This is a genomic window from Actinomadura sp. 21ATH, assembly GCF_041951345.1.
GTDB lineage: Bacteria > Actinomycetota > Actinomycetes > Streptosporangiales > Streptosporangiaceae > Spirillospora.
On record NZ_JBGNUR010000016.1, the window covers coordinates 55,432 to 111,752 of the forward strand.

Genomic DNA, 56,321 nt, shown 5'->3' on the forward strand with positions numbered 1-56,321 from the left:
AGGACCTTGCCGGTCCGCCGGTCGCGCACGCGCAGCGCCACCACCCAGGCGTCTCCGGCGGCGGTCTCCAGTTCGGCCGCGTACCTGGGGCGCTTGCCGGACATCCGGACGGCCTGGATCTCCAGCGGGCCGCCGTCCAGCGCTTCGGGGGCCTTCTCGGGCAGCTCCGTCCAGGAGATCCCGGCGTAGGGGGCCAGCACCGCGTCCAGGCGCAGGCCGTCCGCCAGTGCCGCGCGCACCGCGCCGGTGGCCGCGATCCGCAGCCCCGACGCCTCCCGCAACCGCAAGATTCCCAGGGTGTGGTCGAGTTCGGCGTCGGTCAGGATCACCCCGGCGACCGGGGTGTCCCGGCGTCCCGGCCCCGGGTGCAGCTGCGGGCATGCCTCGATCTGCTCGCCGATGTCGGGCGTCGCGTTGACCACGTACCAGCGCCCCGGCCCGGCCTCGACCGCGATCGAGGCGTGCCGCCGCCGCAGCCGCCGGTCGGCACGGGCGGCGGCGCACCCCGGGCACGCGCAGTTCCACTGGGGCACACCGCCGCCCGCCGCGGTGCCGAGGACCAGCACCCGCATCGCGGACCGATCAGCTCTCGGCGGTGAAGTACGCCGTGACCTCCAGCGAGGTCTCCACGATCTCGAAATCGGGCGAGACCCAGCGGGCCGCGCGGTCGTCGTTCCGGTCGGTGTCGGTGGTGTGCTCCGTCATCACGCTGCACCTTCCTGTCGGTTCGCCCGGAAGGCCCTGAAAGCGCTTTCCGAGCGTGTACGGTGCCGATCGTACGTCGTTTCTGAAAGCGCTTCCAGTCCCTACCTGGGTCGTCAGCGAGGCAGCCGGTGCCAGGGTCCGGTGATGGCGAAGGTCACGCCGGGCGTGTACCGGTTGGCGAACAGCGTCCGGCCGTCCGGAGAGAACGCCACCCCCGCCATCTCCGAGTCGTTGAGCGCGTTGCGGGCCAGCGCGAACGGCCGCCCCTCCCGGGTGACGCCGACGAGGAAGATCTCCCCGTCGCCGTCCTCGGCCAGCACCACGCCGCCCCCGTACGGGGACACGGTGATGTTGTCCGGGGAGTCGTAGCGCCCGCCCGGCTTGAACACCAGCTCCAGTTCGAGCGTCCGGAGCCGCGGGTCGTAGCGCCACACCTGCCCGGCGTGCTCGGCGGGCGAGCCGTTCGCGGCGCGGGCGAAGCTCGTCACGAAGTACGCCGAGTTCCGCCCCCACCAGGCGCTCTCCAGCTTCTCGCCGCGGGTGACGGGATCGACCTGCATGCGCGTGGACTCGCTCGCGGCCTCGGGGTCGGGGACGTCCACCCACCGCACGTTCCGGAACCTCGTCCCCGCCTCCTGGACGAGCGACAGGTCCGGCAGGCCGGGCACGTGCATCGCCTGCAGGAGCCCGCCCGCCCGGTAGGCCCCGTACCGCTTGGCGGTGACGTCCGGCAGGAAGCGGTAGAGCAGCCCGAACGGCTCCTTCGCGTCCTCGGTGAGGTAGCAGATCCGGCTCGCCGGGTCGATGGCGACGGCCTCGTGCCAGAACCGGCCGAGGCCCTTCAGCGGCACCGGATCGGCGTTGCGGCGCGGATCGGCCGGGTCGATCTCGAAGACCCACCCGTGGCTCCTCGTCTCGCCGGCGAAGCCCTCGGTCTCCTCGCAGGTCAGCCAGGTGCCCCACGGGGTCGTCCCGCCGGCGCAGTTGGCGAAGGTGCCGCCCAGGCTGATGTGGTGGCCGAGCAGTTCCCCGTCCCTGGAGACCTCCAGCGTCGTGGTGCCGCCGTGCGCGGCCGGGTCGTAGGTCAGCTCCGGCGGCGCGGCGACCCGGCCGTCCGGGCCGCGCTGCTCGTGGTTGCGCACCAGCCGCCAGGTGCCGTGCCGGCGCCCCCGGAAGACGGCCATGCCGTCGTGCGCGCCCGGGACGACGGTGTCCCCGATCGGGGACCCCTGCGGCGAGATCGTCCGGTACGAGAAGCCCGCCGGCAGGTCGAGCAGGCCGTCCGGGTCGGGCACCAGCGGGCCGTAGCCGTGCGCGTCGCCGGCGCCGGCCGCCGCCGCGGCGGCCGCGGGACGGAACAGCGCGTCCACGCTGCCGCTGAAGGCGATCGCCAGCCCGGAGCCGGCGAGGAAGCGTCGTCGTGGTACGGACATCGGATCCTCCTCAAGGGGTCAGTCGCGGGGGTCCCAGCCGCCGGGATCGACGGTGAGCTCGTCGGGGAACGCCCCGGCCACGGCGTCCCAGGGCACGTACTTGAAGTTCGTGTTGGCGCGCGGCTCGCCGTCCGGGCCGATGACCTCGGGAGTGTTCCGGCCGTCATGGACGACCAGCAGCCCCTCGTCGAACCGGCCGCCGAGGTCGACGTTCAGCACGTCCGCGCCGTCCGACTCCTGCACGCCGTCGGTCCGGCCGCCGGCGACCGTGAACGCGCCGACGAACGCGTTGCCGGGCTCGCGGTCGTACACGGTGAACGTGTCGTCGCCCTGGCCGGAGGCGAGCAGGTAGCCTTCGCGGTCCTCGGCGTAGTAGATGGTGAGCCCCTCGGCGTCGGCGCTCAGGTGGCGCCCGCCGTACCCGGGGTCGTCGTCGCGGTGGACGACGCACTCGTCGGCGGCGGCGTCGTACGTCCACGGGACGCCGTACTCGCGCACCCGGTCGACGATCCGGGCGGTGCCGAAGCCGCCGCGCACCGGGACGCGCCAGATGCCCACGTCCTCCTGCGCCGCGTACAGGACGCCGCGCTCGCGGTCGACGACCATCCCCTCGACCTGCGGCAGCTCGCCGGGCTCGCCGCACGGCCGCCACGCGGTGCCGTCCGGCAGCGTGAAGGTGTGCGGCAGGTCGATGCCGTCCACCACCCGGTAGCCGACGCGGCCGCCTGCGCTGACCAGCTCGGCCATGGCCACGGAGGTGTGGTCGTTTCGGCTCACCATGGCGTACATCCGGTTTGTGGAACGGTCCAACCAGGTCGCCAGGCCGTACGCCGTCGCCTCCTCGTTGACCTCCGACTGGTCGGCGGAGAACAGGAACGGCACGCCGGCCGCGGTGACGTCCCGCAGCGGCGGCGCGCCCCGCAGGGCCGCGTGCGGGTCGATCGTGTAGATCCGCAGCCGGTCGTGGCCGCGGTCGCTGACCACCGCGAGGTCCGCGCCGCCGGGTCCGGCGCCGTAGAGGAGATCGACGTTGTTGAAGCGGCCCGGCGCGTCGCCGGGGCCGGGCGCGGGCGGCGCGGCGACGGCCTGGCGCTCGCGGCCGGACAGGTCGTACACCGACAGGCCGGCGTCCTTCTTGGTGGCGATCACGAGGCCCGCGCCGGCCTCCCGGGGATGGGCCCAGATCGCGGGATCGTCGCCGTCGGCGTTCCCGCCCGCGTCGTCGTCGAACAGCGCGGGCGTCTCCAGCGCCGCCGGCACGGGGACCGGCGCGGTCCTCGTGCCGGCGGCGGCCGGAGCCGCGGCGAGCACGGTGAGGCAGGCGAGCGTTCCGGCCAGCGAACGTGCTTGGAGCGTTCCAAATAAGCCCGGGCAGAGCTTCCTCTTCATGGCCACCTCCAGGGTGGGACCGGTGCGACGAGTCACCCCCGAGACCGCCGGGCGGCGGTGGATGGAACGGTCTACTGAACGCTCGGCCGCGTCAACACCCATCCATCCCCGCCGCACGTCAGCCATGCTGTCCGGTTCCGGACACCGCTCCCTCCTCAGGCCGCCGCGGCGCCCAGCGTCGGGTAGTCGGAGTAGCCGGTGGCGCCGCCCGTGTACATGAGATGCCGGTCCCGCACGGGGTTGAGCGGCGCGCCGAGGCGCAGGCGGTCGACCAGGTCGGGGTTGGCGAGGAACGGGCGCCCGAGCGCGATGACGTCCGCGCCCGCGTCCACCAGGCGGCCGGACTCGCGCAGGACGTGGCCGGTGGTCACCTCCGGCAGCTTCGGGTTGGCGATGAGGGTCGCGGGCCACATCTCGCGGATGGTGCGGAAGAGCGGCCGGTCCGGTTCGGCGTAGACGATGTGGAGGTAGGCGGGGGAGATCTCGGCGAGGGCGCGGACGAGCGCCGGGTAGACGTCGCCGGGGTCGTCCTCGTGGATCGCGTTCGCGGTGACCCCGGGCGAGATCCGGACGCCGACGCGTTCGGCGCCGATGGCGGCGGCGACGGCGCGGGTCACCTCGACCGTGAAGCGGATGCGGTTCTCGGCCGAGCCGCCGTAGTCGTCGGTACGGCGGTTGGTGCCGCTCGCCAGGAACTGGTGCAGGAGGTAGCCGTTGGCCGAGTGCACCTCCACGCCCTCGAACCCCGCCCGTACGGCGTTGCGCGCGGCGGCGGCGAAGTCGGCGACCGTGGCGCGGATGTCGTCCGGGGTCATCTCGCGCGGCACGACGGCCGCCTGCGGGCCCGCGCCGGTGTGGACGGTGTCGGGAAGCGGGACGGGCGAGGGCGCGACGGGACGCAGCCCGCTGTTGTCGGGGTGCCCGACCCGGCCGCCGTGCTGGATCTGGAGGAACATCCGGCCGCCGGCCTCCCGTACCGCGGTGGTGACCCGCCGCCAGCCCGCCACGTGCTCCGGGGCGTAGATCGCGGGGATGTTGGGGTAGGTGAGCCCGGCGGGGTTCGGGGTGGCCGCCTCGGCGATGATCAGCCCGGCGGCGGCGCGCTGGGCGTAGTAGCCCGCCATGAGGTCGCCGGGGACGCCGTCCGCGTCGGCGCGGTTGCGGGTCATCGGCGCCATCGCCAGCCGGTTCGGCAGCGCGAGGCCGCCGATCGCGGCGGGGCTGAGCAGGGCGGGGTGGAGGGTCGCGGTGGTCATGGCGAGATTCCTTTCCGTATCGGGCGGGCCGGCCGGTCAGCGGCCGTTGCGGGCGGGGAAACCGTGCGTCCTGGCGGCCAGCACGATCGCGAGGACGGGGGCGAGGAGCGCCAGCGCGCTCCAGGCGAACGAGGCGGTCCCGAAGGCGCCGAGGAGGACGCCGCCGGCGACGCCGCCGCCGGCCATCGCCGCGTTCCAGAGGGTGACGAGCAGGGCCTGCGCCGCGTCCCCCGCGTCGCCGGCCGCGTCGGCGGCGGCGGTCTGCAGGAGCGTGGGCGCGCCGCCCCAGCCGAGGCCCCAGAGCACCACGGCGAGGTGGACGAGGGCGGCGCTGCCGGATCCCAGCGCGAGCACGGCGGCGGCGACGGCGACCAGCAGCACGCCGGCGACGGTCAGCGCCCGCAGGTGCCGGTGGATCCGCGCGCCGACGATCCAGATGCTCACCAGGGACGCGGCGCCGAACTCCAGCAGGACCAGGCCGGTGGAGCCGCCCATGCCCAGGCCGTCCAGGAACGTGGCGATGTAGGTGTAGAGGATCGTGTGCGCCAGGACGAACACCAGGGTCACGGCCAGGACGGGCGCCACGCCGGGGACGCCGAGCGCGCGCTGCCGGGCCGCCCCCGCCCGCTCCTCCTTCGGGCGGCCGGGGAAGTCCGGGACGGCCACCGTGATCCAGCCGATGAGGACGGCGGTCAGGACGGTCATGAGCAGGAACGCCGCCCGCCAGCCGAGCGCGGTGCCGAGGAACGTGCCGGCGGGGACGCCCAGGGACAGCGCGACGGGGATGCCGGCCATGGCGACGGCGATCGCCCGGCCCTGGAGGCGGGCGGGCGCCATCCGGCGGGCGTACCCGGCCAGCAGCGCCCAGGCGAGACCGGCCGCGACCCCGGCGGCGAACCGCGCGGTCATCGTGAGCAGGTAGTCGCTGGAGAGCGCCGTCATGGTGTTGGCTCCGGCGAACGCGGCGACCGTCGCCAGCAGGAGGCGCTTGCGGCGCCATCCCGCGGTCGCGGCGGTCAGCGGCACGGCGGTGAGGGCCGTACCGATCGCGTAGATCGTCACGAGCTGCCCGGCGGCGGACTCGCCGACGTCCAGGTCGCCGCTCATCGCCGGCAGCAGGCCCGCCGGCAGCGTCTCGGTCAGGCTGGTGATGAAGACGGCCGTCGCCAACGCCAGCAGCGCGGACATGGGCAGCCGGTCCTCCCGGGGCGTGGTCCGGCCCCTGGCGGCGGCCGGCGTCTGGACGTGCACGGTGGTGCTCCTCTGTCGATGCGGCCGACGAGGTGCCGCCGGCAGGACACACGGTGCCGGGGAGCGCTTCGGGGACGCTGATGGCCCGCTGATGGGCGGGCGGCGGCGCCGTGTGTACGGTTTCCGGCATGCGGTTCGGTGTGCTCGGCCCCCTGGCGGTGTGGGACGACGAGGGGGCGCCGGTCCGGATCCCCGAGGCGAAGGTCAGGGCGCTGCTGGCCGACCTGCTGGTGCACGAGGGCCGCCCGGTGCCGGCCGACCGGCTCATCGACGACCTGTGGGGCGACCGGCCGCCGGGCCGGCCCGCCAACGCCCTCCAGGCGAAGGTGTCCATGCTCCGCCGCTTCCTGGGGCGGTCCCGGGTCGTCCACCAGGCTCCCGGGTACCGGCTCGACCTCGGCGGGACGGGCGACGAGGTGGACGCCGACCGGTTCCGCGCGCTGGCGGCGCGGGCCCGCACGCAGGACGACCCGCGCGCCCGCGCCGCGCTGCTCGGCGAGGCCCTGGCGCTGTGGCGCGGGCCGGCGTTCGCCGACTTCGCGGACGAGGAGTTCGTGCGGCCGGCCGCGGACCGCCTGGCCGACCAGCGCCTGGCCGTCCTGGAGGAGCAGGCCGAGGCCCGGCTGGACGCGGGGGACCACGCCCTGCTCGCCGGGGAGCTCGCGGACCTGGTGGCGCGGCATCCGCTCCGGGAGCGCCTGCGCGGCGTCCAGATGCGGGCCCTCTACCTGGCGGGCCGGCAGGGCGACGCGCTCGCCTCGTACGCGGAGCTGCGCGCGCTCCTGGCGGACGAGCTGGGCCTCGATCCGGGCCCGGAGCTCGCCGCCCTGCACGAGGCGATCCTGCGCCAGGATCCGGCGCTCGGCCCGGCCCTCGCCCCGGCGCCCGAGCGGGCGGCCGAGCCGGCGCCGCCCCCCTCGAACCTGCCCGTCCCGCTCACCGCGCTGATCGGCCGCGACCGGTGCCGGGAGGACGTCACCGGGCTCCTCGGCGCGGCGCGGCTGGTGACGCTCACGGGCTCGGCCGGGGTGGGCAAGACGCGGCTGGCGGTGGAGGCCGCGTCCGGGCCCGCCGGGGACGCGTTCCCGGACGGCGTCTGGTTCGTCGAGTTCGCCGGCCGGCGCGGCGGAACGGCGGAGCTGGCGCAGGAGGTCTCGGCGGTGCTTGGCCTCCGCGACGAGATGGCGGCCGGGCCCGCGGACGGCGGCGCGCCGGACCCGGCCGGCCGGCTCGCCGCGGCGCTCCGCGACCGGCGGCTCCTGCTCGTGCTCGACAACTGCGAGCACGTCGTGGAGGCGGCCGCCGCGCTGGCGGGGGCGCTGCTGCGCTCGGCCGCGGGGCTGACGATCCTGGCGACCGGGCGGGAGCCGCTGGACATCCCGGGCGAGTCGGTCTACCAGGTGGAGCCGCTCCAGGAGGACGACGCCGTGCGGCTGTTCGCGGCCCGGGCCGCCGAGTCGGCCCCCGGGTTCAGGCTCGACGACGGCCGGGACGCCGTCGCCGAGATCTGCCGGCGGCTCGACGGCATCCCGCTCGCCCTCGAACTCGCCGCCGGCCGCGTCCGGGCCCTCGGCGTGCGGGAGCTGGCGGCGCGGCTGAACGACCGGTTCCGGCTGCTCGGCACGGGACGGCGCGGCGCCCCGGCCCGCCAGCAGACCCTGCGCGCCATGATCGACTGGAGCTGGGAGCTGCTCGCCCCGGCCGAGCGGATCGTCCTGCGGCGGCTCGCCGTGCACCCGGACGGCTGCGGGCTGGACGCGGCGGAGGCCGTCTGCGCGGGGGACGGGCTGCGCGCCGAGGACGTCCTCGAACTGCTCACCCGGCTCGTCGACCGGTCGCTGGTCACGATGGTGGAGGGGCGGCGGGGCCGCGCTACCGGCTGCTGGAGTCCGTCGCCGCGTACGCGCTGGAACGGCTGGCGGAGGCCGGCGATCTCGACGGCACGCGCGGCCGGCACCTGCGCCACCACCTCCTGCTGGCCGAGCGCGCCGCGCCGCGGCTGCGCGACGGCGGGCAGCGGGAGTGGCTCGACCGCCTCGACGCCGAGGCCGCGAACCTGCGCGCGGCGGTGGACGAGGCCGTCCGCCGCCGGGCCGCGGCGGAGGCGGTGCGGCTGGCCGGCGCCCTGAGCTGGTGGTGGCTGCTGCGCGGGCGCCTGTACGAGGCCCGCGGCGCCCTCGCGGCGGTGGCCGCGGCCGTCCCGGACTCCGCCGAGGCCCGCGTCCTGCACGCGGCGTTCGCGCTGCTGACCGGGGAACGGCCCGCCGGCGCGGACATCGCCGCCGTCCGGGACGGCCGGGCCGCCTGGCTGTACGCCTACGGGCTGTTCCACATCGGCGAGCCCGGCGCGTCCGAGAAGGCCAACGCCAGAGCGCGGGAGCTGTTCACCGAGGACGGCGACCCCTGGGGCACCGCCGCCGCGCTCGGCCTCCAGGCGATGCTCGCGCTCGTCCGCGGCGACCTGGCCGCGATCGCCGCGGACGGCCCGCGGTCGGCGGCCCTCTTCCGGGAGATCGGCGACCGCTGGGGCGAGCTCCAGACCGTGGCGCCGCTCGCCGTCCTCGCGGAGATCAAGGGCGACTACGCGGCGGCCGAGCGCGGCCAGCACGAGGGCCTGCGCATCGCCCGCGAGCTGGGCCTGCAGAACGAGGTCGCCGCGCGCCTCTCCGGCCTCGGCCGGCTGGCGCTGCTCGCGCACGACTGGGAACGCGCCCGCGACCTGCACGAGCGGGCGCGGCGGATGGCCGCCGAGCAGGGCTACCGGTACGTCGAGACGCACGCGCTCATGGGGCTCGCGCTCGGCGCCCGCCGCTCGGGCGACCTCGACGCCGCGGCGGCCCACCTGGCGCGCATCCGCGACGAGTACGAGTCGTCCATGATCGGGGAGCATCTGCTGCTGGCCGAGTTCGGGTTCACCGCCGAGCTGCGCGGGGACGGCCCTGAGGCCGCCGCGTACCACCGCCGCGCCCTGGAGATCGCCCGTACCCTGGCCGACCCCCGCGCGGTGGCCCTCTCGCTGGAGGGGCTCGCGGGCGCGCTCGTCCTCACCGGCGACGCGGCCGGCGCCGCCCGGCTGCTGGGAGCGGCCGACGCCGCCCGCCGCGGCGCGGGCGCCCCGCTCCCCGAGGCCGAGCGGGGCGACGTCGACCGGATCACGGCCGCGGCGACGGCGGTACTGGGCGAGGAGGCGTTCGCCGCCGCGTTCCGCGGCGGCGCCGACACCCCGGCCACCGCCTATTGACGCGTTGTCCAGTCCGGGTGAGGGTGGCGGTGACCGGGAGGTGTGCGGTGCGCTTTTCGATCTTCTACGAGCATCAGCTCCCCAGGCCGTGGGACGAGGGCGGCGAGCGGCGGCTCTACCGGGACGCGCTGGAGCAGATCGAGATCGCCGACCGGGCGGGGTTCGACACCGTCTGGGCCGTCGAGCACCACTTCCTGGAGGAGTACAGCCACTCGGCGGCGCCCGAGGTGTTCCTGGCGGCGGCCTCGCAGCGGACGGAGCGGATCCGGCTCGGGCACGGGATCGTCCAGCTGCCGCCCCGGGTCAACCACCCGGCCCGGATCGCCGAACGGATCGCGACGCTGGACCTGGTGTCCGGCGGGCGCGTCGAGTTCGGGACGGGGGAGTCCAGTTCGTCCGCCGAACTGGGCGGCTTCGGCGTCCGGCGCACCGAGAAGCGGGAGCAGTGGCGGGACGCCATCGACGCGATCACGAGGATGTTCGTGGAGGAGCCGTTCGCCGGCTGGAACTCCGCGCACCTGCGGATGCCGCCGCGCAATGTCATTCCCAAGACCGTGCAGAAACCGCATCCGCCGCTGTGGGTGGCCTGCTCGCGGCGCGAGACCATCGAGTTCGCGGCGCGGAACGGCATCGGGGCGCTGGCGTTCTCGTTCATCGAGCCCGAGGACGCCGGAAGATGGGTGCAAAGCTACTACGAGCTGCTCGCCTCGGAGGAATGCGTCCCGGCGGGCTTCTCGGTCAATCCGAACGTCGCCGTCGTCCTTCCGATGATGCTGCACGAGGACGAGCAGACGGCGATCGACCGCGGTATCGACGGTGCGCACTTCTTCGGATTCGCGCTGGCGCACTACTACGGGACGACACCGCACGATCCGGGCCGTACCGACGTGTGGCGGCGGTTCCAGGAAAGGCGGGCCGCCCGCGGCTTCTCCCGCGACCAGATCATCGCCAACGCCGAGGCGCTGAACGTCAACATCGGCTCCCTCCGCGGCGCCGTCGGCACGCCCGCGCAGGTCACCGAGCTGATCGAACGCTACGAGTCGGTCGGCGTCGACCAGATCTCGTTCGTCCTCCAGGCCGGGCCCAACCGGCACGAGCACATCTGCGAATCGCTGGAGCTGTTCGGCCGTGAAGTGCTCCCGCGCTTCACCGAAGGCCGCGAGGAAAGGGAGGCGGAGAAGGCCGAGCGCCTGGCCCCCGCGATCGAGGCGGCCCTCGCCCGCAGGGCGGCGCCGCGCACGCTGCCGAGCGGTTACCGCATCGACGAGGACGCCGAGGTCGCGCGGGCCGAGAAAGGCGCGCGGCACCGCCGCCGGCCGCTGGACGAGGCCCGCGCCGCCGGCCAGCGCCGCGTACGGCAGGGCCTTTACCGCCTGGTCGGCGACCGCCCGGACGCGCAACTCGAACGCCGTTTCGGTGTCGGCGCGCAACGGCTCTTCTTCGCCGGAATGGCCCGCGCCTACGACCCGGACGCGGCCGCCGGATTCGAGGGCGAGCTGGAGTTCCAGCTGTCCCGCCCGGGAATGGTCCACTACTGGACCATCGAGGTCCGGAACGCCCGCGCCCGCGCCCGCACGGGCCGGGCCCGCAAGCCCGCCCTGACGGTCAGCACCGGCAGCGCCGACTTCCTCCGCACCCTGTCGGGCCGCACGAATCCGGCCGTGCTCCTGATGGACGGCCGCCTGAAACTCGGCGGCGACGTGGAACTGGCCCCGAAGCTGAGCGAGATGTTCGGCGGCCCCTCCCCGTACTAGCCGAGCCCGCGTTCAGGTGGGGATGTAGGTGGTCTGGCTGAAGGGGTTCTTGCCGAAGGCGAGGATCTTGGCGGCCCGGACGGCGAAGACGTGCGCCACTCCGGTGCCGTGCTCGAAACGGTGGCCGAGGCCGTCGTCGGTCACCTCGTACCGCCACTGGCCGTCCCATTTTGCCGCCCACGGGGCGACGAGCCGTTCCAGGGCGGCGCGGCCGGTGACGCGCTCGGCCGTGCCCTCGACCGTCACGTCCAGCCCCCGGTCCCACTGCTCGGTGCCGGTGGTCAGGACGACGTTGGGGTTGCGGGTGAGGTTCACCGCCTTCTGCTCCTGCGGGCCGGTGCTGAAATGCAGCGTCTCATCGACCCAGACGGCCACCAGGGGCGTGACGTGGGGCCGCCCGTCGGCGCGGACGGTGGTGATCCAGAACATCTGGGCGGACTCCAGCACCGCGCGGGTCGCCGCCCACGGCGTCGCCTCGGCGCCGGGGCCGCTGAACCGGCCGTCGAACCGTACTTCCGGGTCCCTCATGATCGCTCCCTTCGACTCGCGTCCCTGAGCGTGGTCAGAACGCTACCGGCCGGATACGACAGTCCGGAAAAGCGCTGGCGAGACGATCGGCGCGGGCCGAACGGTCGCGGGACGTTCTCCCTCCAGAGCGCCTCCTGGCGCGCCGGCTGGAACGGCGCGGGCGGCCCTTGACCGTTTACGCGTTCGCGAGAGTGGGCGTGCGGCCGCTCCGGGCCGCCTGCCGCACTGACCTCAGCTTGCCTGCTCAAGTGGTGTGGACCTACAGCGTTGCGATCGCGTGCGAAGCCAGATTCGAGCGCCAGTGAGAAACTGATCGCGCAGCGAGCCCCTGGGCGAGCCGGAGCGATGCGGCGATCGCCGCCGGCCCGCCGAAGGAAGGCCGTCAAGGTCTGACGCCAAGGGCAGGCAATAATGAAGGAGTGTCAACGGAGACTCTGAACCAGGTGGGTGGAGCGGCGGAGCTGCGCGCCTTCCTGCACGGGCTGCCCGGGGTGGACCAGGTCGGCGCCGAGGAACGGGCGGCGCGGCTGGCGACCCGGTCGATCAAGACCACGGCCAAGGCCCGGGCCATCGATCTGGCGATCTCCATGGTGGATCTGACCACCCTGGAGGGCGCCGACACGCCCGGGAAGGTGCGGGCGCTGTGCGCGAAGGGCGCCCAGCCGGATCCCGGCGACCCGGACGTGCCCAAGGTGGCGGCGATCTGCGTGTACCCGGACCTGGTCGGCGTCGCGGTGGAGGCGCTGAAGGGGACCGGGATCGGGGTGGCGAGCGTGGCCACGTCGTTCCCGTCCGGGCGGGCGCCGCTGGAGGCCAGGCTGGCCGACACCCGGGCCGCGGTGGCGGCCGGGGCGAGCGAGATCGACATGGTGATCGACCGCGGCGCGTTCCTGGCCGGCGACTACCTCAAGGTGTACGAGGAGATCGTCGCGGTCAAGGAGACCTGCGGCGACGCCCATCTGAAGGTCATCTTCGAGACCGGCGAGCTGGTCACCTACGACAACGTGCGGCGCGCGTCGTGGCTGGCGATGCGGGCCGGGGCCGACTTCATCAAGACCTCCACCGGCAAGGTGAGCCCGGCGGCGACGCTGCCGGTCACGCTGGTCATGCTGGAGGCGGTACGGGACTTCCGCGACCGGACGGGGCGGCAGGTCGGCGTCAAGCCCGCCGGCGGCATCCGGACGACCAAGGACGCGATCAAGTACCTGGTGCTGGTGAACGAGACCGCCGGCCCCGACTGGCTCACCCCGGAGTGGTTCAGGCTCGGCGCGTCCAGCCTGCTCAACGACCTGCTGATGCAGCGCCGCAAGCTGGCCACCGGCGCCTACTCCGGCCCCGACTACTTCACGGTGGACTAGAGATGATCTTCGAGTACGCGCCGGCGCCCGAGTCCCGGGCCGTCGTCGACATCCGGCCCTCGTACGGGCTGTTCATCGGCGGCGAGTTCACCGACGGCCACGGCGAGCCGTTCAAGAGCATCAACCCGGCGAGCGAGGAGACGCTGGCCGAGATCGCGGCCGCGGCCGCGGCGGACGTGGACCGCGCGGTGGCCGCCGCGCGCGCCGCGTACGACAAGGTCTGGGGGCCGATGCCGGGCCGGGAGCGGGCCAAGTACCTGTACCGGATCGCCCGGATCGTCCAGGAGCGTTCGCGGGAGCTGGCCGTCCTGGAGTCGATCGACAACGGCAAGCCGATCCGCGAGTCGCGGGACGTGGACCTGCCGCTGGTCGCCGCCCACTTCTTCTACTACGCGGGCTGGGCGGACAAGCTCGGGTACGCGGGCTTCGGCCCGGACCCGCGGCCGGTCGGGGTGGCCGCGCAGGTCATCCCGTGGAATTTCCCGCTGCTGATGCTGGCCTGGAAGATCGCCCCGGCGCTGGCGGGCGGCAACACGGTGGTGCTCAAGCCCGCCGAGACGACGCCGCTGACCGCGCTGGCGTTCGCGGACATCTGCCGCCAGGCGGAGCTGCCGCCGGGCGTCGTCAACATCGTCACCGGCGCGGGCGAGACCGGCCGGCTGCTGGTGGAGCACGAGGGCGTCGACAAGGTTGCGTTCACCGGTTCCACGGACGTGGGACGGCAGATCGCCCGGTCGGTCGCCGGCACCCGCAAGCGGGTCACGCTGGAGCTGGGCGGCAAGGCCGCCAACGTGATCTTCGATGACGCGCCGCTCGACCAGGCCGTCGAGGGCATCGTGAACGGGATCTTCTTCAACCAGGGCCACGTGTGCTGCGCCGGGTCACGGCTGCTCGTCCAGGAGTCGGTCGCCGAAGAGCTGCTCGACCGGCTCAAGGCGCGCATGGCCACGCTGCGCGTCGGCGACCCGCTCGACAAGAACACCGACATCGGCGCGATCAACTCCGCCGAGCAGCTGGACCGCATCCGCACCCTCTCCGAGATCGGCGAGCGGGAGGGCGCGGTGCGCTGGTCGCCGGCCTGCGAGCTGCCGCAGCGCGGCTTCTGGTTCGCGCCGACGCTGTTCACGGACGTCGCGCAGTCGCACCGCATCGCCCGCGAGGAGATCTTCGGCCCGGTGCTGTCGGTGCTGACGTTCCGCACCCCCGCCGAGGCCGTCGAGAAGGCCAACAACACCCCGTACGGGCTGTCGGCCGGCGTCTGGACCGAGAAGGGCTCGCGCATCCTGTGGATGGCCGAGCGGCTGCGCGCGGGCGTGGTGTGGGCCAACACGTTCAACAAGTTCGACCCGGCGTCGCCGTTCGGCGGCTACAAGGAGTCCGGCTACGGCCGCGAGGGCGGCCGGCACGGTCTGGAGGCGTACCTGAATGTCTGAGTGGGCGGGCGTCGTCCGGACCGAGGAGCGAGGAACGCGTGACGAGGGAAGACGGCGCCTTGAGCGCCCGCGAGGCGCCGAGCGGAGGCGGGGCGATGAGCACTGACGCCAGGCTGGCCGTGCGGAAGACGTACAAGCTGTTCATCGGGGGCGCGTTCCCCCGTTCCGAGTCCGGCAGGTCGTACATCGTGAACGACGCCAAGGGCCGCTTCCTGGCCAACGCCTCGCAGGCGTCCCGCAAGGACGTCCGGGACGCGGTCACGGCCGCGCGCAAGGCGGCGGGCGGATGGGCGGGGCGGACCCCGTACAACCGCGGCCAGATCCTCTACCGGGTCGCGGAGATGCTGGAGGGGCGGCGCGCGCAGTTCGCGGACGAGCTGCGCGCCGCCGGGCTCGGCAAGGCCGCGGCGGCCGCCGAGGTGGACGCGGCGGTCGACCGGTGGGTCTGGTACGCGGGCTGGGCCGACAAGCTGGGCGCCGTGCTCGGCTCGGCCAACCCGGTCGCGGGACCGTTCTTCAACTTCTCGACGCCGGAACCGACCGGCGTCGTCGGGATCGTCGCGCCGGACTCGCCGCTGCTCGGCCTGGTGTCGGTGGTGGCGCCGGCGATCGTGTCCGGCAACGCGTGCGTGGTCGTCGCGTCCGAGCCGGCCCCGCTGCCCGCGATCACGCTCGCCGAGGTGCTGGCGACGTCCGACCTGCCGGGCGGCGTCGTGAACGTCCTCACCGGCCGCCGCGACGAGCTGGCGCCGTGGCTCGCGTCCCACATGGACGTGAACGCGCTCGACCTCGCCGGCGTGCGGGACGAGGACGTGCGCGGGCTGGAGGAGGCCGCGGCGGAGAACCTGAAGCGCGTGTTCCGTCCCACTGGTGATGACTGGTCTCGGGAGCCCGGAACGGCGCGGATGACCGCGTTTCTGGAGACGAAAACCGTGTGGCATCCGGTGGGCGTCTGATCCCTCGATAAACCCTGTGTGTGTAGAGCGTCGCTTTCTGTGGAATAGACCTCCCGTAACTGATCATCACGGGGGGTAGATCAGTGCCTACCAAGACGACATCGCGTACGACGTCGAGCCGAGGCACGGCCGCGCGTACGAACGGCACGAAAAGCAAGCGGTCGACCACGTCCAAGAGCACGCCGGCCAAGCGCACCAGCGCGGCCTCGCGGAGCACTTCGGGCCGGACCACGGCCACGGCCCGCCGGACCACCGGCACCGGGACGCGGTCCTCGACCACCGCCAAGCGCGGCACCACCGCGCGCAAGAGCACCACGGGAACGACCGCGCGCACGAGCACCGGCTCGACCGCGCGGAAGAGCACGACCGGGACGAGCAGCCGGACGAGCGCGGCGACCAGCCGTACCTCGAAGGCCGCGGCGACCAAGGTCACCAAGGCGGCGACCGAGGCCAAGACGGCGGCCACCAAGATGAAGTCGGTGGCCACCAAGGCGACGGCGTCCGCCAGGTCCATGACGGCCATGACCAAGGCCATGACCACGGCGACGAAGGCGATGACCGACGCGTCCAAGGCCATGAACCAGGCGGCCAAGGCCATCACCACGTCCGCCAAGGCCACGGCCAAGAGCACCGGCACGACCTCGCGGAGCACGGGCACGAGTTCCCGCAGCACGGGTTCCCGAAGCACGAGTTCCCGAAGCACGGGCACCCGGGCCGCCGGTTCGCGGAGCACGGGGACACGGAGCACGACGTCGCGGAGCACGGGCGCCAAGAGCACCGGCACCAAGAGCTCGGGGACCAAGAGCACGGGCACGCGCGGTACGGCCTCGCGGAGCACGACTTCGCGGAGCACGGGCGCCCGCAAGACGTCGCCGGCGACGAGCCGGTCGCGGTCCACGACCTCGCGGTCCACGACCTCGTCCCGGACGACGACCCGGCCCCGGACGACGGCGGCGCGCAAGACCGCCGGCTCGTCCACCGGCACGGCGCACAGGTCGTCGTCGGCCGGAAGGAGGTCGACGTCGTCCGCGACGTCCGGACCAGCCGCCGGGTCCGGGACGACCGGCACCCGGTCCGCGGCCACGGCGCCCCGGGGCACGGCCGAACCGGCGGCACGGCCGGCGGCGATGGTCGAGCCCAAGACCGACATGGCGCCGGCGGGACGCCCGATGAGGGCCGAAGGTCCTCTTTACGAGAGCGTCGGCCGGGGTACGAACGGCGGCTGAGGGCCGGTTCCGGCGGCGAGGCCCCTTCCCGTAGCAGAATGGGGAGGGGGCTTCGCCTGGTATACCCACGAATGCGCGGAGGTTCGGGATGGACGACAAGCAGATCCTGGCACGGATCAGCGAGTACGTGACCGACGAGCAGGAGCTGCGCGAGCGGCACCGGCGCGGCGAGCTGGCCGGGGACGAGGAGCGCCGCCGCCTCCAGGAGCTGGAGGTGGCCCTGGACCAGTGCTGGGACCTGCTCCGGCAGCGCCGCGCCAGGATCGACGCGGGCGAGGACCCCGGCGAGGCCCGGGTCCGCCCGGCCGGCCAGGTCGAGGGCTACCTGCAGTAGCGCCCGGCCCGGCCGGTCGGGGCCCTACATGCGTTCGGGCGTCGGGACGCCCAGCAGCTCCAGGCCGGTGACCAGGGTGCGGAGCGTCGCCGCGCACAGCGCGAGGCGCGACGCCTTGGTCTCCGCGTCCGGGGCCTTCAGCACGGGGCAGTTCTCGTGGAACGTCGTGTACGCCGAGGCCAGATCGAAGATGTAACTCGCCAGCCGGTGCGGCTCGGCGCCCGCGGCGGCCTGCTCCAGTGCCGCGCCGAAGCTCAGCAGGTGCAGGGCCAGGGCCCGCTCGGCCTCGTGCCCGATCACGATCGGGCCGGTGGCCGCGTCGGGGCTGAGCCCGCCCTTCCGGAAGATCGAACGGATCCGGGCCGCGGCGTACTGGAGGTACGGCCCGGTGTTGCCCTTGAAGGCGATCATCCGGTCGAAGTCGAAGATGTACTCGCTGTCGCGCGCCACCGACAGGTCGGCGTACTTGACCGCGCCGATCCCGACCATCTCGACGATGGAGGCCCGGGTGGCCTCGTCGAACGCCTCGTCGCGCTGGATCGCGTCGTACTCGACCCCGGCCCGCTCGACGGCCTCGTCCAGCAGCTCGGCCAGCTTGACCGTGCCGCCGGCCCGGGTCTTGAGGATCTTGCCGTCGGTGCCCAGCACGTTGCCGATCTCGGCGTGCTCGGCGACCGTCCGGTCGTCCAGCCAGCCCGCCATCCGGGCGACCGCGAAGACCATCTGGAAGTGCAGCGACTGCGGCGCGCCCACCACGTAGACCATCCGGTCGACCCGCTCGGTGTCGACGCGGTACCGGACGGTGGCGAGGTCGCTGGTGGAGTAGTTGTAGCCGCCGTCGCTCTTGCGGATGATCATCGGCAGCGGCTCGCCCTCCCGGCCCTTGAACCCGGGCGGGAACGCGCACAGCGCGCCGTCGCTGACCGTGGCGATCCCCTTGTCCTCCAGCTCCTTGACGGTCGGGGCCAGCAGGTCGTTGTAGAAGCTCTCGCCCTTGATGTCGTCGTCGGTGAGCGTGATGCCGAGCCGCTCGTACACGGTGTTGAAGTACCGCTTGGAGACGTCGACGAGCACCTGCCAGAGCCGCAGCGTCTCGGGGTCGCCGGCCTGGAGGTCGACCACCCGCCGCCGCGACCGGTCGGCGAACGCCTCGTCGGAGTCGAACTTCCGCCGGGCCGCCTGGTAGAACGCGGTCAGGTCGCTGACCGAGGAGTCGTCCCGGGCGGCGGCCTCCTCGCCGAGGTCCAGCAGGTGCTCGATCAGCATGCCGAACGGGGTGCCCCAGTCGCCGACATGGTTGTCGCGGACGACCTCGTGCCCGAGGAACTCCAGGATCCGGGCGATCGCGTCGCCGACGATCGTGGTCCGCAGGTGCCCGACGTGCATCTCCTTGGCCACGTTGGGCGAGGAGTACTCGACGACGACCTTCTGCCGGTTCTCGGTGACCGGTACGGCGAGCCGCGCGTCCGCCAGCACGGCCTGGGCCTGCGCGGCGATCCACTCGTCCTTGAACGTCAGGTTGATGAAGCCCGGCCCGCTGACCTCGACGGCGGAGGTCAGGTCGGCCACGTCCAGCTCGGCCACGATGTCGGCGGCCACGTCTCGCGGCTTGCGGCCCAGCTTCTTGGCCAGCGGCAGAGCCACGTTGGCCTGAAGGTCGGCGAACTGCGACGGCCGGATGACCGGGTCGGTGTCCGCGTACGACGGTCCGAAGGCGGCGCTGAGCGCGGCCCGGACCCGGGCGGCGATGACGAGTTGCGGATCGGGCATGCCCCAAGGTTATCGGCGCGGCCGGGCGACCCTGTAACGCTTGAACCTAAAGGTCGGTCTCCACGGGGGCCGCCTCTTCCCGCACGGTCTCGACCTCCGGCTGCCCGGCGGCCTGCCTCTCCGGCCGCTCGGCCTTCTCGGCTCTCTCGGCCTTGTCTGCCTTCTCGGTCTTCTCGGTCTTCTCAGACTTGTCCGATTTCTCGGTGTCGCGGTCGCCGTGCATGAGCCGGCCCAGCCGGGACGGGGTACGGGTCGCGGCGATCTGCTCGCGGATCCGGTCGACGATGCGGCCCGCCGCCAGGTCGTGGGCGAGCAGGCAGGCCGAGGTGATCGCCCGCGCGCGGGCGGCGCCGTGCGCGATGACGACCGTCCCGTTCAGGCCGAGCAGGACGCCGCCGCCGTAGGTGTCCGAGTCGAGCCGGTCGCGCAGCTCCAGCAGCCTGCGCCGCTGGAGGAGGGAGCCGAACCGCGCCGTACGGGACGCCGACATGGCGTCCCGCAGCTCGCCGAGCGCCATCCGCACCGTGCCCTCCATGGTCTTCAGCGCGATGTTGCCGCTGAAGCCGTCGGTGACGACCACGTCCACGGTGCCCGCCAGCAGGTTGTGGCCCTCCACGTTCCCGGCGAACTCGATCCCGTGCTGGCCGCCGGACAGCAGCTCGTGCGCGCGCTTGGTGACCTTGTTGCCCTTGCCCGCCTCGGCGCCGATGTTGAGCAGCCCGACCCGGGGGCGGGGCAGGTCCAGCAGGATCTGGGCGTACGCGGTGCCGAGGGCGGCGAACTGCACCAGCGTCTCCGGCTTGACGTCGGCCGTGGCGCCGGAGTCCAGCAGTACGGTGGGCCGCGGCCGGGTGGGCAGGGTCACCGCGATCGCCGGGCGCATCACGCCCTGCTGGCCTTTCAGGCGCAGCCGGGAGGTCGCCACGACCCCGGCCGTGGTCCCGGCCGACACCAGCGCCGAGGCCCGGCCCTGCTTGATCAGATGGCAGGCGATCGCGATCGACGAGCGCGGCTTGCGCCAGCTCGCCAGCGCGCCCTCGCCCATGTCCAGCGCCTCGTCGGCGTGCACGATCGGGATCTCGCCCATGATCCCGTGCCGGTCCAGCTCGCGCCTGATCCGCGGCGCCTGGCCGACCAGCACCAGCCGCGCGCCGTGCTCGCGGACGGCCGCCACCGCGCCCGCGATGATCTCGTCCGGGGCATGGTCGCCGCCCATCGTGTCGACGGCGACCGGCGCGGGGCGGCCCGGCGCCGGGCGCGGCTCGCCCGTGCCGGTCATGGCGACTCCAGGAGGGTGAAAGGTCGGGGAGTGCCGCGGAAACGCAGCTCATCGCATCGTAGGCGGTCCCCGCCCCTGCTCCGTCAGTCGCCCTCGCCGGAACCCGGCGGGAGGCGGCGGTGCGGCTATCCGGCCTTCTCGTCGCAGTCGGCGCCGAGGCAGCGGGCGTTCTCCACCACCGGCCGGCCGTCGACCAGGATCGTGTAGTGGTGCTCGCGGGTCTCGTCCTCGCCGGTGGCGATGACCTGGACGGTCTTCTTGTCGGCGGTGCTGCCTGAGCAGCCGGCGCGCAGCTTGAGCTTGGTCCAGCCGGGCAGGTCGTGGCAGCTCAGCGCCTTCTGCAACCGGATGCCGCGCCCGCGCAGCTCGTCGGCGGCGGTCGCCCCGAGGGCGCCGCGCAGCGCCGACTGGGTCGGGTAGCGCAGCTCCTTGGAGCCGGTCAGCAGCACGTACGCGATGGCGGCCGCGACCACGCCGAGGACGGCGAGGCCGGCGATGCCGAGGGCGGTGCCCTTCTTACGGGTGATCTCCACAGCCGTAACGTCGCCCCGAGCGCCGGGCGTATGCGCGCGCCGGGCCAGGTTTTCCCTGGTCATGGCCCGCGATTGGGGTCAGCGGGCGGTGCCGCAGGAGACGCCGAGGCAGGTCGTGCGGATGGGGGCGCGGCCGTCGACCCTGATCTCGTACTCCTCGCGCGGCCGCCGGGTGTCGGCGCGCTCGGTCTCGCCGTAGACGGCGACGCGGGCCCCGGCCGCGGTGTGCCCCGTACAGCGGATCATGACGGTGGCGTCGGTGAGGGGCTCGTCGAGCCGGCAGTCGGGGCGGCGGTCCATCGCGATCCCGCGCCGGTCCAGCTCGGCGACCGTCCCGTCGGCGACGGCGTTGCGGTACGCGCCCTCGGAGATCCGCTGCATCACGTCGCAGCCGGTCAGCGCGAGGGCGAGCAGGACGGCCACGGCGGCGGTACGGAGCGGGCGCCTCATGCCAGCACCTCCGCGACGGCGTCGGCGACGGCGTCCGGCCGGTCGAGCTGGACCATGTGCTTGGTGCGCGGCAGCACGGTCTGCCGCCCGCGCGGGCTCATCGCGGCGAGCTCGCGGTGCCCGCCGGTCCATTCGCCGGCCCGGCCGGTGTCGCGGAAGTCGCCGAGGGCGGTGAGGACGGCCAGCGGCACGTCCGGGAACGGCCGCCGCCCGCGCAGGGCCTTCAGATCGGCGGCCATCTCCCGGTACGCGAGGTTCTCGGCGAGGGCCGTGCCGATCACGGTGCCGCGCCCGTACACCCGCCGGACGGTCCGGGCCGGGACGGCGTCGTCGCGGTCGCTGGTGTAGCGCAGGATCAGCCGGCGCGCGGCGGGCCCGAGCGGCCGGGCGAGCCCGGTGGCGCCGAGGAGCGCGCCGAACGCGGTGGCCGCCGGGGCGAGCGCGGCGGAGATCCGCGGCCGGGACCGGGGGGCGCGCTCGTAGCTGGGGTCGACCAGGACCAGGCCGTTCACCAGCCGGGGGTGGACGCGGGCGAGGGCCTCGGCGTGGAAGCCGGCCACGGAGTGGGCCAGCACGGTGACCGGGGGCCCGGCCCGTTCGGCGAGGGCGGCCAGGATCCGGACGTCGCGGCGCAGGCTCGGCGCGGTGCGGGCCGCGGGGCTGAGGCCGAGGCCGGGACGGTCGAACGCGATCACGCGGTGCTCCTCGGCGAGCAGGCGGGCGGTGGGCTCCCAGTCGAACCAGGCGCCGCCGAGCCCGGTGCTGAGCAGCAGCCGGGGCCCGCCGGCCGGGCCGGTCTCGACGACGTGGACCCGTTCGCCCGCCGCGGAAACGATCACCGGCGCGGTCTCCGGAGCCGCCGTCACCGGTGCGCCTCCTCGGGTACGGGGGCGGCGCCGGGGCCGTCCGCCGCCCGCGCCCGCCGCCGGTCGGCGTACAGGGCCCAGGCGATGGTCAGCAGCCCCAGGCACAGGATGGAGATCTGGAACCGCTGGACGATGCCCAGCCACCGGCCCAGCACCATCGCCAGCAGCGTGCCGAGCGCGACGACGGTCTCGATCAGCGCCAGCAGCCAGCCCCAGCGGGCCAGGGCGGGCCACCAGCCGTACCGGCGGGCGGCGATCGACAGGCACAGCAGCGCGAGCACCCCGCAGACGATCACCAGGCTGCTGGTGACCGAGTGGAACGAGTGCGAGAAGCCGACGTTCCCGGCGCGTTCGAGCAGCGCGCAGCGGGTCTCCAGGCTGGGCGCGCACTCCAGCGGGAACACCGCGTCGCCGATGGCGCACGTCCCGAAGAGCGCGAGGAAGATCCAGCCGGCCACCGCCCAGCGCCGGCGCCGGCGCAGCGTCAGCAGCGCGATCGCCGCGACCGTGATCGCCAGCGAGCCGGTGATGAAGTCACCGCCGCTGTAGACCTCGTGGTACGGCTGGTTCGCCGCCGAGAGCTCGCTCACGTAGCCGTTGACGCTGTCGAGATCGGTGCTCAGGAAGTGCTCCAGCAGGAACGTGCCGTACGTGATGGCCGCGATGACCAGCAGGATCGGCACGAGCACGGGGGCCTGACCCGGGCCGTCCTGGTGCTCTGGCGCGTTCACCCGCCCCCCTTACGTGTGACCGGTTCCTCAGCATAGGACCCATCGCGGGCTCACTTCGAGTAATCGGCCGGGGGCATGGGGCATCCACAGTCCGTACCCCGATTTGTCAGGTCTGTGGTTGACCAGCTTCTTTGTACCCTCTTGAGGGTAGATATTCGGCATGAGTATGGTTCAACCGCTTCAATGGGGTGGCCTGGGCCTGATTGATCACTGTCCGTGATGACGCGCGCCCCAAGGCGCGTTCCCCGCTGACTTCAAGGAGATCCAACACGTGACACTGGTGAACGACGCGGCTCCCGCAGTGCGATCTGCTGGTCGCAAGTTCCGCGCCTTCACGGCGAAGCATCTGGACGAGCTGACCCGGCGGGCCGGGCTGGGCCCGGCCGAGCGGCTGGCGACGCGGGCGGTGGCCACGGTGCTGCCGTTCCGGACCAACTCCTACGTCCTCGAAGAGCTGATCGACTGGTCGGCGGCGCCCGATGACCCGATCTACCGGCTGGTGTTCCCGCTGCCCGACATGCTGCCCGCCGACGATGTCGCGCGGTTGTCGGACCTGCTGAGCCGCCAGGCGCCCAAGGCCGAGATCGAGGCGGCCGCGCACGCGGTGCGGATGCGGCTCAACCCGCACCCGGCCGGGCAGATGGAGCTGAACATCCCCAGCTTCGGTGACGGGAAGATCCCCGGGCTGCAGCACAAGTACGACGAGACCGTGCTGTACTTCCCCAAGCAGGGCCAGACCTGCCACGCCTACTGCACCTACTGCTTCAGGTGGGCGCAGTTCGTGGGCGAGCCGGATCTGAAGATGGCCGGTGACGACACCGCCCAGCTGCGCGACTACATCCTGGCCCACCCCGAGGTCACCAGCATCCTGTTCACCGGCGGCGACGCGATGATCATGGGTGAGCCGGTGCTGCGCCGCTACATCGAGCCGCTGCTGGAGCTGGAGCAGCTGGAATCGATCCGGATCGGCACCAAGTCGCTGGCCTACTGGCCGCAGAAGTTCGTCACCGACCCCGACGCCGAGGCGATGCTGCGGCTGTTCGAGCAGGTTGGTGAGGCGGGCAAGAACCTGGCGTTCATGGCCCACTTCACCCACCCCCGCGAGCTGGAGCCGCTGGTGGTCACCGAGGCCGTGCGCCGCATCCGTGACACCGGCGCGATCATCCGCACCCAGGCGCCGCTGATCCGCACCATCAACGACGACCCGGCCGTGTGGAACTCGATGTGGCGGACCCAGACCCGGCTGGGCATGGTCCCCTACTACATGTTCGTCGAGCGTGACACCGGCCCGCAGGACTACTTCGCCGTCCCCCTCGCCCAGGCCTACGAGGTGTTCCGGACCGCCTACAAGGACGTGGCGGGGCTGTCGCGCACGGTGCGGGGCCCGTCGATGTCGGCCACTCCCGGCAAGGTCTGCGTGGACGGGGTGCTGGAGCTGCACGGCCAGAAGGTGTTCGTGCTGCACTTCATCCAGTGCCGCGACTCCGACCTGGTCGGCAAGCCCTTCTTCGCCAAGTACGACCCCGAGGCCGTCTGGCTCGACGACCTCAAACCCGCCTTCACCGACACCTTCCCCTGGCAGTAATCAGGGCGTCCCCCTGGCAGTAACAGGGCGTCCAGCGCCCGGGCGGGCACCCAAGGCCGCCCGGGCCCTCGTCCGCCCATGCCACCGCGCTAAGGCCGCCGCCGTCCCCCGCCAGCCGGTCGTTTCCGGCTGCAAGGGGCGTGCAAGGCCGTTGACAGCGGGGTTCCGCAGGCTGGGCGCATGCTGTTCATCGAGATATTCGTACCGCCCGGCCGGCTCGACCTCTCCCGGCGCCGTCGGATCGCCTCCTCGCTGCTGCGCGGCATGACCGGGGACCCCGCCGCGGAGGAGGGGCTGGACGGCCGTTCCGGGGCCGTGTTCGCCTCCCGGTTCCATGTCGTCGTGCACGAGCCGGAGACGTGGGTGGTCGGCGAGAGCGCCGTCGAACGGGGCGGCCCCGCCCCGTACATGGTCCGGGTGCACGTGCCCGGGCCCTGGCGGAAGGACACGAGCGAGTACGTGATCGCCGCGTTCACGTCCAGGATCGTGGAGGTGGACCCGGACGCCGACGTCCAGGTGCACGTCCTCGGCGTCCCCGAAGGGAGCATCGGCGTCCGCGGGGAGGCGAAGACCTCCGCCGCGCTCGTCGAGATGATGAACGAGCCCCTCCAGCAGGACTACGCCGAGGGCAAGGCGGTCAGGGACCCGATGTGCGACATGCTCGTCCCCCTGGACACCGCCCCGACCCTGGAGTGGGAGGGGACGCTGTACGGCTTCTGCTGCGAGGGCTGCCGTACGGAGTTCGTCGAGAAGCAGCGGAAGAAGCGCGAGAAGGCCCGCGCCTGAGCCTCGGGTCAGCCGGGCAGGATGTCGCGGCGGACCGGGATGACCAGTGCGGTGACGTTGTCGTGGCCGCCGGCGTCCAGCGCGTACGCGACCAGGGAGCGGGCGCCGTCCAGGCCGGGCGACGGTAGCGCGGCGCGGAGCGAGCCGGCGTCGGGCAGGTAGCGCCACAGCCCGTCCGTGCACAGCAGGAGGGTCCCGGGGTCGCGCGGCCGGTGGCTGCGCACCCTGGGCGCCGGCTCGCCCGCGTCGGCGCCGAGCCAGGCGGCGAGGGCCTCGTGCTCGCCGGTGTCGTCCTCGGTGAGCGCCGTGCCGGGGCCCTCGTCCGGCAGCCAGTAGGCGCGGCTGTCGCCGACCCAGCAGGCCCAGACGCCGTCCGGGCCGGCGATCCCCGCGACATAGGTGCAGGCGGGGGCGGCGTTCACGGACGGGGCGAGGGCGGCGACCGCGCGGCCCGCCCGCACGGCGGCGTCCGCGAGCGCGTCCTCCGGGACGGCGCCCGCGCGCAGGCCCTCGCACAGCGCGGCGGCGCCGGCGTCCGCGGCGACCTGGGCGGCGCGGTCCGCCCGCGGAGACATGGAGACGCCGTCGCATACGACGCCGACCGTCCACGGGCCCGCCGCGGCCAGGACCATCGCGTCGGCGTTGACGCCGCGGCGCAGGCCCCGGTCGCTGACGCCCGCGGCGCCGCGGACGCTCGCCTCGAACCGGGCGCGGAACGCCGGCTGCGCCGTACCGCAGTCCCAGCAGTGGCCGTCGGGGGCGACGGTGCCGCCGCAGCGGACGCAGGCGGCCGCCCCTTTATCGGCCTCAGGGGCGGTCATCCGGGAATGGCCTCGATGTGCTTCATGTTCGCCTCGCCCCATTCCCCGAGCGGAATCAGAGCGGTTAGCAGGGAACGGCCCAGCTCGGTCATCGAGTACTCGACTTTGGGCGGCACCTCGCGGTAGACCTCCCGGTGCACCAGGCCGGCCGCCTCCATTTCCCGGAGTTGCAGGGTCAGCACCCGTTCGCTGATGCCGGGCAGCGACCGCCGCAGCTCACCGAACCGCAGCGGCCCGTCGTCCAGCGACCACAGCACCAGCACCTTCCACTTGCCGCCCATGACATCGATGGCGGCGTCGAGCCCGCAGGTGTAGGCCCTCTTCTTCATCGGCGCCCTCGCTTACTTATATGTCAGTACCCCACAAAATTGTCGGTACTTGTCGAACCAACACTAATGGCTCCAGCATGGACGGACACCGAACGACTGGAGTGATTGTGAACAGCGACCTCATGCCGGTGACCGTTCTCGGGCTCGGTTCCATGGGACGGGCGCTCGCCGAGGCGTACATCGACGCCGGTCATCCGACGACCGTGTGGAACCGCACCGCCGCGAAGGCGGCCCCGCTCGCCGCGAAGGGCGCCGCGCACGCGGCCTCGATCGAGGACGCCGTGGCGGCGAGCCCCCTGCTCATCACCTGCCTGACCACCTTCGGCGCCACCGTCGAGGCCCTGGAGCCGGCCGCCGCCGCACTGAAAGGACGCACGCTGGTCACGTTGAACAGCGGCGTCCCGTCCGATGCCGTGCAGGCCGCCGAATGGGCCGCCCGCCACGGAGCCCGCTTCTTGGGCGGAGCCATCAAGAACGTGCCCGACGCAGTAGGGGCACCGGACACCCTCCTGTACTACGGCGGCCCCAAGGAGGTCTTCGACGAACACAAGGAAACGCTGAAGGTCATGGGCGGCGACACCGTCCACCTGGGGGAGTCGCCCGACCTGGCGGCACTGTACGAGTCGGCCGTCGGCGCCACCCTGCTCCCGGCGCTCGTCGCCTTCCTCCAGGGCGCCGCCGTCGTCGCCGACCGCGGCCTGCCCGCCGCCACGCTCGTCCCGTACACGGTCAAGTGGCTGCAGATGATCGCCGAGGTGCTGCCCGGGCTCGCCGCCGAGATCGACGGCGGCGACTACACGGGCGCGACCCAGTCGGTCGGCCTCTTCCGCGACGCCGCCGCCGACGACCGCCGCGTCCTCCAGGAGGCCGGCGTCGACCACACGTCGCTCGCGCCCCTGCACGCCCTGCTCGAACGGGCCGTGACCGAGGGCCACCGCGACCACAGCATCGCGTCGCTCTTCGAGGTCCTCAGGAAGCCCGCCTGACGTCGGAGAAGGCGGCGAGGAACGTCCGTGCCGCCGCCTTCGCCACGTCCCGCAGCTCCTCGTCCGGTACGTCCCGCGTCCCCAGCCGCGACCGGGTCTCCGCCGGGCCGGTGAGCAGCGCGAGGAACTGCTCGGCGGCCAGCAGCGGATCGGGGGTGCGCAGCCGGCCGGCCAGCGACAGCCGCGCCAGCCGGTCGGCGAGGGCCTGCGCGACCCGGTCGGCCACCTGCCCCTGGACGATGTCGAGGAGGTCGGGGAACCGCCCGGCCTCGGCCGCCAGCAGCCGCCGCATCGCCCGCGAGCGCTCGTCGCAGTAGCACCGCGCCAGCAGGAAGCCGACCTCCTCCAGCTCCTCGCCGCTCTCCCGGAGCCGCTCCACGGCGGCGAGGTTCCGTTCCAGAGCGCTCTCGGCCAGCGCGCCGAACGTCGCGCGCAGCAGCGTCTCCTTGTCGCCGAAGTGGTTGTAGACGGTCGCCTTCGCCACGCCCGCCTCCGCCGCGATCACGTCCACCCCGGCCTGCGCGTACCCGTCCCGCGCGAACACCGCGAACGCCGCGTCCAGGATCGCCCGCCGCTTGTCGACCCGTCCCCGCCCGGTCAGCTCAGCCATGCCGCGCATCCTATCTGGACTCACCGGTCTGGTTTTGCGGTCGGACTTGTATAAGACTCACCAGTCTCCTAACTTAGACGCGCCAGTCTAGATTGGGGGACCTGCTCATGGAACGAGACGACCGCCTGTGGTGGATCACCGGCACGGTCCTGCTCGGCGGGATCATGGGGATCCTGGACGGGACCATGGTCGCCGCCGCGGCCGGCACCCTCGCCGCCGAGTTCGGCGCCTCGCTGGGCGCGATCGGCTGGGTGTCCACCGCCTACCTGCTCGCGCTCACGCTGACGATCCCGGTCACCACCTGGATCGCCGCCCGGCACGGCGGCAGGAGGCCGTGGCTGTGGGCGCTCGCCCTCTTCCTCGCCGCCTCGCTCGCGTGCGGGCTCGCCTGGAACGAGGCCGGCCTGATCGCGTTCCGCGTCGTCCAGGGGATCGGCGCCGGGATCCTCGACCCGCTCGTCCTGGTCCTCCTCGCCCGCGCCGCCGGCCCCGCCCGCGCGGGCCGCGTCATGGGCCTGATGGCCGGCGTCCTGTCCCTCGGCCCCGTACTCGGGCCCGTCGTCGGCGGCCTCGTCCTGGACACCCTCGGCTGGCGCTGGATGTTCCTGATCAACCTGCCGATCGGCGCGGCCGCCCTCCTCGGGGCGCTGCGGTTCCTCCCGCGCGACGCCCCGCCGCCCGGGAACGCGCCCCGCCTCGACGTGTTCGGCCTCGCCCTCCTCGCCCCCGGCTTCGCCGCGCTGATCCACGCCCTCTCGCACGGCACCACGCCCTGGCTCCTGCTGCCGCCCGCCGTCCTCCTGGCCGCCTACACCGCCCACGCCCTCCGCCGTACCGACCCGCTGATCGACCCCAGGCTGCTCGCCCGCCCCGGCTTCGCCGCGAGCGTCATCGCCATGGGCCTGACCGGCCTGGCGATGTACGCGATCCTCTTCGCGCTGCCCCTCTACCACCAGCGCGACCACGGCGCCCTCGCGGCGGGCCTCCTGCTCGCCCCGTTCGGCGTGGCCTCGGCCCTGGCGGCACCCGTCGCGGGCCGCCTGACCGAGCGGTACGGCCCGCGCGGCATCGTCCGTACGGGAACCCTCACGGCCCTGCTGGGCGCACTCGCCCTGACCCGCGCCGAGGGCCCGCTCTGGCCCACCCTCGCCGCCACCGTCGCGGGCATCGGCCTCGGCTTCGTCGGCGCCGCCACGATGGGCTCCCTCTACCGCGCCCTGCCCGCGCCGCTCGTGCCGCAGGGCAGCTCGCTCCTCTACATGCTCAACCAGCTGGGCGCCTCGATCGGCATCGCGGCCGTCACCCTGATCGTCCCCAGCTGGGGCCCGCATGCCGCGTACTGGCTGGTCACCGCCGCGGCCGTCCTCACCCTCGCGGGCACGCCCCTCCTCCCGGCCCGTCCGGAACGCCTCGTCAAGGCATGAGCGCCACTCAGGTGGGTGGACGGAACGCCGCCCACCCACCTGCGCGGTCAGAGCCGCTTGTAGTACGCGGCGACCGGGAAGAGGACGCAGCCGAGACTCTCGTAGAGAGCCCGCGCGGGGGCGTGGAAGGCGTCCCCGCCGGTACCGATCTCCACGACCTCGACGCCCCGCTCCTTCATGCCGGCGAACGCGTGCTCGCAGAGCACCGTCCCCAGATGATGGCGCCGGTACGACGTGTCCACGGCGAGCATGTAGATCTCCCCGTGCCGCCGCGCCACGTCGACGTTCCACGCCACGTAGCCCGCGACGGCACCGCCGACCTCCGCGACGGCCACGTACTTGCCCTGGTCAGGGGCATGAAGGCCCGGGACCGTCCTGCGGTAGTCTCCGCGCCAGTCGCCGTGCTCATGCGCGAGGATCGCGTCACCGACGATGCCGCGGAACGACTCGGTGTAGAACGGCCCGAACGTGTCGATCGTCAGCGCGATCAGTCGATCGAGGTCACCGGGCCGAAATGGACGCACGTCCATGAGAAGAAGTGCCTTTCGTCCGAGGGGTACGAACAAGCCCGGCCGGGGCAGCCCGTCTGCCCGGCCGGATCGTGCGGCTCGGAAGGAGCCACCCCTCAGCGGCGGAGACGCCCAGCGACAAAACACTCCATACGCCGGAGCCTACCCCGCGACCCAATCGCCGGACACCCAATACGTTGCGGGTCGGCGATACCCGACCATGATCCGCCTGTCGGCGTACCGCTGTGTTGACTCGTGGCGTGTCGTCCTCTTCCTGAGGCCGCCGGAGAGAGACACGCCACGAGTCAACACGCCGCCCGTGTCGGTGTCGAAGGCCGTCTGGCCGAACGGGGCGGGCAGTTCTCTGGCGGGGCGTGCAGGGCGGTTTCGTGACATGGGGAGGGGCATCGAAGCGAGGCGGTGCTCGTTCAGCGGCGGAGGGACGCCGGGGTGCGCCCCAGCAGGGAACGGGCCGTGCGGGTCAGGTGGGGCTGGTCGGCGAAGCCCGCGGCGGCCGCGGCGGTGGCGACCGTCGTGCGGGACAGGCCCGCGATGGCGGTGCGGAGGCGGGCCCACCGGCGCAGCTGGACGAGGGGGACGCCGGCGGACTCGCGGACGAGGGCGCGCAGGCGCGGTGGCGACAACCCGACTCCGGCGGCGACGGACGGCAGGGGGACGTCCGGGGACGCGGCCAGCGCGCGGGCGACGCGCGGGTCGAGGGGGCGGCCGGGGCCGGTGAGGCCGGTCACGGCGGCGAGGGTGGGCGTGCCGAGCAGGTGCCGGACGGTCGCGGAGTCGAGCGGGGTCAGGCCCAGGCCGGGCGGCAGCAGCCAGGGGTCGACGAAGAGGGCCGTGAAGCCGGAGTCCGCCGTGCAGGCGTGCGCGAGACCCGGCGGGACGATCACGCCGGGCGCGGCGAGCGGCCTCTCCCCGGGGACGCGGACCTCGGCGCGGCCGCCGGCCGGCAGGACGATCTTCCATACCGGGTGCCGGTGCTCGGTGACGGCGAACGGCGTGCTCTGCGAGAACACCGTGAGCCCGGGGGCGAGCACCAGGCGATCGTTCCGTTCAAGCCCCGGCGGGCCGGCGGGGGAGAGGGTCGGGGCATGCAGACCTTCGCCGCCGTTTCGCTGGCCGTCTTCCTGATCGTCGTTGGGATCGCGCATTTCGTGTTCCCCGGCTACTTCCGCTCGCTGGTCCCCGCCTGGATCAGGGGACCCGGAACGATCGTCGCACTCAGCGGGGCGGCGGAGATACTGACCGGCGGGCTGGTGCTCGTCCACCGGGCGGCGGGCGGATGGGCGGCCGCCGCGCTGATCACCGGCTACCTGGCGTCCCATCTGGACGCGCTGTGGCGCGCGCGGGCCGACCGGCCCAGGATGCTGGAACGGCCCGCGGGCACGGCCGGCAGGCTGGCCGTCAACCTGCTCTACATCGCCTGGGCGCTGGCGGTGGCCACCGGATGAGGCGCCCGAGGGCCTCAGGAACGGTCCGAGTTCATCGGGAAGAAGCGTTCGGTGCCCGCTGTGCCGCGAGGCCGCCCCGCGGGGCGGCCTCGCGGCGCGAGCGCGTTCAGGAGCCGTAGACCGGGGTGATGACGGCGCGGGCGAGGGTGTGGGCGGTGATGTTGAAGCCGACGACGGCCGGGGAGGTGTCGGCGTCCAGGCCGAGCGACTCCACGTCCAGGGCGTGGACGGCGAAGGCGTAGCGGTGCGGGTCGCCGGGCGGCGGGGCCGCGCCGCCGAACGCGTTCACGCCGAAGTCGTTGCGGGCCTGCACGCCGACCTTGAGGTCCGCGGTCCCGGCGCCGGTCGGCAGCTGGGTCACCTCGGTCGGGACGTCGAACAGGACCCAGTGCCAGAACCCGCTGCCGGTGGGCGCGTCGGGGTCGAAGCACGTGACCGCGAAGCTCTTGGTCTCCGGCGGGTATCCGGACCAGGCGAGATGCGGGGACCTGTTCTCGCCGCTGAAGCCCCAGCCGTCGAAGACGTGCGTGTTCGAGAGCCGCTCGCCCTCGGCCACGTCGTCGCTGGTGACGGTGAACGACGGCACCTCGGGCAGGTAGTCGTACGGCATCGGCGCCTTGCCGGGCATGGCGACCTCCTCGTCAGTGGATCTGCGTGCCCTCCATACCTATCAGTGCGGTCAGGTCTTGACGGCGCCCATGGTGAAGCCTGTGACGAACCGGTCCAGGAACAGGTTGAACAGCACGGCGATCGGCACCGCCATGATCACGGTGGACGCCTGGAGCGACTGCCAGAAGAAGACGTCCCCGCGGATGAGCTGGGTCGGGACGCCGGTGCTGACGACCATCGTCGGGCTGGACGACACGAACGCCAGCGCGTACACGAACTCGCTCGCCGTCAGCGTGAACGCGAAGACGACCACCGCGACGATGCCGGGGAACACCAGCGGCAGCACGGCCCGCCGGAACGCGCCGAGGCGGGAGTGGCCGTCCACCATGGCCTGCTCCTCGATGTCCTTCGGCACGGCCTTCAGGAAGCCGATCAGCAGCCAGACCGAGACCGGGACGGTGATCGACGGATAGACGACGATCATCGACCAGAGCGTGTCCTCCAGGCCCAGCCCCACCACGACGCGGGTCAGGGACAGGAAGAGCAGCGACGGCGGCACCAGGTAGACCAGGAAGATCGCGATGCCCATCGGGGTGCCCCACGGGCGGTTCAGCCGGGCCAGGCTGTACGCGGCGGGCAGCGACAGCGCGAGCGTCAGCAGCACGACCGCCAGGCCGACCAGGAGCGTGTTCCACACGAACGTCAGGAACGGCGTGTCGTTCAGCAGGTACGTCACGTGGTCCGGTGTCGCGGGCTCGTTGAACAGGAACGGGCTGCTCTCCGGGTTGTACAGGTCCCGGTTCTGCTTGAACGCGCTGACCAGGCTCCACAGGAACGGCAGCGCGCAGACCAGCGCGGCCAGGATCGCGGCCCCGTACACGCCGCAGCGGGCGGCGGCGTGGCGGCGGGCGTACCTGCGGCGCAGCACGGCGGTGTCGGTGGTCATTCCGCCCCCAGGCGGCGGACGGCGCGCAGGATCGCGATGGCGCCCGCGAGCAGGATCGGGAAGAGGAAGAGCGCGATCGCCGCGCCCTGGCCGACGTCGCCGCCCTCGATGCCGCGGAAGTACGCCCAAGACGCCAGCGTGTCGGTGGCGTGCGTGGGGCCGCCGCGGGTGAGCACGTACGAGACGGTCATGTCGGTGAACGTCATGATCGCGCCGAACAGCCCGGCCACCGCGATCACCGGCAGCGCCAGCGGGACGGTGATCTCGAACATCCGGCGCCAGAAGCCCGCCCCGTCGATCCGGGCGGCCTCGTCGATGTCGCGCGGGATCGCGATCAGCCCGGCCATCACGATCACGGCGGCCAGCGGGGTGAGCCGCCACACGTGCACGGCGATGACCGAGGCCATCGCGGTGCCGGGGCCGCCCAGCCAGACGACGTTCTCCTCGATCATCCCGAGGTGGCGGAGCACCCAGTCGATCGGGGAGTAGATCGAGTCCAGGAACCACAGCCACGAGATCGTCGACAGCGCCACCGGGGTCGTCCAGGGGAGCAGCACCAGGAAGCGGACGAACCACTTGCCGCGGAAGTCGGCGATCAGGATGTTGGCGAGGATCTTGCTGAGCACCACGATCAGCACCATCGAGATGAGCGTGAACACCAGCGTGTTGCGCAGCGACCGCCAGAACACCCGGTCACCGAAGATCGCGTCGAAGTTGCCGAAGCCCACCCAGTCGAACGACGGGTCGCCGGTCGTGACGTCCGAGAACGCGAACGCGATCGCCAGCACGAACGGCACCCCGACCAGCGCGAGGATGTAGACGACCGAGGGCAGCAGCATCGCCCACGCCAGGAACCCGTCCCGGTCCGCGAGCGTGACCCGCCGCCGCGCGCCCGCCTTCCCCGTGCCCGCCGTGCCCGCGTCCGCCGCGCTCATGGCCCGATCCGTACGGGATCGGTCCGGGTGCCCTCCTCGGCGTGGAAGAACCGCAGCCGGTCCTCCGCCACCGCGAATCCGTGCGTCTCGCCCGGCTCCAGCGGCACGGTCACCGTCGCCGGCAGCCGGGCGATCACCCGGGTCTCGGCGCCGATGCCGGTGACGGTCCCGTACACGTGCCGGTCGCCCGACAGGTACTCCATCCGGTCCACCTGGAGCGGCATCGTCACCCGCTCCCCGGGGACGATCTCCGCGGGCAGCAGGTGCTCGGGCCGGAACCCGACCAGCGCGTCCCCGTGCCGGACCAGGTTCATCGGGGGCGAGCCGATGAACGTGGCCACGAACGTGTCGGCCGGGTCGTCGTACACCTCGGCCGGCGTCCCCACCTGCCGGACCCGGCCGCGCTCCAGCACCGCGATCCGGTCGCCGAGCCCCATCGCCTCGGCCTGGTCGTGCGTCACGTAGATCGTCGTGGTGCCGATCCGCTCCTGGAACCGGCGCAGCTCGTCGCGGGCGCTCGCGCGCATCTTGGCGTCCAGGTTGGACAGCGGCTCGTCCAGCAGGAACACCGCCGGGTCCCGGACGAGCGCCCGCGCCAGCGCCACCCGCTGCCGCTCCCCGCCCGACAGCTGCCGCGGCTTGCGGCGCAGCAGCGGCTCGATCCCCAGCAGCTCCGCCGACCACCGCGCCTTCTTCTCGCGCTCGTCCTTCGGCGTCTTCTCGGCCTTCAGCGGGAACACGATGTTGTCCATGACGGTCTTGTGCGGGTACAGGGCGTACGACTGGAACACCATCGCGACCTGCCGCACCCGCGGCGGCAGCCCGTTCACCACCTGGTCGCCGATCAGCACCTCGCCGCCGGTCGGCTGCTCCAGCCCCGCGATCGTCCGCAGCAGCGTCGTCTTCCCGCACCCGGACGGCCCCAGCAGCACCAGGTACTCCCCGGCCGCGGCGGCAAGGTCCACCCCGTCCAGGGCCCTCACCTGATCACCGGCCCCCCGCCGCCGCCGAACATGCCCATCGAACGTCTTGACCAGACCTCTGACTTCGACGGCGCTCATGGAGTCCCTCAGCCCCCCACCAGGCCGCGCTTGCGCCAGGCGGCGAAGATCTTGTTGATCTGGCCCTCGGCCTCGATCACCGCCTGCTTCGCGGTGACCTGGCCGCGGGCGGCGCGGCCGAACATGGTGGGCAGCACGTTGGTGCTGAAGATCTCGCCGATCGCCGGGTTGGACGGGCCCGGGTAGCCGATGTTGGCGCTCCAGGACGTCGCGTTCTTCAGCAGGCTGAGCTTGTTGGCGGGCTTGGCGCCGTACGGGTCGTTGTCGAGCCAGCCGTTCAGCTGCGGGACCAGGGACGGCCAGCCGGGCAGGTCGTACAGCTCCGAGTGGTACGTGACCGCCGGGAAGTTGGCCGTGTAGTGCAGCAGGAACTCCTTGGCCGCGTCGGGGTTGCCGGCGTGCTTCGGCACGATCCACTGCTGGATGACGTGCTGGGCGGCCATCGCGGCGCGCGGCCCGCGCAGCGCGGGGGTGAAGAAGATGTCGTCGCCGATCTGCCGGTTGGTGCCCATAGCGGTGCGCCAGGCGGAGATCGAGTTGAGGATGTACGACGACTTGCCCGCGATCAGCGCCTGGTTGTTGGACGCCGGGACCCAGGAGAAGACCTCCTCGGTCTCGGCCTCCCTGAACAGCCGCGTCATGAACTCCACGGCGGCGACGGCGGCGTCGGAGTTGATCGTGACGCGCTCGTTGGCGTCCTGCTCGGCGGCCCCGTACGACCACAGCAGCGCCCGCGCGGCCATGTTGGAGTCGGTCTCGGGGGAGAGCCCGATGCCGCACGGGACGCCGGTGGTCCGCTTGATCTCGGCGGCGCCGCGCAGCAGCTCGTCCCAGCTGCCGGGCCCGTTCGGCATCCCGACCTTCTGCCACATCGACCGGCGGTAGTCGCCCGGGTCGGGCGACCAGCCGGGGGTGTAGCAGTAGAACCGCTTGGTGTTGGGGTTGTAGCTGGACTTGCGGCACAGCTCCAGCTGCTGCCCCCAGCGCCGGTTGGCCTCCTGGACGACGTCGGCCATGTCCAGCACCGACGGCTCGTACTGGGAGAACGGCGCGATGTGCTGGATCAGGTCGTGGCCCTTGCCGGCCTGGATCTCCGACGCCGCCCGGCGCGGGACGTCCACGGTGTTGATGTGGTCGACCCGCACGGTGACGCCGACGCGCTTGCCCCAGTCGGCGGCGAACCTGTCGAACCACTTGTCGTGGCGGGGGACGAAGTGGCTCCACATCAGCACGCTGAGGGAGCCGCTCAGTTTCCTGCCGGGGGCGGTGAAGACCTCCTTGGGAGCGCCGCCGGTGTTCTTGGCCTGGGGCCCGCTGGTCTCGCTGGCGCATCCGGCGGCGAGGCCGTACGCGCCCGCCGCGAGCGCCGTGGAGGACAGGAAGCCGCGCCTGCTGAGCCGATCCGTCATGGGAGTGCTCCTCGCGCCGAAGGTCTCCCCCGAAGGTCTTCACCTTCGAAAGTAGATCGGCAAGGACGCCTCATCCAGAGACGAATCGGTAACTCTGCGTAACTCCTGTCACTCGGTGCTCAGGAGCCCCGGCAGGCGCGCGGGCCTTCTTTCCGGCGGCGCTACTTCCCGGTGGCCTCGGTGTAGGCGCGGAGGACTTCCTTGGGGTCGCCGTCCATCTTCATCCGGCCGTCGTCGAGCCAGATGACGCGGTTGCAGGTCTCCTCGATGACGTCCAGGTTGTGCGCCACGAGGAAGACCGCGCCGGCGTCCCGCCGCAGCTCGTCGATCTTGTCCTTGCTGCGCTTCTTGAACTTGGCGTCGCCGGTGGCCAGCGCCTCGTCGATCAGCATCACGTCGTGCGTGCGGGCCGCCGCGATGGCGAACCGCAGGCGGGCGCCCATCCCCGACGAGTAGGTCGACATCGGGTAGTCGATGAAGCCCTTCTTCAGGTCGGCGAACTTGACGATGGACTCGTACTTGGCCTTGGTCTCCTCCTGGCTGAGGCCCATGGCGAGGCAGCCCAGGATGATGTTGCGGGAGCCCGACAGGTCGCGCATCAGCGCGGCGTTCACGCCCAGCAGCGACGGCTGGCCCTGGGTGTAGACGGCGCCGCGGGCCGGCGGCAGCAGCCCGGCGATGGCCTTGAGCAGCGTCGACTTGCCCGATCCGTTGGTGCCGATGACGCCGATCGCGTCGCCGCGGTACGCGACGAACGAGACGCCCTTGACCGCGTGCACCTCGGTCGTCTGCGGCCGGTTCTGCCGCCGCACGATGCGCAGCAGCGCGCTCGCGGCCGTGCCCTTGCCGCCGCCCCCGCTGTAGACGCGGTAGACGATGTGCAGGCCGTCCACGACCACGATCGGCTCCCGGGTGGGGTCGAGGACCACCTCGGGCTGCTGTGACGCGGATCCGGACACCCGTGCCTTCTCCTTCAGAGACGCCTTAGCCACGGCCGTACCTCTCCTCCGCACGGTAGAAGTACCAGAAACCCCCGAGGAAGGCGATCAAGGCCCACACGACGGCGTACAGCCAGAGCCTGGTGTAGTCGACGTCGTACGGGACCAGGTCCTCGCGGAAGCTCTTCATCAGCGAGGTCCGCATCAGCTCGATGTAGACCGCGCCGGGGTTGGCCTCCAGGATCGGCCCCACCCAGGCGTACCCCTTGTCGGCGAACTTCTGCCCCATCTGCGGGATCAGGAAGAACACGCCGGAGAAGTACAGCCACGACCGGGTGATGAACGGCAGCAACTGCTGGATGTCGCGGACGAACGCGCCCGCGCGGGCGATCGCCAGGCTGATCCCGACGTTGAACAGCAGCTGGAGCAGCAGCACCGGCACCATCAGCAGCCAGTGCACGGTGATCGGCTCGCCGGTGGCCAGCACGATCACCAGCAGCACGGCCATGGAGATCAGCAACTGCTGCAGCTCCATCAGCACGTGCGCGAACGGCAGCGACGCGCGCGGGAAGTGCAGGGCCCGGATCAGCGACAGGTTGTTGCCGATCGACTTGGCCCCCGCGGTCAGCGACCGCTGCGTGAACGTGAAGACGAACACGCCGGTGATGAGGAACGCCGTGTAGTTGTCGATCCCGCGGTTGGTGCCGATCAGCACCCCGAAGATCAGGTAGTAGACGGCGGCGTTCAGGAGGGGGGTGAGGACCTGCCACAGCTGGCCCAGCCGGGAGCTGGTGTACGTGGAGGCGGTCTTGGCGGAGGCGAAGTTCCAGATGAACGTGCGCCGCTGCCACAGCGACCGCACGTACTTGCGCGGCGAGGGGCGCGCCGCGCTCTGGGTCAGACCGTGCCGGGCGGCGAATTCGGCCAGCGACTCGCTGCTGCGTCCGTTCATGTGAGGATGCTCCGCGATAGCGCCGACCGGCTCGCCACCCGAGGTGCTGAGCCGTTCCGGGTGACTCATGCGGGAAGCCTATTGCAGTCCACACTATGTGAGGGACGTTCGCCCATATGTGACCCCCGTTTTGAGATCTTTGGGGAATCATGTCCGACCTCCTGGGGATACCCCCGACATGCAGGCCCATCACCATCCGCACTCGAACCGGTCACGGCGCGTAATGTTGGCATCTCGTTATGCATCCCGTTACGCGCCGTCCGACCGGCACCGCCGGCGGACCCCGTCGATCTACCGCAAGGGCCCGCTGCGCCGACTCGGCCGCCTGGACCGCTGGGCGTTCGACCGGGTCGCGGCGGCCCACCTGCCCGGCCTGGAGTACGTGCTGCCGCGGCTGTCGCGGTCGGCCGACCACGGCGTGCTGTGGTTCACCACGGCCGGCACGCTGAGCCTGACCGGGCGGGCGCGGCTCCGGCGCGCGGCGCTGCGCGGCTCGATCGCGGTCGCGGTGGCGAGCCCGGTGGTGAACGTGCTGGGCAAGCAGGCGTTCCGGCGGGCCCGGCCGGTCGTGGACCTGGTGCCGCCGATCCGGATCCGGTGGAAGCTGCCGACCTCGCACGCGTTCCCGTCCGGGCACTCGGCGTCGGCGGCGGCGTTCGCCACGGGGGTCGCGATGGAGGCGCCGCGGGCGGTCGCGGCGCCGATCGCCGTGGCGGCCGGGGCGGTCGCGTTCGCGCGGGTCTACACCGGTGCCCACTACCCGGGGGACGTGCTCGCGGGCCTCGGGATCGGCGCCGCCGCGGCGCTGGGCACCCGGCTGGTCTGGCCGGCCCGGCCGCCGGTGGCGCGGATCACCCGGACCGCCACCGAGAAGGTGACCATCACCGGTGACGGGCAGGGCGTGGTCGTGGTGATCAACGCCGGGGCGGGCGCGACCGCGGGCTCGGCCGGCATGCCGCTGCTGCCGAGCACCGCCGAGAGCGCCGTCGCCGTCTTCCAGCGCGAGCTGCCCGCCGCGCGGATCATCTGGCCCGGCCCGGACGAGGACCTGGACAAGGTCGTCGACGAGGCCGCCGGGCAGGCCGAGATCCTCGCCGTGATCGGCGGCGACGGCACGGTGAACGCCGCCGCACGCGCCGCCATGCGGCACGGCGTCCCGCTGCTGCCCGTGCCCGGCGGCACGTTCGACCACTTCGCCCGCGCGCTGGGCATCGAGACCGTCGCCGACGCGGTCGCGGCGTACCGGGGCGGCCGGCTGGGCCGGGTCGACCTCGGGCTCATCGCCCGGGGCGACGACCCGGGCGGCGACGCCGAGGGCATGGTGTTCCTGAACACCGTCGGCTTCGGCGCGTACACCGAGCTCGTCGAGCGCCGCGAGCGGCTGGAGGGCCGGCTCGGCAAGTGGCCCGCGCTGATGGTGGCGGCGCTGCGGACGTTCCGCCACTCCGAGCCGGTGCCGATGCTCGTGAACGGCCGCAAGCGCCGGGTCTGGCTGGCGTTCGTGGGCAACTGCGCGTACGGCTCGCGCGGCCCGGCCCCCACCTGGCGCGAGCACCTGGACGACGGGCAGCTCGACATCCGCATGGTCACGACGGGCGCGCGCGTGCCGCGCCTGCGCGCCCTGGCCGCCGTCCTGGCGGGCCACCTGCACGTGACGCCCGGCTACCGGGCCTGGCACGGCTCCACGCTGGAGCTGGTCTCCCGGGACGGCGACCTCAGCGTGGCCCGCGACGGCGAGCTGACCGCGCTCTCCCGGGCGGTCCACATCAGCAAGCGCCCCGGATCGCTGGCCGTTTTCTGCCCGCCGACTCACTGACGAAGGTCCCGATTCGCGGCCGTGCGGCCGGGTACGACGCGACCATGGTGGCTTCGGAGAGGGGAACGATGACGACCGACGGAGTCGAGCCGGCCGTGCTCAGCGACGAGGATCTGCTGCGGGAGCTGCGCCGTCTCGGCGAGACGCGCCTGGACGCCCTGCGCCACGCGTCCGACCAGGCGCTCGAGGAGCACACGCACCGGACGAAGCAGCTGGAGGACGAGTACCTGCGCCGGATGCCCGAGCGCGAGATCGATCCGGCCCGGCTGCGGGAGGGCGCGCGGAGCCGTTGACCCCGGCGCGCTCCGGACGGGAGGCTGACCGCATGGCGACGATCGAGCTGGGCCCGGCGAGCGGGCGGCTGCTGATCAGGACCGGGCGGAGCGGGCTGGGCCGCCGGGCCGGCCACGACCTCGTGATCGAGGCCGCGCGCTGGTCCGGCACCGTGACGCTGGCCGGGGACGACCTGGCCGGCGCCGCGGCCGAGGGCTCCTCCGTTCAGATCACGGTGCCGGTGGCCGGCCTGGAGGTACGGGAGGGGACCGGCGGGGTCCTGCCGCTGTCCGACCAGGACCGCGGTGAGATCACCGCCAACCTCCGCAAGGTGCTCCAGGCCGACCGGTACCCGGAGATCACCTTCCGGTCGACGGGGGTCCGCGGCACGGCGGCGGAGTTCACCGTCGAGGGGGAGCTGACGGTCATGGGCCGGTCCGAGCCCCTGTCCGTGCGGGCCGCGGGCGGCGACCGGGTCACGGGCGAGGCGACGGTCAAGCAGACCCGCTGGGGCATCAAGCCGTACTCGGCGCTCTTCGGCGCGCTCAAGCTGGCCGACGACGTCCAGGTGACGTTCGACCTGGACGTGCGCCCTGGCTAGCCGGCCGGCCGGCCGACCAGCCGGCTAGCGGGTGCGGGCGACGCGGGACTCGTCCCAGACCGGCTCCGGCGCCTCGTACACCGAGCCGTCGGAGCCGAACACCAGGAACCGGTCGAACGACCGCGCGAACCACCGGTCGTGCGTCACCGCGAGGACGGTGCCCTCGTACGACTCCAGCCCTTCCTGGAGGGCCTCCGCGCTCGCCAGGTCGAGGTTGTCGGTGGGCTCGTCGAGGAGCAGCAGCGTGGCCCCGCCCAGCTCCAGCAGGAGGATCTGCAGCCGCGCCTGCTGGCCGCCAGACAGCGTCTCGAACGGCTGCTCCGCGCACACCTGGAGCTCGTAGCGGGCCAGGGCGTTCATCGCCTCGTTCCGCAGCCGCGCGTGCTCGGTCATGACGATCTCGCAGGGCGTGCGGTCCTCCAGGTCGGGCCGCGCGTGGGTCTGCGCGAACAGCCCGGGCACGACCCGCGCGCCCAGCCGGGCCACGCCGGTGTGCGCGACATCGTCCCCGGCCAGCAGCCGCAGGAAGTGGGACTTGCCGGACCCGTTGGAGCCGAGGACGGCGACGCGCTCGCCGTACCAGACCTCCGTGCCGAACGGCCGCATCAGCCCGGTCAGCTCCAGGTCCTCGCAGATCACCGCGCGCTTGCCGGTGCGGCCGCCGCGCAGCCGCATCTTGAGGTTCTGGTCGCGCGGCGGGATCTCCGGCGGGCCGGCCTCCTCGAACCTGCGCAGCCGCGTCTGCGCCGCCTGGTAGCGGGACGCCATCGAGTCGTTGTAGGACGCCTTCTGCTTGAGCGTGTTCACCAGCTCCTTGAGCTTGGCGTGCTCCTCGTCCCAGCGGCGGCGCAGCTCTTCGAGTCGCTCGTTGCGGTCCGCGCGGGCCCGCGCGTACGTGGCGAAGCCGCCGCCGTGCACCCACGCCTTCCCGGCCTCCACCGTGATGATCCGCCGGGCGGCCCGGTCGAGCAGCTCCCGGTCGTGCGAGATCAGCAGGACGGTCTTGGGCGTCTCCCGGAGCCGCTCCTCCAGCCACCGCTTGCCCGGAACGTCCAGGTAGTTGTCCGGCTCGTCCAGGAGGAGCACCTCGTCGGTCCCCCGCAGCAGGGCCTCCAGGACCAGCCGCTTCTGCTCGCCGCCCGACAGCGTCCGCACCTCGCGGTAACGGCACCGGTCGTACGGGACGCCCAGCGCGGCCACGCAGCAGGCGTCCCACAGCACCTCGGCCTCGTAGCCGCCCGCGTCGCCCCACGTGCTGAGCGCGTTGGCGTACCGCATCTGCGCGGGCTCGTCGTCGCGCTCCATCATGGCCAGCTCGGCGGCCTCCAGCACCGCCGCCGCCTCCCGGACACGCGGCGGCGCGACCGAGACGAGCAGGTCGGTCACGGACGACTCGTCGCGGACGTTCCCGACGAACTGCCGCATGACGCCGAGCCCGCCGCTGTGCGAGACCGTCCCGGCCTGCGGGGCCAGGTCTCCGGCGATCATCCGTACCAGTGTGGTCTTCCCGGCACCGTTCGGCCCGACCAGCGCGGCGACGTCCCCCTCGCCGACGCGGAACGACACGTCGTCCAGCAGGATCCGCCCATCGGGCAGCACGAACTCGACATGCCCGACCTCGACGTGCCCCACGTTCCCCCCTCGCGCTCGGCCTCCGAGTCTGCGAAGCCGGGCCGCCGGAAGGCAAGGGGTTTTCCGTCGCGGCCGGTCAGGGCCCGGTTAACCGTTCGCCACCAAGATCTACAAATGGGACGATAGGGACATGGCCCACGCCTCCGCGCCCTGGATCCTGCGCAGCAGGGTGATGTCCCTCCTCATCCTTCTGGGCGCTCTCGCCGCGGCCGGAGGGATGGCCTTCGCCGCCGCGACGGAGGCGCCGGGCGGCGACCGCGACCTGCGGGCCTACAGGGCGGCGGCGCCCTGCCCGCCCGGGGCCGCCGTGCCGTTCGAGGCCACCGAATGCCGCCGGACGCAGCAGTACACGGTCGCCGCCGTCCACCTGACGCGCAAGCGCGGCGAGCTGGACCGCACGGTCCTGACGGACGCCCACGGCGCCAGGTGGGAGGCGGCCTACACCTCCAGGAAGCCCGTCCTGCAACTGCTCAGCGAGGGCGACCGGATCACCGGCACCCTCTGGCGCGGCCGGCTGGTCGAGATCGCGGCGGAGGGCGAGACCCAGATGACCGACGCCGGCCCGGACGACATGCGCGCGCGGCTCCTCATCGGCGCCCTGCTCGTCATCCCTCCGGCCCTCGTCGCGGCGGCCGCCTGCGCCTGGCGCCTGGCCCGCCTCGCCGCGGACCCGACCCCGGGCATGGCCGCCACCCTCGCCCTCGCCGGCGGCCTGCTCGTCGGCGGCATCTTCACCCCCCTCGTGCTCGCCGCCGGCGAAGAGGAGCGGTTCTGGCCGGTGGCGGCGGCCTGGCTCCCCATGGCCGCAATCATGACCATCGCCGCCCGCGCCTACGTCCTCCGCGTACGCGAGACCGCCGCCGGGTCCGCGGCGGGCCAGCCGGGTCCGCGCGGCCGCCTTCGGGCCGGGCGGCGTTGATGACCTTGATGTACGGCGGGAATGCGTCCTGGCGGGGTGTCGAGAGTTAGTACGCTCGGAGGGTGAGTCGAGAAGGTGTGACGCCGCAGAGCGAGGATTTCTCCGCCTGGTACAACGAGCTGGTCATCAAGGCCCAGCTGGTCGACCGCGGACCGGTGCGCGGCACGATGGTGATCCGGCCGTACGGCTACCGGGTCTGGGAGCTGCTCCAGGCCGACCTGGACCGGCGGATCAAGGACGCCGGGCACGACAACGCGGTGTTCCCGCTGTTCATCCCGGAGTCCTACCTCAAGCGCGAGGCCGAGCACGTCGAGGGGTTCTCCCCCGAGCTGGCCGTGGTGACGATCGCGGGCGGCAAGGAGCTGGAGGAGCCGCTGGTCGTGCGGCCCACCTCCGAGACCGTCATCGGCGAGTACATGGCCAAGTGGATCGACTCGCACCGCGACCTGCCGCTGCTGCTGAACCAGTGGGCCAACGTGGTCCGGTGGGAGATGCGGCCGCGGATGTTCCTGCGGACGACCGAGTTCCTCTGGCAGGAGGGCCACACCGCGCACATCGACGAGGCCGACGCGATGCGCGAGACGATGTGGGCGCTGGACGCCTACACGGCGGTGGCCCGCGAGCTGGGCGCGATCCCGGTCGTGCCGGGGGAGAAGACGCCGGGCGAGCGGTTCGCCGGCGCGGTCCGCACGTACACGATCGAGGGCATGATGCGGGACGGCCGGGCGCTCCAGTCCGGCACCTCGCACTACCTGGGCACCAACTTCGCCAAGGCGTTCGAGATCCAGTACCAGGACGAGGCGGGCAAGCTCCAGCTGGCCCACACCACGTCGTGGGGGCTGAGCACCCGCATGATCGGCGGCGTGATCATGACGCACGGCGACGACAAGGGCCTGGTGCTGCCGCCGCGGCTGGCGCCCTACCAGGTCGTGGTCGTGCCGATCGGGCGCAAGGAGCAGGGCGAGCAGGCCGCCGCCGAGGCCCGCCGGCTCGGCGACGCGATCAAGATGATGGGCATCCGCGTCCACGTGGACGACAACCGGCCGCAGCTGTCGCCCGGGTTCAAGTTCAACGAGTGGGAGATGCGCGGCGTCCCGGTCCGGATCGAGCTGGGCAAGCGCGACCTGGAGAACGGCGTCGCGACCGTCGTCCGGCGCCTGCCCACCGAGGAGGGCCAGGGCAAGGAGCAGATCCCGCTGGAGAAGGTGCCGGAGCTGCTGCCTGGGATACTGGCCGACTTCCAGTCGTTCCTGCTGGCCCGCGCCGAGGCGTTCCGGGACGAGCACACCGCCGTGGTCGACGACTTCGAGGCGTTCAAGGGGCAGGTCGAGGGCGGCTGGGCGACGGCCTTCCACTGCGGCCGGCCCGAGTGCGAGGACGAGATCAAGGCCGACACCGCCGCGACCCCGCGGGTCATCCCGGCCGACGCGGCGGAGGAGACCGGCGAGTGCGTCAAGTGCGGGCGGCCGTCCGCGTACGGCAAGCGCGTGATCTTCGGTAAGGCGTACTGACGGCGCGACGATCGGCGCCCCCGGACGGTCCCGTCCGGGGGCGCCGCCGTTCCGTCACCGGTAGTGCGGGCTGGACGTGCCGTCGCCGCCGGCGGACCGCTTCTCGGTCTGCGGGTCCGTGCCGCCGTCATGGGGCTCGCGGGCGGCCTTCCGGCGGCTGAGCAGCGGCTGGACGAACCACGCCCACGCGCAGTACAGCGCCACCGCGAAGGCCGTGACGGTGGCGGCGGTGTTGGACACCAGGGTGTGGATGATCAGTGTGGTGGCGGAGGTGATGGACACCGCGAGCGCCACCGCGCCGAAGATCCCGAACCGGTTGGCCCGCCGGATCAGCAGCGGCTTCTGGTTCAGCTGGAACAGCACCCGGTGCTGGATCACCGGGGCGATGAACGAGATCGAGGCCACCGCCGCCCCGAACAGCGCCACGTAGAACAGCCGCCGGCCGGCCGCGTTCACGTCGTCGAAGCCCGGCGCGTACGGCACCGTCAGCAGGAAGGCGAACAGCACCTGGACGCCCGTGACCGCCACCCGGAACCCCTGCAGCAGCTCCATCAGCTGCCGGTCGAGGCGTTCGTGCTCGGTCTCGTTACGGGCGTTGTCGCTGGGCCTCATGAGCCCGACATACCCCCCAAAAGGGGATCTAGTCAGTGTAAGGCGCGTAAGGCCCGCACCGGTCAGGCAAGCTCGCGGGGCAGGACGCGCAAAGCCAGCATCGACACGTCGTCGCGCAGGTCGCCGTCGCAGAAGTCCAGCAGCGCCCGCTCCACGGCGTCCAGCATCTCCTGGACGGACGCTGTCGCGGTCCCGGCCAGGGTCTCCAGCAGCCGTTCCTGGCCGAACTCCCGCCGGTTCAGGTCGCAGGCCTCCAGCACGCCGTCCGAGTGCAGGAACAGCGTGTCGCCGGGGCCGAGGTCGACGGTGTCGATCCCGGCCTCGAAGTCGTTGAACAGGCCGAGCGGCACCCCGCCCCGGGACGCGGTGCGGATCACGCCGTCCGCGCGCACCACCAGGGCCGGCGGATGGCCCGCCGTGCCGAGCGTGATCGTCACCCGGTCCCCGCCCGGCTTCAGCCCCGCCATCACGGCGGTCACGAAGCGGTCCTCGTCCAGCAGGGCGTGGTTCACCGCGCTCAGCACCTCGGCGGGATCGTCCCGCCAGCGCGACATCAGCCGGACCCCGTGCCGCGCGGTCGCGGTGACCGCCGCCGCGTCCTCGCCCTTGCCGCAGACGTCGCCGAGCACCATGCCCCAGCCGTCCCCGGTACGGAACACGTCGTAGAAGTCGCCGCCGACCTCCGCCCCGTGGGTGGCGGCCGTGTAGTGGGCGGCCACCTCCACCCCCGGGATCGCCGGCAGCCGCCTTGGCAGCAGGCTCGACTGGAGCGTCTCGGCCACCTCAGCGCGCCGCCGGTAGAGCCGGGCGGCCCTGATGACCAGCGCCAGGTAGCGGCCCAGCCGCTGCACGACCGCCAGGTCCATCAGATCGAACGGGCCGTGCTCGCCGCTGCTCGCCAGCGTGATCGTGCCGAGGCAGCGGTCGCCCTCCTCGATCGGCACGCACATCGTGGTGGTGGCGCCGATGGTGCCGCAGACCGGCTGCCCGTCCGGGCCGGTGCCGAGCAGTTCGAGGTCCTCGATGTGCGGGCGCAGCGTGCTCTGCCGGGTGGTGAACACCGAGGCGGGCAGCGTCCCGGGCGCCGGGTCCAGCTTCTCGATCATCTGGGCGGCGTGCACCGAACGCTCGTCGTCCGGGCCCATCACCACCTGCCGCTGCAACCGGCCGCCGCCCACCCCGGCCGGGTCCGGCGGGCCGGCGTCGCCGGGCTGCCACGGCACGGCGGCGGCCTGCGGCGAGGTGTCGGCGCCGACCAGATCGACGATCGCCCAGTCGGCCAGCTCGGCGGCCAGCAGCCGGGCGCACCGGCGCACCGCCACGGTCTCGTTGAAGACCGGCTCGTCCATCAGCAGCTCGGCGGCGTTGGCGAGCACGTCCATGCGGTGCACGACCGTCGCCACGGTCTCGTCCTCGTCGGCCCGCGGCGCCGCCGGCAGCGGGTTCGCGGGCGCGGCGGCGGGCGCGGGCTCCCGCGGCGCGGCCTTGGCCGGGGCCTCCCGCTTCGCGGCGGCCTCCTGGCGGCCCGCGTTCTCCCGCTCCTGGCGGTCGGGGGCCTTCCGCTCCTGGCGGCCCGCGTCCTCGGCGCCGCCGTTCGCGGCGCCCGCGGCGGCGCCGGCCACCGCGACGACCATCGGATCGGGCTCGCCGCGGATCCACACGCGGGCCAGCGTAACCACCGCGTCCACCGGCCGCTCGCGGCCCAGCAGCCGGACCGGCACGCGCCGCCGCCGCCCCGTGCGGACGACCCCCGCCAGCTGGGAGCGGAGCGCGGCCCGGGTGGCCAGGTCGCAGAAGGCGGTGAACTGCTTGCCGGAGACGTAGCCGGGGGAGGTGCCCAGCAGGGCGGCGGCCTGCCGGTTGACGCGGCGCACGCTGGTGTCCCGGTCGATCAGGAACAGCGGTACGGGGGCGTCCTGGAAGACGGTCCGCAGCACCCGCCGCTCGGTCTCCGCGGCCGCCGAGCTGCCGGCCGAACTGGACTGGTCGGCGCCCAGCGCCCGCAGCGCTTCCAGGGCCAGTTCCAGCTCCACCAGGGCAGCGTCCAGGGTCGCCCGGAGGTCGGGCGCGGGCATCCCGGCGGCCTGCCTGAGCTCGCCGATCCGGGCGTCCAGATCGGTGATCTCGCGCAGGATGCTGTCGGGTTCGAGCTGGTCGGGCATAAAGGGAGCTCCCTACGGTCCCAGAGCACGGTGACACCCGGCCGTGCCGGTCAGCGGGGTCCAGGGTGCGACCGCCGTGCGCAGCTTATGCCGGTTTTTTGTAAAGGACCTAGTCGATCGAATGATCGGGCTTTTCGGTGGTTCCGTGGAGTCCTTGGTCGCCCACGATGCGTTGCGCCAGCGCGGTCAGCTTGACGTGGCGGGTCTGTGAGATGCGCCGCATCTCGGCGAACGCGTCATCGGCGTCGCAGCCCAGCTCGTGCATGAGGATGCCCTTGGCCTGGTCGACCACGGCCCGCGCCTCGACGGCCTCCTGGAGCTGGACGGCGGTGCGGTGGACGCTGTCGTACTGGAGCGCGTTGGACATCGCGGCGCTTCCCTGCGCCACCAGCAGCGACGCGATCGCGTGCTGGCTGCGGGCGAGCGCGCCCGCGGTCACGCCGTACAGGGTCAGCGTGACCAGTACGGGGGGCCGGATGTGCGGGGTCGTGGAGAAGCAGCGGACGCCCCGGCCCAGCATGTCGTTCATGGCCTCGGGCCAGCGGGTCTCGGCGAGGATGTCGTCGGAGCCGACCGCGCGGCGCAGCCGGACCACGTCGAAGACCGGGCCGTGCCGGCGGGCGAGCTGCCGGTCGACCAGCTGGGCCAGGTCGGGGTGGCTGGCGGCCGAGGCCAGCGGTTCGGGACGCTCGTCCCCGTCGCCGGGCGGGACCGCCCAGCGGATGCACGTGGCGCCCGCGCACCCGGGGACGGCCTGAGCGGCCAGCTCGGTGGTGCGGTGCAGGGTGCCGATGTCGGACGACTCCCCGACGATGCCCAGCCGGGCGATCTCCACCGCGAGCTGGTCGGTGAGGACGGACGGATTCTGCTGCACGGCTCGACCGTATCCCTTTTGTCGGGATACTGGGACCTTCCGGCGGAACCGGGCAGGCTTGCCGGGGACCGCTCGGTGGGCGTCAGAAGTTCGGCGGCGCCTTGCTGATCTCCCAGAGGGCGTCCGCGCTCGCCATGGCCGTCCCGTCCGCCATCGCCAGGTCGCCGATCGAGACGATCCCCACGGGCCGGTTCTCGTCGTCCACCACCGGCACCCGGCGGACGGCCTCGTCCCGCATCAGCCGCAGCGCGGTGCCGATGTCGTCGTCGGGGGTGACGGTGACCGGCTGGGCCGTGCAGACGTCGCTGAGCGGGGTGTGCGCGGCGTCCCGGCTCTCGGCCACCCCGCGCACGACCAGGTCCCGGTCGGTCACCATCCCGCACAACCGGCCCGAGAACGTCACCAGCACACCGCCGATTCCCAGGTCGCGCATCACCCGGGCGGCCTCGTACAGGGTGGCGTCCAGCGGCAGCGCCCGGGGGTTGACGGTCATGACGTCGCTGATCCTTCGCGACATGGGTGGATCGACCTCCCATCCGGTGCGCGGTGGCCCGTGGACGCGCTCTACCCGGAGTGCACGCGCCTATGCGGACGGCGGCTTAGAAACGGAAGATTGCCCCCGTACGGGCACCTAGCACGCAGTCGTTGGCATATTCGGCCCTGAACGATACAGGCCGGCCCCGCCAGTGCCCGCGCGCCTCCGCGATCACCGGTGCGTAGATCATGGTGCAGGCGGCGTCCCGGTCGGGCTCCCGCTCGATCTCGCCGCCGGACCGGGCCAGCTCCGCGCACGCCTGGGCGGCGCGGGGGTGGGTGCCGCCGAGCGGGTCGCACTGGAGGGTCACGCTGCGCGCGCCGGACGTGCCCCCGTCGGGGTGCGTCAGGGTGAGCCGGAGGGACGTGGCGGGCGCGGCGGGCGGCCCGGCCGCCGGGGGCGCCGCGGCGGCGGCCGCCTCGGCGGGCAGCAGGGCGAGGGCGGCGCCGGTGAGCGCGGTCGCGACGAGATGCGGCATCGATACTCCTGGATGTCTCGGGCCGAGGCGGGGTCATCGCTCAATGTAGCGGCACGGTGACAAAAAGTATCGATGGAACAAGTGATCCCGCGGTCACGGGGGAACCGCGGGATCGCAGTGGGGGCGATGGGCCGGAACGGCCCCGGCGCCGGTCCGGGGCCGGCGGAACGGTCAGGCGGCGAGGACGTGGGCGCGGCGGTGGTCGGAGAGGGCCTCGCGCAGTTGCTTGCGGCCGCGGTGCAGGCGGGACATCACCGTTCCGATGGGGGTGCCCATCATCTCGGCGATCTCCTTGTAGTGGTAGCCCTCCACGTCGGCGAGGTAGACGGCGTCCCGGAAGTCCTTGGGGAGCGCGCGCAGGGCGTCCACGACCCGGCCGTCGGCGATGCGGTCCAGCGCCTCGGCCTCGGCGGAGCGGAAGCCGGCCGACTCGGCCTCGGCCTGCGCGATCTGCCACTGCTCCAGCTCCTCGGAGCCGGCGCGCTGGGGCTCGCGCTGCCGCTTGCGGTAGGTGTTGATGAAGTTGTTGGTGAGGATGCGGTGCAGCCACGCCTTGAGGTTCGTGCCCTCCTGGAACTGGTGGAAGTTCACGTATGCCTTGGTCAGGGTCTCCTGGACGAGGTCCTCGGCGTCGGCGCTGTTGCGGGTCATGCGCACGGCGCTGGCGTACAGCGGGTCGGCCAGCGGCAGCACGTCGCGCTCGTAGCGCTCGGTGGTGGCCGCAGGGGCAGGGGTCTGTTCTCGCGGCATGCTGACAGCGGTCATCGTCGCTCCCCGAAAGGTCGTGACCCGGGTGGGCCGGTTCGTTCGCGCGCGCCGGCGGGCGCGGGCTACCGGGCGGATCGGGCCGCCCCCCGTCGTGGGGTACGTTCCACCGATCCCGGCGGTTCGGCGCCGGTGCGCGGGCGGATGCCGTGGGCGGTCATCGCCGTGCCGGGCCGCCGGGCCGTTGCGGGTTCTCCCGGCCGCGCATGGAGGGTGGGCCGGGGGCGGTGCGCGGATCGCCTCTGCCAGGGCGACCCCGTTCTCCGGGACGTCGCGGGCTCTGAACGATCGGGCGCTGGGACGCGTCGGTGGTGCTCCCTGGTAAGTAAGACGCCCGATGGCTCCTTACGGGTTGCGAGCGATGCACGTGTCCTCCATCACAATGGCGGCGATTCTGGATCATTCACCCCAAGTGCCCCGATATAGGGCCCGTATGCGGCCGCGCACGCCACGGAAGGGGCACCGCCCGGCAAGCCGGAGGCCACGCGGACGCCGAGGGCCCCGGCCGGTGGAGGCGGCCGGGGCCCTGGCGGTCCGGTAGATCTTCTAGAGGGGCGTCAGTCGAGCAGGTGATCCAGCGCCCGGCGCATCAGCGCCTCCTGCTCGCCGCGGGTCTTCCCCTGCTCCAGCCCGAACCCGAGCGTGATCGTGTCCCTGGTCGCCACGGCCGAGACCGTGTCGATCAGCGCCTGGTCGCGCACGAACTCGCCGGTGTTGCCAGGGCTCCCCGGCGGGGCGCCCTGGACGCTCCAGGGGCCGAGGCCGGACTCGAAGCCCTCGGCGTCCACCTCGCCCGCGGACGTGGTCACCCTGGTGTCGTCCACGAACAGGCCGGGACCGCCGGTGAACGGGTCGCTCACGTACGCGATCGAGACCTCGACCGTCTTCCCGGCGTACGCCGACAGGTCGAACGCCGCCGGGACCCAGCCTCCCGAGTCACCGGTGAACGAGTTCCACTGCCCGCTCGTGCCGGTGTTCCGGCACGGGTTCCCGCCGGTCAGGTAGTGCCCGAGATGCGGGTGCATGGCCAGCAGGTAGCCCGCCTCGCACTCGGTCGGGACGGTGGTGCGGGTCCGGCCGTTCCGGTCCGGCAGCGTCGTCCAGTCCTCGCCGCCGGCCGTCCGGGCCTCCACGATCACGTGGTCGAAGCCGCCCTCGGTGCCGTACGACAGCATGGCCTGGAGCGCCGGCGCCTGCGCGGCGGTGACCGACGACAGGTCGATCGTCCGGGTCAGCCGCCGGTACGTGCTGTCGGCGTGCTGGCCGGCCATGTACCACTCGCCCTCGAACGGCTCGTACGGCCCGGCCGCGCCCAGGTAGTCGCCCGCCTTCCAGCTCCTGAACTGCGGGAACCGGTCCGGCGGCAGCACCGTGGACGTCACCTGGTAGCCGCCCGCCTCGTTCAGCGGGTTGGTCGGCGTCCCGGCCAGATCGGTGTCCAGGCCGGTGAACGGGCGTCCCTCACCGGTGAAGCCCGTCGGCGCGCCCACCCGGGCCCGGTCGAACCCGCCCAGGTAGTACTGCATGAAGTCGTCCGACAGCAGTTCGCAGTCGTCGCGGAAGTTGCCGCTGACCACGCACGGCCGTTCCGGATGCCCCTTCAGGCCGTAGTAGATCCCGCCGCCGTTCAGCCGGTTGAGCGGGCCGTTGTAGCCGGCCGTCTCGCCGGTGTAGAGCAGCTTGCCGCCCTCGTTGAGGTACGACCGCACCGACAGCAGCGTGTCCTTGGCCCGGTCGGCGACCTGGCTGTCGGGCACGTCGCCGAGGTAGGTGCGGACCGGGTCGTCCGACCGGTCCTGGGTGAGCCGGTTGTCGCCCAGGTACCAGACCACGGCGTCGAAGTGCTTGAGCACGCCGAGGTCGTGCGGGGCGCCGTCCCTGTCGATGTCCCACACCTGCGCCCGGTGCCCGGCCGCCCTGATCAGGTCGGTGTACTGCTTCGCGTACCGGGGCGCGTTCGTGCCCGCCGGGTAGGACGGGTTGATCCCCGTGTAGTCCTCGTCGGCGACCACCAGCACGTCGGCGCGGCCCTGGTCCCGCACCGTGTACGCGAACCTGTCGCTGGCGACCCGCTTGCCCTTCTTGTAGCCGGTGAACCACGCCTCGACCCGGTCGCCCGGCCGCTGCCCGGTGATCCTGCCGCGGTACTCGGCGTAGTAGTGGTCGTTCTCGTCGCCGAACCGCTCGCCGCCGCGCCACTCGTGCACGCCGGCGGTACGGACCCGGCCGCCGTTGATCCGGTACTCCAGCCGCTTGGCGTGCAGCGACCGCCTGATCACCGACGCGGCCTCCTGCGACGTCCCGTACGAGGCGTTGATCTTGTCGACCTCGAAGTCGGGGGCCGTGCGGCCGACCGGCGAGACCGGCTCGTCCGGGTTGTGCGCGGACTTGGCGACCGCGAGCGACAGGTTGACGTTCTTCCGGAACTCGGCCTGGATCAGCGCCTCGTCGTCCGGGAACTCGAACACGCTGCCGCAGTCCTCGGGCCGCCACTCGTCGTCCGGGTCGGAGCGGGCGGCGGACGCGCAGGTCGCCATCTCCGGCGTGATCGACAGCGCGCCGTACCGGTTGTCGGCCTCGCCGTCGGTGTCGCCGTTGGTGGTGTAGAGCTGGGCGCCCAGCTGCGGCGTGTACCCCGGTACGGCCGGGTTGTCGATGTCGCCCAGGATCGCGTCGTGGATCACGTCGTCCGGGCTGCGGGTCAGCGACTGCCAGCCGACGCCGTGCAGCAGGAGCTCGGCCGCCGAGTGCCAGTTCAGGACGTACTTCGGCTTGGCCCGCTTGAACAGTCCCGTCTGCGCCTTCGTCTCGGGCTCGGAGCCCGGGCCCGGGCCGCGGTAGGTCTCGCTGGTGGGCTGCGGCGAGGAGCCCTCGTTGTCGTAGCCCCACTTGTACGGGAAGTTCCGGTTCAGGTCGACGCCGTCCCCGGTGGTGATCCGGCCGTCGCCGTTGTTGTCGCGGGCGTTCTTGCGCCAGAGCCGGAAGCCCTCCTGGAACGTCAGGTCGTAGCCGTCGACGTTCACCACGGGCACGAACCACAGGTCCGTGGTGTCGACGATCCTCGTGAGCTCGGCGTCGTTCCCGTAGCCGTTCACGTAGTGGTGCAGCAGCCGGCGCACCATCTCCGGGGTGATCCACTCGCGGGCGTGCTGGGTCGCCTGGTAGATCACGGCCGGGCGCCTGCCGTCCTTCAGCCGCGCCACGTCCTTGCTCACCCGGATCGCCGTGATCGGCTTGCCCTGGTGGGACCGGCCGATGTCGACCGCGGTGGCGATGCCCGGATGGTCGGCGGCGACCTTCAGGATCTCCTCGCGGATGTTGCCGGCACCGCTGTACGGGCGGAACACGTTGTCCGGCTGCGCCTGCGCGGCCTTGGCGCGCTGCGAGGCGTCCCTGCCGCCGACCTTCTTCACCTCCAGCCGGATGCCCTGCTTGGCCAGGGCGCCCGCCTGCGCGCCGTTCATCACCACCTCGACGCGGGTCTTGCCGTTCTGGGAGCGTCCGAAGGAGACCTCCTCGTGGTCCAGCCCGATCCCGTTCAGCCTCTTGAGCTGGTCGGGGGTCAGATCACCGGCGTAGACCTCGACGCCGCCCGGCGGGGCGGCGGGTCTCGGCTCGGCCTGTGCGGGGGCCGCCACCAGCGTTCCGGTCAGGAGCGCCGCGGCGGCCAGGATGGATGTGGCCACCGGTCGGCGCCGCGGTATCCGGCGCCGGTCGTGCCTGTCATGCCTGCGCGTCATCGCGCCTCCCTGGCAGGGGATCACAACGGGGCGGCGTGATCGTCTGCCCGGACGCCAGGGGTGTCAATGTGCCCTTAGTGCTGTTTGCCGCATTCGGTCAGTTCGGGCTCCGTGTGCACCGGAAGGCCCCCGGAGGCGTCCAGTCCGGCCGCGCCGGGCCGGGTGCACGGCTTCCTGCCCTGGCGGCAACAGATTGTCGCCCCGGCGACAGGAAGTTTCCGGCGGCGCGTTCTGCATGATCGATAGGCGGGACCGAACGGGTCGAGCGACCCTTCCCAGGGCGGGGGTTAGGTGTTGGGTGCCAGTCTGACGCTGCCGGTACCGGAGACGCTGGAGGCCACCTACGCGGTCGCCCTCGCCGCGCCGCCACCCGACCCGCTCGCCGCCGCCCGCGACCGGGTCGCGGCCCGCCCCGCCGGCCCGCTCCGCGACCTGGTCCTGCGGATGCTCGGCAGCCCCCTGCTGACCCTCGACCTGCGCCCCGCCGCCGGGTTCCCGCCGCTTCCGGCCGACCTGCTCGCCGCGTACGGCGCCACCCGCCGCGACCTGGCCGGCATCGCCGCCGCCTCGCACGTGCTGGCCGTGCGCGCCACGTACCGGCCCGGCTGGCCGCCCGCCCACGAATGGGCCGCCCGCACCGTCGCCGCCGCGGTCGCCGGGACGGCCGGCCCGGACCGCGAGAGCGCGGCGCCGGTCGTCGACGTCTTCACCCCGCAGGTGCTGGACGCCGGGCGCATCGAGGCGTCGCTGCCCGGCCCGGACGGCACCGTACGGCTCACCGACTGGGTCCTGCTGCCCCACGCCCCCGCGGGGGACGGCTTCTGGTTCACCACCAGCGGCCTGGCCAGGTTCGGGCTGCCCGAACTCCAGTCGCGGAACGTGCCGCAGCGGCTCGTCGAACCCTGGGGACGGCTCCTCAACGGCCTCGCCTCCCGCCTGCTCGGCCTGTGGCTGGACGAGCTCCCGGCCGGCGAGCGGCCGGTGTTCGTCGAGCTGCCGGAGACCGTCTCGGTGGGGCTCCAGGACGTCGCCGCCGCGCAGGGCGCCGGCGAGCCGCCGCCGCACGCCGACGGCGAGGTCGAGGTCCGGCTGCGGCTCGACCCGGGCGGCGCCGGCGACGGGCCGGTGCTCACCGTGCTGCCCGCCGCCGGCGGCCCGGACGGCCCGGAGTCGCTCTGCGCCGCCCTCTTCGGCTCGTCCCGCCCGGCCTGATGGGGCCGCGCACGCGCGGGCGCGCTTGCCGGGATCACCGCGAGGGCCGAGGATCGGGAACGTGAGAATCGGTCCGCGCGACAGCCCCCAGCCGCCCGAGCCGGGCGACGAGTCCCCCGAGCCCGCGACGCCCCGTCCCGTACCGCACGACGGCGACGTCCACGTGGCGGGCTCCCCGACCCCCAGGCCCCCGGAGGAGCCCCCCGGCGAGCGGCCGCCGCCCGCCGAGTGGGTGCCCGTCCAGGGATCGCCCGCGCCCGGGGAGCAGGCCGGCCCGGCGGGCCCCGGGCGCGATCCCGCCGCCGAGCGGCGCGAGCAGCGCGAGCGCGAGCTGGCCGAGCTGTACGAGCGGCGCAGCCGCGAGGTGCGGGAGCAGCGCGCCGCGCGGGACGCGGCCGAGCGGCGCGAGCGCGGCGAGCCGGAGCACCCGGCCCCCGAGCCCCCGTCCCAGCCGCCGCGACCGCCCCAGGCCCCGCGACCGCCCCAGGCCCCGCCGTCCCAGCCGCCGCAGCCGGTGGCGCCGCCGTCCCCGCCGCCCGTCGCGTCGCCCGCGGACACCGTCCCGGACGTCCCGGCCTGGACCGCGCCCGAGCCGCGGGCCGCCGCCGGGCCGATGGACGACCCGGACCGCCGCCGCACGATGGTGGACACGTTCGTGGCCGAGTTCGTCGCCAGCGCGACGTGGCGGGCGACGCTGACCGTCCTGGAGGGCTCGTTCCCCGGCCTCGGGATGGCGGCCACGCTGTCGCGCCGTACCGACGAGCTGTGGCGCACGATCGGCACGCTGGACGAGGTGGGCGCCGCCAAGCTCGGCGTGCCGGTCTGGCTGGACGCCGGCGGCATGGCGTTCGACCTCAGCGCCCGGCTGCGCACCCGCACGGTCGCGGTGGGCACGGCGGGCACCGGGCCGGCGGTGCGGCCGCGGGCCTCCTGGCCGTACGCGGGCGCGTTCGTCATCGACACGCTCGACCCGCTGCGCTACCACCGCGCCGTCGGCGGCCCGGCCGCGCCGGGCGCGCCCGCCGCGCCGCCGCCCGGCGAGGAGGACGACAGCGGGGTGGTGATCGTCGCCGATCTGGCGGCGGCCGGGGTCCGGGTGCTGGACGCGGCGGCGCTGTGGCGCTACGCGGGCCGGGTCGTGGTCGCGACCCTGCACGACCCGCTGCGTCCGGAGACGCGGGCGGTGGCGCGCCGCGCCCTGCGCGCCCTGCAGCGCGTCGTGTTCGTGGACCCGGGCCTGGGCCTCGGCCTGTGCCTGCGGATCGACGTCGCGCGGACGCCGCGCTGCCTGCTCGCGTTCTCCGTGGACCGCGCCGACGAGCGGACACCGCA

General features: G+C 73.2%; 52 protein-coding genes and 1 pseudogene (2 of these 53 only partly in view). 20 read left to right on the top strand and 33 right to left on the bottom strand.

Annotation, left to right across the window (positions count from 1 at the left end; translation table 11 throughout):
* The 6 genes from pqqB to ACA361_RS33295 form a co-directional block, all read right to left on the bottom strand.
* On the bottom strand, nucleotides 1-572 hold the 5' portion of the coding sequence (gene pqqB / locus ACA361_RS33270; RefSeq protein WP_375018674.1) for a pyrroloquinoline quinone biosynthesis protein PqqB. 331 nt of this gene lie to the left of the window's left edge; 572 of the gene's 903 nt are visible here — the first part of the coding sequence; the start codon lies at nucleotides 570-572; its stop codon lies off the left edge, out of view.
* A gap of 10 nt (nucleotides 573-582) precedes the next feature.
* Nucleotides 583-705, bottom strand: coding sequence for a pyrroloquinoline quinone precursor peptide PqqA (gene pqqA / locus ACA361_RS33275; RefSeq protein WP_375018676.1), 123 nt, complete (start codon nucleotides 703-705; stop codon nucleotides 583-585).
* A 113-nt stretch (nucleotides 706-818) separates the two neighbouring features.
* Entirely contained in the window at nucleotides 819-2,138 is a 1,320-nt protein-coding gene (locus ACA361_RS33280; protein WP_375018678.1) for an alkaline phosphatase PhoX, read from the bottom strand.
* A gap of 18 nt (nucleotides 2,139-2,156) precedes the next feature.
* Entirely contained in the window at nucleotides 2,157-3,527 is a 1,371-nt protein-coding gene (locus ACA361_RS33285) for a phytase (protein WP_375018680.1), read from the bottom strand.
* 155 nt (nucleotides 3,528-3,682) lie between these two features.
* Complete coding sequence (locus ACA361_RS33290; protein ID WP_375018682.1) at nucleotides 3,683-4,783, bottom strand: alkene reductase; 1,101 nt, start codon at nucleotides 4,781-4,783, stop codon at nucleotides 3,683-3,685.
* A 36-nt stretch (nucleotides 4,784-4,819) separates the two neighbouring features.
* Entirely contained in the window at nucleotides 4,820-6,034 is a 1,215-nt protein-coding gene (locus ACA361_RS33295) for an MFS transporter (RefSeq protein WP_375018684.1), read from the bottom strand.
* A 128-nt stretch (nucleotides 6,035-6,162) separates the two neighbouring features.
* Between ACA361_RS33295 and ACA361_RS33300 the strand changes: the two genes are divergently transcribed.
* Genes ACA361_RS33300 through ACA361_RS33310 form a run of 3 tightly spaced genes read left to right on the top strand, consistent with a single transcriptional unit; the run spans nucleotide 6,163 to nucleotide 11,029 of the window.
* Nucleotides 6,163-8,163 (top strand): BTAD domain-containing putative transcriptional regulator, encoded by a 2,001-nt coding sequence (locus ACA361_RS33300; protein WP_375018686.1) that lies wholly within the window; start codon nucleotides 6,163-6,165, stop codon nucleotides 8,161-8,163.
* Nucleotides 8,103-9,275, top strand: a complete 1,173-nt coding sequence (locus ACA361_RS33305) for a hypothetical protein (RefSeq protein ID WP_375018688.1) — start codon at nucleotides 8,103-8,105, stop codon at nucleotides 9,273-9,275. Before ACA361_RS33300 ends, ACA361_RS33305 begins: the two co-directional genes overlap by 61 nt.
* Nucleotides 9,276-9,322: 47 nt before the next feature.
* Nucleotides 9,323-11,029, top strand: coding sequence for an LLM class flavin-dependent oxidoreductase (locus ACA361_RS33310; RefSeq protein ID WP_375018690.1), 1,707 nt, complete (start codon nucleotides 9,323-9,325; stop codon nucleotides 11,027-11,029).
* Between the two features lie 12 nt (nucleotides 11,030-11,041).
* Here the strand turns inward: ACA361_RS33310 and ACA361_RS33315 are convergent, their stop codons facing one another.
* Entirely contained in the window at nucleotides 11,042-11,557 is a 516-nt protein-coding gene (locus ACA361_RS33315; protein ID WP_375018692.1) for a pyridoxamine 5'-phosphate oxidase family protein, read from the bottom strand.
* A gap of 419 nt (nucleotides 11,558-11,976) precedes the next feature.
* On the opposite strand from ACA361_RS33315, the gene deoC reads away from it, so the two are divergent.
* The 5 genes from deoC to ACA361_RS33340 all read left to right on the top strand — a co-directional run bounded on the left by deoC (nucleotide 11,977) and on the right by ACA361_RS33340 (nucleotide 16,864).
* Nucleotides 11,977-12,915 carry a deoxyribose-phosphate aldolase gene (gene deoC / locus ACA361_RS33320; RefSeq protein ID WP_375018694.1) on the top strand — a complete coding sequence of 313 codons (939 nt, stop codon included), beginning with the start codon at nucleotides 11,977-11,979 and terminating at the stop codon, nucleotides 12,913-12,915.
* Nucleotides 12,916-12,917: 2 nt separating this feature from the next.
* Nucleotides 12,918-14,348, top strand: a complete 1,431-nt coding sequence (locus tag ACA361_RS33325; RefSeq protein ID WP_375018695.1) for an aldehyde dehydrogenase family protein — start codon at nucleotides 12,918-12,920, stop codon at nucleotides 14,346-14,348.
* A 95-nt stretch (nucleotides 14,349-14,443) separates the two neighbouring features.
* Complete coding sequence (locus ACA361_RS33330) at nucleotides 14,444-15,304, top strand: aldehyde dehydrogenase family protein (RefSeq protein ID WP_375018697.1); 861 nt, start codon at nucleotides 14,444-14,446, stop codon at nucleotides 15,302-15,304.
* Between the two features lie 83 nt (nucleotides 15,305-15,387).
* Nucleotides 15,388-16,530, top strand: coding sequence for a hypothetical protein (locus ACA361_RS33335; RefSeq protein WP_375018699.1), 1,143 nt, complete (start codon nucleotides 15,388-15,390; stop codon nucleotides 16,528-16,530).
* 88 nt (nucleotides 16,531-16,618) lie between these two features.
* Nucleotides 16,619-16,864, top strand: a complete 246-nt coding sequence (locus tag ACA361_RS33340) for a DUF2630 family protein (protein WP_375018700.1) — start codon at nucleotides 16,619-16,621, stop codon at nucleotides 16,862-16,864.
* Between the two features lie 24 nt (nucleotides 16,865-16,888).
* Here ACA361_RS33340 and argS read toward each other — a convergent pair whose 3' ends face one another.
* The 6 genes and pseudogenes from argS to ACA361_RS33370 all read right to left on the bottom strand — a co-directional run bounded on the left by argS (nucleotide 16,889) and on the right by ACA361_RS33370 (nucleotide 22,493).
* Nucleotides 16,889-18,634: an arginine--tRNA ligase gene (gene argS / locus ACA361_RS33345; RefSeq protein WP_375018702.1), complete on the bottom strand. Its 1,746-nt coding sequence runs from the start codon at nucleotides 18,632-18,634 to the stop codon at nucleotides 16,889-16,891.
* Between the two features lie 223 nt (nucleotides 18,635-18,857).
* A pseudogene (gene plsX, locus ACA361_RS33350) lies at nucleotides 18,858-19,913 on the bottom strand (phosphate acyltransferase PlsX); the annotation flags it as partial.
* A 125-nt stretch (nucleotides 19,914-20,038) separates the two neighbouring features.
* A complete protein-coding gene (locus tag ACA361_RS33355) occupies nucleotides 20,039-20,446 on the bottom strand; it encodes a hypothetical protein (RefSeq protein ID WP_375018703.1) in 408 nt (135 codons plus the stop codon).
* Nucleotides 20,447-20,524: 78 nt separating this feature from the next.
* The gene (locus tag ACA361_RS33360; protein WP_375018704.1) at nucleotides 20,525-20,896 is read right to left on the bottom strand and encodes a hypothetical protein; all 372 of its coding nucleotides are present in this window, start codon (nucleotides 20,894-20,896) and stop codon (nucleotides 20,525-20,527) included.
* Nucleotides 20,893-21,762: an alpha/beta fold hydrolase gene (locus ACA361_RS33365; protein WP_375018706.1), complete on the bottom strand. Its 870-nt coding sequence runs from the start codon at nucleotides 21,760-21,762 to the stop codon at nucleotides 20,893-20,895. Before ACA361_RS33365 ends, ACA361_RS33360 begins: the two co-directional genes overlap by 4 nt.
* Nucleotides 21,759-22,493: a DUF998 domain-containing protein gene (locus ACA361_RS33370; RefSeq protein WP_375018708.1), complete on the bottom strand. Its 735-nt coding sequence runs from the start codon at nucleotides 22,491-22,493 to the stop codon at nucleotides 21,759-21,761. The genes ACA361_RS33365 and ACA361_RS33370 overlap by 4 nt, the downstream gene beginning before the upstream one ends.
* 271 nt (nucleotides 22,494-22,764) lie before the next feature.
* On the opposite strand from ACA361_RS33370, the gene ACA361_RS33375 reads away from it, so the two are divergent.
* Nucleotides 22,765-24,078 (top strand): KamA family radical SAM protein, encoded by a 1,314-nt coding sequence (locus ACA361_RS33375; protein ID WP_375018709.1) that lies wholly within the window; start codon nucleotides 22,765-22,767, stop codon nucleotides 24,076-24,078.
* Between the two features lie 180 nt (nucleotides 24,079-24,258).
* Nucleotides 24,259-24,864: a YHS domain protein gene (locus ACA361_RS33380; protein WP_375018711.1), complete on the top strand. Its 606-nt coding sequence runs from the start codon at nucleotides 24,259-24,261 to the stop codon at nucleotides 24,862-24,864.
* Between the two features lie 8 nt (nucleotides 24,865-24,872).
* Here the strand turns inward: ACA361_RS33380 and ACA361_RS33385 are convergent, their stop codons facing one another.
* Together ACA361_RS33385 and ACA361_RS33390 are read right to left on the bottom strand one after the other, a co-directional pair.
* On the bottom strand, nucleotides 24,873-25,685 hold the full coding sequence (locus ACA361_RS33385; RefSeq protein WP_375018713.1) for a PP2C family protein-serine/threonine phosphatase: 813 nt from the start codon (nucleotides 25,683-25,685) through the stop codon (nucleotides 24,873-24,875).
* A complete protein-coding gene (locus ACA361_RS33390; RefSeq protein ID WP_375018715.1) occupies nucleotides 25,682-26,014 on the bottom strand; it encodes a winged helix-turn-helix transcriptional regulator in 333 nt (110 codons plus the stop codon). Before ACA361_RS33390 ends, ACA361_RS33385 begins: the two co-directional genes overlap by 4 nt.
* Before the next feature lie 107 nt (nucleotides 26,015-26,121).
* Here ACA361_RS33390 and ACA361_RS33395 point away from each other — a divergent pair, with 107 nt between their 5' ends.
* Nucleotides 26,122-27,000: an NAD(P)-dependent oxidoreductase gene (locus ACA361_RS33395; RefSeq protein ID WP_375018717.1), complete on the top strand. Its 879-nt coding sequence runs from the start codon at nucleotides 26,122-26,124 to the stop codon at nucleotides 26,998-27,000.
* Here ACA361_RS33395 and ACA361_RS33400 read toward each other — a convergent pair.
* Complete coding sequence (locus ACA361_RS33400; RefSeq protein WP_375018719.1) at nucleotides 26,984-27,610, bottom strand: TetR/AcrR family transcriptional regulator C-terminal domain-containing protein; 627 nt, start codon at nucleotides 27,608-27,610, stop codon at nucleotides 26,984-26,986. The genes ACA361_RS33395 and ACA361_RS33400 overlap by 17 nt on opposite strands.
* Before the next feature lie 107 nt (nucleotides 27,611-27,717).
* Between ACA361_RS33400 and ACA361_RS33405 the strand changes: the two genes are divergently transcribed.
* Nucleotides 27,718-29,034 (top strand): DHA2 family efflux MFS transporter permease subunit, encoded by a 1,317-nt coding sequence (locus tag ACA361_RS33405; protein ID WP_375018721.1) that lies wholly within the window; start codon nucleotides 27,718-27,720, stop codon nucleotides 29,032-29,034.
* Nucleotides 29,035-29,081: 47 nt separating this feature from the next.
* Here ACA361_RS33405 and ACA361_RS33410 read toward each other — a convergent pair whose 3' ends face one another.
* On the bottom strand, nucleotides 29,082-29,558 hold the full coding sequence (locus ACA361_RS33410) for a GNAT family N-acetyltransferase (RefSeq protein WP_375018722.1): 477 nt from the start codon (nucleotides 29,556-29,558) through the stop codon (nucleotides 29,082-29,084).
* 413 nt (nucleotides 29,559-29,971) lie between these two features.
* Nucleotides 29,972-30,595, bottom strand: coding sequence for a helix-turn-helix domain-containing protein (locus ACA361_RS33415; protein WP_375018724.1), 624 nt, complete (start codon nucleotides 30,593-30,595; stop codon nucleotides 29,972-29,974).
* Nucleotides 30,596-30,649: 54 nt separating this feature from the next.
* On the opposite strand from ACA361_RS33415, the gene ACA361_RS33420 reads away from it, so the two are divergent.
* Nucleotides 30,650-31,009 (top strand): hypothetical protein, encoded by a 360-nt coding sequence (locus ACA361_RS33420; protein WP_375018726.1) that lies wholly within the window; start codon nucleotides 30,650-30,652, stop codon nucleotides 31,007-31,009.
* A gap of 106 nt (nucleotides 31,010-31,115) precedes the next feature.
* Here the strand turns inward: ACA361_RS33420 and ACA361_RS33425 are convergent, their stop codons facing one another.
* The 7 genes from ACA361_RS33425 to ACA361_RS33455 all read right to left on the bottom strand — a co-directional run bounded on the left by ACA361_RS33425 (nucleotide 31,116) and on the right by ACA361_RS33455 (nucleotide 37,928).
* Nucleotides 31,116-31,637 carry a YbhB/YbcL family Raf kinase inhibitor-like protein gene (locus tag ACA361_RS33425; RefSeq protein WP_375018728.1) on the bottom strand — a complete coding sequence of 174 codons (522 nt, stop codon included), beginning with the start codon at nucleotides 31,635-31,637 and terminating at the stop codon, nucleotides 31,116-31,118.
* A 51-nt stretch (nucleotides 31,638-31,688) separates the two neighbouring features.
* Nucleotides 31,689-32,564 carry a carbohydrate ABC transporter permease gene (locus ACA361_RS33430; RefSeq protein WP_375018730.1) on the bottom strand — a complete coding sequence of 292 codons (876 nt, stop codon included), beginning with the start codon at nucleotides 32,562-32,564 and terminating at the stop codon, nucleotides 31,689-31,691.
* The gene (locus tag ACA361_RS33435) at nucleotides 32,561-33,499 is read right to left on the bottom strand and encodes a carbohydrate ABC transporter permease (RefSeq protein WP_375018732.1); all 939 of its coding nucleotides are present in this window, start codon (nucleotides 33,497-33,499) and stop codon (nucleotides 32,561-32,563) included. Before ACA361_RS33435 ends, ACA361_RS33430 begins: the two co-directional genes overlap by 4 nt.
* Complete coding sequence (locus tag ACA361_RS33440) at nucleotides 33,496-34,482, bottom strand: ABC transporter ATP-binding protein (RefSeq protein ID WP_375018734.1); 987 nt, start codon at nucleotides 34,480-34,482, stop codon at nucleotides 33,496-33,498. The genes ACA361_RS33435 and ACA361_RS33440 overlap by 4 nt, the downstream gene beginning before the upstream one ends.
* A gap of 86 nt (nucleotides 34,483-34,568) precedes the next feature.
* Complete coding sequence (locus ACA361_RS33445; RefSeq protein WP_375018736.1) at nucleotides 34,569-35,969, bottom strand: ABC transporter substrate-binding protein; 1,401 nt, start codon at nucleotides 35,967-35,969, stop codon at nucleotides 34,569-34,571.
* Between the two features lie 161 nt (nucleotides 35,970-36,130).
* Entirely contained in the window at nucleotides 36,131-36,928 is a 798-nt protein-coding gene (locus tag ACA361_RS33450) for an ABC transporter ATP-binding protein (RefSeq protein ID WP_375018738.1), read from the bottom strand.
* Nucleotides 36,929-36,953: 25 nt separating this feature from the next.
* Nucleotides 36,954-37,928, bottom strand: a complete 975-nt coding sequence (locus ACA361_RS33455) for an ABC transporter permease (RefSeq protein WP_375018740.1) — start codon at nucleotides 37,926-37,928, stop codon at nucleotides 36,954-36,956.
* A gap of 154 nt (nucleotides 37,929-38,082) precedes the next feature.
* Between ACA361_RS33455 and ACA361_RS33460 the strand changes: the two genes are divergently transcribed.
* From ACA361_RS33460 to ACA361_RS33470, 3 genes are all read left to right on the top strand, one after another.
* Nucleotides 38,083-39,675, top strand: coding sequence for a bifunctional phosphatase PAP2/diacylglycerol kinase family protein (locus tag ACA361_RS33460; protein WP_375018742.1), 1,593 nt, complete (start codon nucleotides 38,083-38,085; stop codon nucleotides 39,673-39,675).
* A gap of 68 nt (nucleotides 39,676-39,743) precedes the next feature.
* Nucleotides 39,744-39,968, top strand: coding sequence for a DUF6158 family protein (locus tag ACA361_RS33465; protein WP_375018743.1), 225 nt, complete (start codon nucleotides 39,744-39,746; stop codon nucleotides 39,966-39,968).
* Between the two features lie 32 nt (nucleotides 39,969-40,000).
* Nucleotides 40,001-40,549 carry a YceI family protein gene (locus tag ACA361_RS33470; protein ID WP_375018745.1) on the top strand — a complete coding sequence of 183 codons (549 nt, stop codon included), beginning with the start codon at nucleotides 40,001-40,003 and terminating at the stop codon, nucleotides 40,547-40,549.
* A 24-nt stretch (nucleotides 40,550-40,573) separates the two neighbouring features.
* Here ACA361_RS33470 and ACA361_RS33475 read toward each other — a convergent pair whose 3' ends face one another.
* Entirely contained in the window at nucleotides 40,574-42,181 is a 1,608-nt protein-coding gene (locus tag ACA361_RS33475; protein ID WP_375018747.1) for an ABC-F family ATP-binding cassette domain-containing protein, read from the bottom strand.
* Between the two features lie 130 nt (nucleotides 42,182-42,311).
* Here ACA361_RS33475 and ACA361_RS33480 point away from each other — a divergent pair, with 130 nt between their 5' ends.
* Entirely contained in the window at nucleotides 42,312-43,100 is a 789-nt protein-coding gene (locus ACA361_RS33480; protein ID WP_375018748.1) for a hypothetical protein, read from the top strand.
* 62 nt (nucleotides 43,101-43,162) lie between these two features.
* On the top strand, nucleotides 43,163-44,611 hold the full coding sequence (gene proS / locus ACA361_RS33485) for a proline--tRNA ligase (protein ID WP_375018750.1): 1,449 nt from the start codon (nucleotides 43,163-43,165) through the stop codon (nucleotides 44,609-44,611).
* A gap of 54 nt (nucleotides 44,612-44,665) precedes the next feature.
* Here the strand turns inward: proS and ACA361_RS33490 are convergent, their stop codons facing one another.
* The 7 genes from ACA361_RS33490 to ACA361_RS33520 all read right to left on the bottom strand — a co-directional run bounded on the left by ACA361_RS33490 (nucleotide 44,666) and on the right by ACA361_RS33520 (nucleotide 53,723).
* The gene (locus ACA361_RS33490; protein ID WP_375018752.1) at nucleotides 44,666-45,223 is read right to left on the bottom strand and encodes a DUF6328 family protein; all 558 of its coding nucleotides are present in this window, start codon (nucleotides 45,221-45,223) and stop codon (nucleotides 44,666-44,668) included.
* A 62-nt stretch (nucleotides 45,224-45,285) separates the two neighbouring features.
* On the bottom strand, nucleotides 45,286-47,385 hold the full coding sequence (locus ACA361_RS33495; protein WP_375018754.1) for a SpoIIE family protein phosphatase: 2,100 nt from the start codon (nucleotides 47,383-47,385) through the stop codon (nucleotides 45,286-45,288).
* Nucleotides 47,386-47,494: 109 nt separating this feature from the next.
* Entirely contained in the window at nucleotides 47,495-48,259 is a 765-nt protein-coding gene (locus tag ACA361_RS33500) for an ANTAR domain-containing response regulator (RefSeq protein ID WP_375018756.1), read from the bottom strand.
* Between the two features lie 82 nt (nucleotides 48,260-48,341).
* Nucleotides 48,342-48,752: a CBS domain-containing protein gene (locus tag ACA361_RS33505; RefSeq protein WP_375018758.1), complete on the bottom strand. Its 411-nt coding sequence runs from the start codon at nucleotides 48,750-48,752 to the stop codon at nucleotides 48,342-48,344.
* Nucleotides 48,753-48,858: 106 nt separating this feature from the next.
* Entirely contained in the window at nucleotides 48,859-49,272 is a 414-nt protein-coding gene (locus ACA361_RS33510) for a subtilase-type protease inhibitor (protein WP_375018760.1), read from the bottom strand.
* Between the two features lie 171 nt (nucleotides 49,273-49,443).
* Nucleotides 49,444-50,037: a sigma-70 family RNA polymerase sigma factor gene (locus ACA361_RS33515; RefSeq protein WP_375018762.1), complete on the bottom strand. Its 594-nt coding sequence runs from the start codon at nucleotides 50,035-50,037 to the stop codon at nucleotides 49,444-49,446.
* A gap of 557 nt (nucleotides 50,038-50,594) precedes the next feature.
* Entirely contained in the window at nucleotides 50,595-53,723 is a 3,129-nt protein-coding gene (locus ACA361_RS33520) for a M14 family zinc carboxypeptidase (RefSeq protein WP_375018764.1), read from the bottom strand.
* Nucleotides 53,724-54,071: 348 nt separating this feature from the next.
* Here ACA361_RS33520 and ACA361_RS33525 point away from each other — a divergent pair, with 348 nt between their 5' ends.
* Nucleotides 54,072-54,989, top strand: a complete 918-nt coding sequence (locus ACA361_RS33525) for a hypothetical protein (RefSeq protein WP_375018766.1) — start codon at nucleotides 54,072-54,074, stop codon at nucleotides 54,987-54,989.
* Nucleotides 54,990-55,050: 61 nt separating this feature from the next.
* Nucleotides 55,051-56,321, top strand: the 5' portion of a protein-coding gene (locus tag ACA361_RS33530; protein WP_375018768.1) for a hypothetical protein. It continues 16 nt past the right edge of the window; only the first 1,271 of its 1,287 coding nucleotides appear in the window; its start codon is at nucleotides 55,051-55,053; its stop codon lies beyond the right edge, outside the window.

Bases quoted from the DNA above. Each gene is read 5' to 3' on its own strand.
- pqqA (WP_375018676.1), bottom strand. From the start codon at position 705: ATGACGGAGCACACCACCGACACCGACCGGAACGACGACCGCGCGGCC.
- ACA361_RS33280 (WP_375018678.1), bottom strand. From the start codon at position 2,138: ATGTCCGTACCACGACGACGCTTCCTCGCCGGCTCCGGGCTGGCGATC.
- ACA361_RS33285 (WP_375018680.1), bottom strand. From the start codon at position 3,527: ATGAAGAGGAAGCTCTGCCCGGGCTTATTTGGAACGCTCCAAGCACGT.
- ACA361_RS33290 (WP_375018682.1), bottom strand. From the start codon at position 4,783: ATGACCACCGCGACCCTCCACCCCGCCCTGCTCAGCCCCGCCGCGATC.
- ACA361_RS33300 (WP_375018686.1), top strand. From the start codon at position 6,163: ATGCGGTTCGGTGTGCTCGGCCCCCTGGCGGTGTGGGACGACGAGGGG.
- ACA361_RS33315 (WP_375018692.1), bottom strand. From the start codon at position 11,557: ATGAGGGACCCGGAAGTACGGTTCGACGGCCGGTTCAGCGGCCCCGGC.
- ACA361_RS33325 (WP_375018695.1), top strand. From the start codon at position 12,918: ATGATCTTCGAGTACGCGCCGGCGCCCGAGTCCCGGGCCGTCGTCGAC.
- ACA361_RS33330 (WP_375018697.1), top strand. From the start codon at position 14,444: ATGAGCACTGACGCCAGGCTGGCCGTGCGGAAGACGTACAAGCTGTTC.
- ACA361_RS33340 (WP_375018700.1), top strand. From the start codon at position 16,619: ATGGACGACAAGCAGATCCTGGCACGGATCAGCGAGTACGTGACCGAC.
- argS (WP_375018702.1), bottom strand. From the start codon at position 18,634: ATGCCCGATCCGCAACTCGTCATCGCCGCCCGGGTCCGGGCCGCGCTC.
- ACA361_RS33360 (WP_375018704.1), bottom strand. From the start codon at position 20,896: ATGAGGCGCCCGCTCCGTACCGCCGCCGTGGCCGTCCTGCTCGCCCTC.
- ACA361_RS33380 (WP_375018711.1), top strand. From the start codon at position 24,259: ATGCTGTTCATCGAGATATTCGTACCGCCCGGCCGGCTCGACCTCTCC.
- ACA361_RS33385 (WP_375018713.1), bottom strand. From the start codon at position 25,685: ATGACCGCCCCTGAGGCCGATAAAGGGGCGGCCGCCTGCGTCCGCTGC.
- ACA361_RS33390 (WP_375018715.1), bottom strand. From the start codon at position 26,014: ATGAAGAAGAGGGCCTACACCTGCGGGCTCGACGCCGCCATCGATGTC.
- ACA361_RS33400 (WP_375018719.1), bottom strand. From the start codon at position 27,610: ATGGCTGAGCTGACCGGGCGGGGACGGGTCGACAAGCGGCGGGCGATC.
- ACA361_RS33405 (WP_375018721.1), top strand. From the start codon at position 27,718: ATGGAACGAGACGACCGCCTGTGGTGGATCACCGGCACGGTCCTGCTC.
- ACA361_RS33420 (WP_375018726.1), top strand. From the start codon at position 30,650: ATGCAGACCTTCGCCGCCGTTTCGCTGGCCGTCTTCCTGATCGTCGTT.
- ACA361_RS33425 (WP_375018728.1), bottom strand. From the start codon at position 31,637: ATGCCCGGCAAGGCGCCGATGCCGTACGACTACCTGCCCGAGGTGCCG.
- ACA361_RS33430 (WP_375018730.1), bottom strand. From the start codon at position 32,564: ATGACCACCGACACCGCCGTGCTGCGCCGCAGGTACGCCCGCCGCCAC.
- ACA361_RS33435 (WP_375018732.1), bottom strand. From the start codon at position 33,499: ATGAGCGCGGCGGACGCGGGCACGGCGGGCACGGGGAAGGCGGGCGCG.
- ACA361_RS33445 (WP_375018736.1), bottom strand. From the start codon at position 35,969: ATGACGGATCGGCTCAGCAGGCGCGGCTTCCTGTCCTCCACGGCGCTC.
- ACA361_RS33455 (WP_375018740.1), bottom strand. From the start codon at position 37,928: ATGAGTCACCCGGAACGGCTCAGCACCTCGGGTGGCGAGCCGGTCGGC.
- ACA361_RS33460 (WP_375018742.1), top strand. From the start codon at position 38,083: ATGTTGGCATCTCGTTATGCATCCCGTTACGCGCCGTCCGACCGGCAC.
- ACA361_RS33465 (WP_375018743.1), top strand. From the start codon at position 39,744: ATGACGACCGACGGAGTCGAGCCGGCCGTGCTCAGCGACGAGGATCTG.
- ACA361_RS33470 (WP_375018745.1), top strand. From the start codon at position 40,001: ATGGCGACGATCGAGCTGGGCCCGGCGAGCGGGCGGCTGCTGATCAGG.
- ACA361_RS33480 (WP_375018748.1), top strand. From the start codon at position 42,312: ATGGCCCACGCCTCCGCGCCCTGGATCCTGCGCAGCAGGGTGATGTCC.
- ACA361_RS33490 (WP_375018752.1), bottom strand. From the start codon at position 45,223: ATGAGGCCCAGCGACAACGCCCGTAACGAGACCGAGCACGAACGCCTC.
- ACA361_RS33495 (WP_375018754.1), bottom strand. From the start codon at position 47,385: ATGCCCGACCAGCTCGAACCCGACAGCATCCTGCGCGAGATCACCGAT.
- ACA361_RS33505 (WP_375018758.1), bottom strand. From the start codon at position 48,752: ATGACCGTCAACCCCCGGGCGCTGCCGCTGGACGCCACCCTGTACGAG.
- ACA361_RS33510 (WP_375018760.1), bottom strand. From the start codon at position 49,272: ATGCCGCATCTCGTCGCGACCGCGCTCACCGGCGCCGCCCTCGCCCTG.
- ACA361_RS33515 (WP_375018762.1), bottom strand. From the start codon at position 50,037: ATGACCGCTGTCAGCATGCCGCGAGAACAGACCCCTGCCCCTGCGGCC.